58 protein-coding genes and 1 tRNA gene (2 of these 59 cut by a window edge) are annotated in these 54,668 nt (G+C 68.4%); 25 read left to right on the top strand and 34 right to left on the bottom strand.

The features are described from left to right. The 4 genes from ACFQY2_RS03395 to ACFQY2_RS03380 all read left to right on the top strand — a co-directional run. Positions 1-536: the 3' portion of a hypothetical protein gene (locus ACFQY2_RS03395; RefSeq protein WP_378744215.1), read on the top strand. Its footprint begins 256 nt before the window's first position; the window shows 536 of its 792 coding nt (coding positions 257-792); the start codon falls outside the window, past its left edge; it ends in the stop codon at positions 534-536. Beyond that, complete coding sequence (locus ACFQY2_RS03390; RefSeq protein WP_378744214.1) at positions 533-2,338, top strand: YhgE/Pip family protein; 1,806 nt, start codon at positions 533-535, stop codon at positions 2,336-2,338. The genes ACFQY2_RS03395 and ACFQY2_RS03390 overlap by 4 nt, the downstream gene beginning before the upstream one ends. A gap of 172 nt (positions 2,339-2,510) precedes the next feature. After that, on the top strand, positions 2,511-5,171 hold the full coding sequence (locus ACFQY2_RS03385; protein ID WP_378744213.1) for a penicillin acylase family protein: 2,661 nt from the start codon (positions 2,511-2,513) through the stop codon (positions 5,169-5,171). A 46-nt stretch (positions 5,172-5,217) separates the two neighbouring features. Next, on the top strand, positions 5,218-5,979 hold the full coding sequence (locus tag ACFQY2_RS03380) for an alpha/beta fold hydrolase (RefSeq protein WP_378744212.1): 762 nt from the start codon (positions 5,218-5,220) through the stop codon (positions 5,977-5,979). A 54-nt stretch (positions 5,980-6,033) separates the two neighbouring features. On the opposite strand, the gene ACFQY2_RS03375 is transcribed toward ACFQY2_RS03380, so the two are convergent. From ACFQY2_RS03375 to ACFQY2_RS03340, 8 genes are all read right to left on the bottom strand, one after another. After that, entirely contained in the window at positions 6,034-6,945 is a 912-nt protein-coding gene (locus ACFQY2_RS03375) for an endonuclease domain-containing protein (protein WP_378744211.1), read from the bottom strand. A gap of 332 nt (positions 6,946-7,277) precedes the next feature. After that, positions 7,278-7,676, bottom strand: coding sequence for a monovalent cation/H(+) antiporter subunit G (mnhG, locus tag ACFQY2_RS03370; RefSeq protein WP_378744210.1), 399 nt, complete (start codon positions 7,674-7,676; stop codon positions 7,278-7,280). Beyond that, on the bottom strand, positions 7,673-7,942 hold the full coding sequence (locus tag ACFQY2_RS03365) for a monovalent cation/H+ antiporter complex subunit F (protein WP_378744209.1): 270 nt from the start codon (positions 7,940-7,942) through the stop codon (positions 7,673-7,675). Before ACFQY2_RS03365 ends, mnhG begins: the two co-directional genes overlap by 4 nt. Beyond that, on the bottom strand, positions 7,939-8,523 hold the full coding sequence (locus ACFQY2_RS03360) for a Na+/H+ antiporter subunit E (protein WP_378744208.1): 585 nt from the start codon (positions 8,521-8,523) through the stop codon (positions 7,939-7,941). Before ACFQY2_RS03360 ends, ACFQY2_RS03365 begins: the two co-directional genes overlap by 4 nt. Then, positions 8,520-10,073, bottom strand: coding sequence for a Na+/H+ antiporter subunit D (locus ACFQY2_RS03355; RefSeq protein WP_378744207.1), 1,554 nt, complete (start codon positions 10,071-10,073; stop codon positions 8,520-8,522). Before ACFQY2_RS03355 ends, ACFQY2_RS03360 begins: the two co-directional genes overlap by 4 nt. Then, positions 10,070-10,588: a Na(+)/H(+) antiporter subunit C gene (locus ACFQY2_RS03350; protein WP_378744206.1), complete on the bottom strand. Its 519-nt coding sequence runs from the start codon at positions 10,586-10,588 to the stop codon at positions 10,070-10,072. Before ACFQY2_RS03350 ends, ACFQY2_RS03355 begins: the two co-directional genes overlap by 4 nt. Continuing rightward, positions 10,588-13,551 carry a Na+/H+ antiporter subunit A gene (locus ACFQY2_RS03345; protein ID WP_378744205.1) on the bottom strand — a complete coding sequence of 988 codons (2,964 nt, stop codon included), beginning with the start codon at positions 13,549-13,551 and terminating at the stop codon, positions 10,588-10,590. The genes ACFQY2_RS03350 and ACFQY2_RS03345 overlap by 1 nt, the downstream gene beginning before the upstream one ends. A gap of 204 nt (positions 13,552-13,755) precedes the next feature. After that, positions 13,756-14,835 carry a LacI family DNA-binding transcriptional regulator gene (locus ACFQY2_RS03340; RefSeq protein WP_378744204.1) on the bottom strand — a complete coding sequence of 360 codons (1,080 nt, stop codon included), beginning with the start codon at positions 14,833-14,835 and terminating at the stop codon, positions 13,756-13,758. A 59-nt stretch (positions 14,836-14,894) separates the two neighbouring features. On the opposite strand from ACFQY2_RS03340, the gene ACFQY2_RS03335 reads away from it, so the two are divergent. From ACFQY2_RS03335 to ACFQY2_RS03325, 3 genes are read left to right on the top strand one after another with little or no spacing between them, the layout of a single operon-like run. Next, on the top strand, positions 14,895-16,118 hold the full coding sequence (locus ACFQY2_RS03335) for an MFS transporter (protein WP_378744203.1): 1,224 nt from the start codon (positions 14,895-14,897) through the stop codon (positions 16,116-16,118). A gap of 9 nt (positions 16,119-16,127) precedes the next feature. After that, entirely contained in the window at positions 16,128-16,823 is a 696-nt protein-coding gene (nucS, locus tag ACFQY2_RS03330) for an endonuclease NucS (protein WP_378744202.1), read from the top strand. Between the two features lie 58 nt (positions 16,824-16,881). Further along, positions 16,882-17,550, top strand: coding sequence for an HAD hydrolase-like protein (locus tag ACFQY2_RS03325; protein WP_378744201.1), 669 nt, complete (start codon positions 16,882-16,884; stop codon positions 17,548-17,550). Between the two features lie 97 nt (positions 17,551-17,647). Here ACFQY2_RS03325 and ACFQY2_RS03320 read toward each other — a convergent pair whose 3' ends face one another. Continuing rightward, positions 17,648-17,854, bottom strand: a complete 207-nt coding sequence (locus ACFQY2_RS03320; RefSeq protein WP_071641060.1) for a cold-shock protein — start codon at positions 17,852-17,854, stop codon at positions 17,648-17,650. A 733-nt stretch (positions 17,855-18,587) separates the two neighbouring features. Between ACFQY2_RS03320 and ACFQY2_RS03315 the strand changes: the two genes are divergently transcribed. Next, a complete protein-coding gene (locus tag ACFQY2_RS03315; protein ID WP_378744200.1) occupies positions 18,588-18,761 on the top strand; it encodes a CsbD family protein in 174 nt (57 codons plus the stop codon). Positions 18,762-18,874: 113 nt separating this feature from the next. Continuing rightward, entirely contained in the window at positions 18,875-19,933 is a 1,059-nt protein-coding gene (locus ACFQY2_RS03310) for a YbdK family carboxylate-amine ligase (RefSeq protein ID WP_378744199.1), read from the top strand. Positions 19,934-19,976: 43 nt separating this feature from the next. Here the strand turns inward: ACFQY2_RS03310 and ACFQY2_RS03305 are convergent, their stop codons facing one another. Both ACFQY2_RS03305 and ACFQY2_RS03300 read right to left on the bottom strand, forming a co-directional pair. Beyond that, entirely contained in the window at positions 19,977-20,444 is a 468-nt protein-coding gene (locus ACFQY2_RS03305; RefSeq protein WP_378744198.1) for a hypothetical protein, read from the bottom strand. Positions 20,445-20,548: 104 nt separating this feature from the next. Further along, positions 20,549-20,632, bottom strand: a tRNA-Leu gene (locus tag ACFQY2_RS03300). A gap of 222 nt (positions 20,633-20,854) precedes the next feature. On the opposite strand from ACFQY2_RS03300, the gene ACFQY2_RS03295 reads away from it, so the two are divergent. The 7 genes from ACFQY2_RS03295 (at position 20,855) to pknB (ending at position 29,878) form a co-directional block, all read left to right on the top strand. Then, entirely contained in the window at positions 20,855-21,535 is a 681-nt protein-coding gene (locus ACFQY2_RS03295; RefSeq protein ID WP_378744197.1) for an FhaA domain-containing protein, read from the top strand. A gap of 73 nt (positions 21,536-21,608) precedes the next feature. Then, positions 21,609-22,094 carry an FHA domain-containing protein gene (locus tag ACFQY2_RS03290; RefSeq protein ID WP_378744196.1) on the top strand — a complete coding sequence of 162 codons (486 nt, stop codon included), beginning with the start codon at positions 21,609-21,611 and terminating at the stop codon, positions 22,092-22,094. A 15-nt stretch (positions 22,095-22,109) separates the two neighbouring features. Beyond that, the gene (locus ACFQY2_RS03285; protein ID WP_378744194.1) at positions 22,110-23,426 is read left to right on the top strand and encodes a PP2C family protein-serine/threonine phosphatase; all 1,317 of its coding nucleotides are present in this window, start codon (positions 22,110-22,112) and stop codon (positions 23,424-23,426) included. 26 nt (positions 23,427-23,452) lie between these two features. Beyond that, entirely contained in the window at positions 23,453-24,805 is a 1,353-nt protein-coding gene (locus ACFQY2_RS03280) for an FtsW/RodA/SpoVE family cell cycle protein (protein WP_378745018.1), read from the top strand. A 66-nt stretch (positions 24,806-24,871) separates the two neighbouring features. Further along, complete coding sequence (locus tag ACFQY2_RS03275; protein WP_378744193.1) at positions 24,872-26,326, top strand: peptidoglycan D,D-transpeptidase FtsI family protein; 1,455 nt, start codon at positions 24,872-24,874, stop codon at positions 26,324-26,326. Beyond that, a complete protein-coding gene (locus tag ACFQY2_RS03270; protein WP_378744192.1) occupies positions 26,323-28,077 on the top strand; it encodes a protein kinase in 1,755 nt (584 codons plus the stop codon). The genes ACFQY2_RS03275 and ACFQY2_RS03270 overlap by 4 nt, the downstream gene beginning before the upstream one ends. A 52-nt stretch (positions 28,078-28,129) precedes the next feature. Beyond that, on the top strand, positions 28,130-29,878 hold the full coding sequence (gene pknB / locus ACFQY2_RS03265; protein ID WP_378744191.1) for a Stk1 family PASTA domain-containing Ser/Thr kinase: 1,749 nt from the start codon (positions 28,130-28,132) through the stop codon (positions 29,876-29,878). Here the strand turns inward: pknB and ACFQY2_RS03260 are convergent. Genes ACFQY2_RS03260 through ACFQY2_RS03250 form a run of 3 tightly spaced genes read right to left on the bottom strand, consistent with a single transcriptional unit; the run spans position 29,860 to position 31,426 of the window. Beyond that, positions 29,860-30,480, bottom strand: a complete 621-nt coding sequence (locus ACFQY2_RS03260; protein WP_378744190.1) for an anthranilate synthase component II — start codon at positions 30,478-30,480, stop codon at positions 29,860-29,862. The genes pknB and ACFQY2_RS03260 overlap by 19 nt on opposite strands. Continuing rightward, positions 30,477-30,632, bottom strand: coding sequence for a hypothetical protein (locus tag ACFQY2_RS03255; RefSeq protein WP_378744189.1), 156 nt, complete (start codon positions 30,630-30,632; stop codon positions 30,477-30,479). The genes ACFQY2_RS03260 and ACFQY2_RS03255 overlap by 4 nt, the downstream gene beginning before the upstream one ends. After that, the gene (locus ACFQY2_RS03250; RefSeq protein ID WP_378744188.1) at positions 30,632-31,426 is read right to left on the bottom strand and encodes a class E sortase; all 795 of its coding nucleotides are present in this window, start codon (positions 31,424-31,426) and stop codon (positions 30,632-30,634) included. Before ACFQY2_RS03250 ends, ACFQY2_RS03255 begins: the two co-directional genes overlap by 1 nt. A gap of 36 nt (positions 31,427-31,462) precedes the next feature. Between ACFQY2_RS03250 and ACFQY2_RS03245 the strand changes: the two genes are divergently transcribed. After that, entirely contained in the window at positions 31,463-31,699 is a 237-nt protein-coding gene (locus tag ACFQY2_RS03245; protein ID WP_378744187.1) for a cell division protein CrgA, read from the top strand. 179 nt (positions 31,700-31,878) lie between these two features. Here ACFQY2_RS03245 and ACFQY2_RS03240 read toward each other — a convergent pair whose 3' ends face one another. Both ACFQY2_RS03240 and ACFQY2_RS03235 read right to left on the bottom strand, forming a co-directional pair. Continuing rightward, positions 31,879-32,775, bottom strand: a complete 897-nt coding sequence (locus ACFQY2_RS03240) for a rhomboid family intramembrane serine protease (RefSeq protein ID WP_378744186.1) — start codon at positions 32,773-32,775, stop codon at positions 31,879-31,881. 55 nt (positions 32,776-32,830) lie between these two features. Further along, entirely contained in the window at positions 32,831-33,388 is a 558-nt protein-coding gene (locus tag ACFQY2_RS03235) for a peptidylprolyl isomerase (protein ID WP_378744185.1), read from the bottom strand. A gap of 138 nt (positions 33,389-33,526) precedes the next feature. Here ACFQY2_RS03235 and ACFQY2_RS03230 point away from each other — a divergent pair, with 138 nt between their 5' ends. Both ACFQY2_RS03230 and ACFQY2_RS03225 read left to right on the top strand, forming a co-directional pair. Then, positions 33,527-34,021 carry a DNA helicase gene (locus tag ACFQY2_RS03230; protein ID WP_378744184.1) on the top strand — a complete coding sequence of 165 codons (495 nt, stop codon included), beginning with the start codon at positions 33,527-33,529 and terminating at the stop codon, positions 34,019-34,021. After that, the gene (locus ACFQY2_RS03225; protein ID WP_378744183.1) at positions 34,018-34,500 is read left to right on the top strand and encodes an aminoacyl-tRNA deacylase; all 483 of its coding nucleotides are present in this window, start codon (positions 34,018-34,020) and stop codon (positions 34,498-34,500) included. Before ACFQY2_RS03230 ends, ACFQY2_RS03225 begins: the two co-directional genes overlap by 4 nt. 4 nt (positions 34,501-34,504) lie before the next feature. Here ACFQY2_RS03225 and ACFQY2_RS03220 read toward each other — a convergent pair whose 3' ends face one another. The 4 genes from ACFQY2_RS03220 to ACFQY2_RS03205 form a co-directional block, all read right to left on the bottom strand. After that, the gene (locus ACFQY2_RS03220) at positions 34,505-34,927 is read right to left on the bottom strand and encodes an NUDIX hydrolase (protein WP_378744182.1); all 423 of its coding nucleotides are present in this window, start codon (positions 34,925-34,927) and stop codon (positions 34,505-34,507) included. 54 nt (positions 34,928-34,981) lie between these two features. Next, positions 34,982-35,323 (bottom strand): hypothetical protein, encoded by a 342-nt coding sequence (locus tag ACFQY2_RS03215; protein WP_378744181.1) that lies wholly within the window; start codon positions 35,321-35,323, stop codon positions 34,982-34,984. Between the two features lie 96 nt (positions 35,324-35,419). After that, positions 35,420-36,349 carry a helix-turn-helix transcriptional regulator gene (locus ACFQY2_RS03210; protein WP_378744180.1) on the bottom strand — a complete coding sequence of 310 codons (930 nt, stop codon included), beginning with the start codon at positions 36,347-36,349 and terminating at the stop codon, positions 35,420-35,422. 111 nt (positions 36,350-36,460) lie between these two features. Beyond that, positions 36,461-37,306: a universal stress protein gene (locus ACFQY2_RS03205; protein ID WP_378744179.1), complete on the bottom strand. Its 846-nt coding sequence runs from the start codon at positions 37,304-37,306 to the stop codon at positions 36,461-36,463. Positions 37,307-37,466: 160 nt separating this feature from the next. On the opposite strand from ACFQY2_RS03205, the gene ACFQY2_RS03200 reads away from it, so the two are divergent. Further along, positions 37,467-38,378 carry a hypothetical protein gene (locus tag ACFQY2_RS03200; RefSeq protein WP_378744178.1) on the top strand — a complete coding sequence of 304 codons (912 nt, stop codon included), beginning with the start codon at positions 37,467-37,469 and terminating at the stop codon, positions 38,376-38,378. Here the strand turns inward: ACFQY2_RS03200 and ACFQY2_RS03195 are convergent. Then, positions 38,351-39,271: an alpha/beta hydrolase fold domain-containing protein gene (locus tag ACFQY2_RS03195; protein WP_378744177.1), complete on the bottom strand. Its 921-nt coding sequence runs from the start codon at positions 39,269-39,271 to the stop codon at positions 38,351-38,353. The genes ACFQY2_RS03200 and ACFQY2_RS03195 overlap by 28 nt on opposite strands. A gap of 74 nt (positions 39,272-39,345) precedes the next feature. Between ACFQY2_RS03195 and ACFQY2_RS03190 the strand changes: the two genes are divergently transcribed. The 4 genes from ACFQY2_RS03190 (at position 39,346) to ACFQY2_RS03175 (ending at position 43,360) form a co-directional block, all read left to right on the top strand. Next, positions 39,346-39,912, top strand: coding sequence for a carboxymuconolactone decarboxylase family protein (locus tag ACFQY2_RS03190; RefSeq protein WP_378744176.1), 567 nt, complete (start codon positions 39,346-39,348; stop codon positions 39,910-39,912). 146 nt (positions 39,913-40,058) lie between these two features. Then, entirely contained in the window at positions 40,059-41,432 is a 1,374-nt protein-coding gene (locus ACFQY2_RS03185) for an MFS transporter (protein WP_378744175.1), read from the top strand. 2 nt (positions 41,433-41,434) lie between these two features. Beyond that, entirely contained in the window at positions 41,435-42,481 is a 1,047-nt protein-coding gene (locus ACFQY2_RS03180) for a cyclase family protein (RefSeq protein ID WP_378744174.1), read from the top strand. An 18-nt stretch (positions 42,482-42,499) separates the two neighbouring features. Beyond that, the gene (locus ACFQY2_RS03175) at positions 42,500-43,360 is read left to right on the top strand and encodes a DUF1932 domain-containing protein (protein WP_378744173.1); all 861 of its coding nucleotides are present in this window, start codon (positions 42,500-42,502) and stop codon (positions 43,358-43,360) included. A gap of 12 nt (positions 43,361-43,372) precedes the next feature. Here ACFQY2_RS03175 and ACFQY2_RS03170 read toward each other — a convergent pair whose 3' ends face one another. From ACFQY2_RS03170 to ACFQY2_RS03110, 13 genes are all read right to left on the bottom strand, one after another. Beyond that, positions 43,373-44,530 (bottom strand): ABC transporter ATP-binding protein, encoded by a 1,158-nt coding sequence (locus ACFQY2_RS03170; protein WP_378744172.1) that lies wholly within the window; start codon positions 44,528-44,530, stop codon positions 43,373-43,375. Next, on the bottom strand, positions 44,527-45,333 hold the full coding sequence (locus tag ACFQY2_RS03165; protein ID WP_378744171.1) for an ABC transporter permease: 807 nt from the start codon (positions 45,331-45,333) through the stop codon (positions 44,527-44,529). The genes ACFQY2_RS03170 and ACFQY2_RS03165 overlap by 4 nt, the downstream gene beginning before the upstream one ends. Then, a complete protein-coding gene (locus ACFQY2_RS03160; protein WP_378744170.1) occupies positions 45,330-46,259 on the bottom strand; it encodes an ABC transporter permease in 930 nt (309 codons plus the stop codon). The genes ACFQY2_RS03165 and ACFQY2_RS03160 overlap by 4 nt, the downstream gene beginning before the upstream one ends. Continuing rightward, positions 46,259-47,326 (bottom strand): extracellular solute-binding protein, encoded by a 1,068-nt coding sequence (locus ACFQY2_RS03155; RefSeq protein WP_378744169.1) that lies wholly within the window; start codon positions 47,324-47,326, stop codon positions 46,259-46,261. Before ACFQY2_RS03155 ends, ACFQY2_RS03160 begins: the two co-directional genes overlap by 1 nt. Before the next feature lie 144 nt (positions 47,327-47,470). After that, a complete protein-coding gene (locus tag ACFQY2_RS03150) occupies positions 47,471-48,232 on the bottom strand; it encodes a carboxymuconolactone decarboxylase family protein (RefSeq protein ID WP_378744167.1) in 762 nt (253 codons plus the stop codon). Between the two features lie 51 nt (positions 48,233-48,283). Then, positions 48,284-48,997 carry a GntR family transcriptional regulator gene (locus ACFQY2_RS03145; protein WP_378744166.1) on the bottom strand — a complete coding sequence of 238 codons (714 nt, stop codon included), beginning with the start codon at positions 48,995-48,997 and terminating at the stop codon, positions 48,284-48,286. 43 nt (positions 48,998-49,040) lie between these two features. Continuing rightward, positions 49,041-49,934, bottom strand: a complete 894-nt coding sequence (locus ACFQY2_RS03140) for an NAD(P)-dependent oxidoreductase (protein ID WP_378744165.1) — start codon at positions 49,932-49,934, stop codon at positions 49,041-49,043. After that, positions 49,927-50,322 carry a carboxymuconolactone decarboxylase family protein gene (locus ACFQY2_RS03135; protein WP_378744164.1) on the bottom strand — a complete coding sequence of 132 codons (396 nt, stop codon included), beginning with the start codon at positions 50,320-50,322 and terminating at the stop codon, positions 49,927-49,929. The genes ACFQY2_RS03140 and ACFQY2_RS03135 overlap by 8 nt, the downstream gene beginning before the upstream one ends. Continuing rightward, entirely contained in the window at positions 50,319-50,717 is a 399-nt protein-coding gene (locus tag ACFQY2_RS03130) for a cupin domain-containing protein (protein ID WP_378744163.1), read from the bottom strand. Before ACFQY2_RS03130 ends, ACFQY2_RS03135 begins: the two co-directional genes overlap by 4 nt. Continuing rightward, the gene (locus ACFQY2_RS03125) at positions 50,714-51,622 is read right to left on the bottom strand and encodes an NAD(P)-dependent oxidoreductase (RefSeq protein ID WP_378744162.1); all 909 of its coding nucleotides are present in this window, start codon (positions 51,620-51,622) and stop codon (positions 50,714-50,716) included. Before ACFQY2_RS03125 ends, ACFQY2_RS03130 begins: the two co-directional genes overlap by 4 nt. Then, on the bottom strand, positions 51,619-52,470 hold the full coding sequence (locus ACFQY2_RS03120) for an SDR family NAD(P)-dependent oxidoreductase (RefSeq protein WP_378744161.1): 852 nt from the start codon (positions 52,468-52,470) through the stop codon (positions 51,619-51,621). The genes ACFQY2_RS03125 and ACFQY2_RS03120 overlap by 4 nt, the downstream gene beginning before the upstream one ends. A 16-nt stretch (positions 52,471-52,486) precedes the next feature. After that, positions 52,487-53,305, bottom strand: a complete 819-nt coding sequence (locus ACFQY2_RS03115; protein WP_378744160.1) for an N-acyl homoserine lactonase family protein — start codon at positions 53,303-53,305, stop codon at positions 52,487-52,489. An 88-nt stretch (positions 53,306-53,393) separates the two neighbouring features. Continuing rightward, positions 53,394-54,386, bottom strand: coding sequence for an alpha/beta hydrolase (locus tag ACFQY2_RS03110; RefSeq protein ID WP_378744159.1), 993 nt, complete (start codon positions 54,384-54,386; stop codon positions 53,394-53,396). Between the two features lie 144 nt (positions 54,387-54,530). On the opposite strand from ACFQY2_RS03110, the gene ACFQY2_RS03105 reads away from it, so the two are divergent. After that, a protein-coding gene (locus ACFQY2_RS03105) for an MBL fold metallo-hydrolase (RefSeq protein ID WP_378744158.1) crosses the window boundary here: on the top strand, positions 54,531-54,668 show its start. 786 nt of this gene lie beyond the right edge of the window; the window shows 138 of its 924 coding nt (coding positions 1-138); it begins with the start codon at positions 54,531-54,533; its stop codon lies beyond the right edge, outside the window.

Below are 54,668 nucleotides of genomic sequence, written 5' to 3'. Positions count from 1 at the left end.
CCGGAGTGAGCGTCGCCGCGGTCGTGGGCGAGGAACTCATGTTCGCGGGCCTCGCGGCCACGCCCGTGCATGCGCGGCGATGGCTGCGCGGACTCGGGTTTCCCGACATCGCGGGCACTCCGATCGGCATGGTCGATCCGGCCGCACGCGTGCGCATCCTGTGCGAGCTGGCCGTGCTGCGCCAGGGCGTCGAGGGCCTGGTGCTCGTCTCGCCCGACCGTCACGGCGGGCGGCCCGACGGCTGGTGGCGCATCTCCGCCGAGTTCGCCGAGCGCGGCTTCGCCGTGCTGGTGATCGTGGGCGGCGCAGCCGCGGCCGTGATCGCCGGCATGCCCGAGACCCTCGGTGCCGATCACCTGTCGGATGCCACGGCGGACCTAACGGATGCCGCATCCGCCGTCCTGTCCTCGCCCCCGCTCAGCTACCCCGCCCCTGCTCATTCACGTAACTCAGCAGGGGCGGCGGCGACCAGCAGGGGCGAGGACCAGGAAGACCAGGAAGACCAGGAAGACCAGGACGAGGAGACGGCGCGATGAAGGTGCCCTCCATGATCGCCGCCGAGCTGCGCCGACTGACCGCGAGCCCGATGGCAGTGATCGCCCTGTTCGCGCTGATGTGCGTGCCGATCCTCTATGGCGGCCTGTACCTGTGGGCCAATCAGGACCCGTACGGACAGTTCTCAGAGGTGCCCGTCGCGCTCGTCGTGGAGGATGCCGGCCAGGGCTCGGGAGACGTGAACTACGGCGACAAGGTCGCGGACAATCTGCTCGAGGACGGCGCCTTCGACTGGGAGGTGATGTCGGCATCCGAGGCCGCGCAGGCACTCAAGACCGGCACGGTCGACTTCTCCGTGACCATCCCGTCCGACTTCTCCGAGGCTCTCACCTCGGCATCCGGCGACCAACCGCACCAGGCGCGCCTCGAACTCGAGACCAATGACGCCAACAACTACCTCGCCTCGACGATCGGCACGCAGACCGTGGAGCGCATCCGCCGATCGGTCGCCGAGATGGTGGGCTCCGAGGCCGCCGGGCAGCTGCTGACCGGGCTGAGCGATGTGCGCGACAAACTCTCCGAGGCGACCGACGGCGCGACGAAGCTGCACGATGGGGCGGGAACCGCCCACGACGGCGCGGGCACGCTGGCATCCGGTCTGGGCACCCTGGCCGACGGCACGAAGCAACTCGCCGACGGCGCACGCAGCCTCGCCGACGGCGCGTCGCAGGTGAGCGCGGGCAATGCGCAGCTCGCAAGCAAGGCCGACAACGCGGCCGCCCTCGCGCAGCGGGCGACGGATGCCCTGCCCACTGCCCGCACGGATCTCGCCCAGGCGATGGCGGATCAGGGGCTGAATCAGGCGCAGATCGATGCCGTGCTCGCCAAGCTCGACCCGCTGGCGCAGAAAGTCGGCGAGGGCAACACCGCCGTGCAGGGCGCGGTCGACAAGATCGATCAGCTCTCCGCGGGGGCGCGTCAGGTGACGGATGGGGCGAAGAAGCTCGCCGACGGGGCGGGGAACGCGGCGTCGGGTGCGGCATCCGCCCGCGACGGCGCGACCAGTCTGCGCGACGGGCTGGGCACGCTGGATGCCGGCATCGGCACTCTCCGTGACGGGCTGGCGAACGGGGTCGATGCGATTCCGGCATCCACCCCCGATCTGCGCGACAGGCAGGCCGACACCATCGCCGACCCTGTGCAGATCGCGAACGACAAGGTCGCCGCCGCGCGCGACTACGGGCAGGGTCTCGCGCCCTTCTTCGCCGCGCTGGCCGGCTGGATCGGCATCTACGCGCTGTTCCTGATCGTCAAGCCGATCTCGCGCCGCGCTGTGACGGCGCTGCACTCCCCCATCCGCATCACCCTGGCCGGCTGGCTCACTCCCGCGGCGCTCGGCGCCCTGCAGATGACCGGCCTGATGGCGGTGCTCAGCGCGATGCTCGGATTCCACTTCGCCCACCCCTGGGGTGCGCTCGGCGTGATGGTGATGGCCGTCGCCACCTATACGGCGATCATCCTGGCACTGAACGTTTGGCTGGGATCCGTCGGGCAGTTCATGGGCCTGGTGCTGATGGTGCTGCAGCTCGTCACCGCCGGAGGAACGTTCCCCTGGCAGACGCTGCCCGCTCCCCTGGCCGCCCTGCACCATGTACTGCCGATGGGCTATGTCGTCGATGCGATGCGCCAGCTGATGTACGGCGGCGACCTGAGTCGCGCGTTCACCGACCTCGGTGTGCTCGCGCTGTGGCTGGTCGGCGGGCTGCTGCTGGCGGGCATCGGCGTGATGCGGATGACGCACAAGCGCACGCTGCGTGACCTGCAACCCAGCCTGATCGGATGATCGTCCGTGCACCTCCCCCGCTTTTTTCGTACCGGGTGCAGTTAGTCGAAGGTCTATAGACGACCCGACGATCAGCCAATCCACTGGGTAGGATGCGAGGGCGCGGCACCCGAGACGCGCCCCCGGACTGCGTGACACGGAGTCCCACGTTCTATCCGAGAGACTTTTGCTGATGTCGTCAGAGGCCACCGCCGCACCCACTCGTTCGCTTGCCGGGCGGATCGGCCGGATCGCGTTCATCGTGCTCGCCGCACTGGTGGTGCTCGCCACCGCCGCCGCGTTCTTCCTCACGTGGACGATCCAGCGCTCCTTCCCCGAGACATCGGGCGAAGTGACCCTGAAGGGACTGCAGAAGAACGTCACCGTGCAGCGCGACGACCTCGGCATCCCGACCATCACCGCCTCGTCCACCGACGACCTGTTCTTCGCCCAGGGCTTCACGCACGCGCAGGACCGGTTCTTCGAGATGGACTTCCGCCGGCACGTGACCTCGGGCCGGGTGGCCGAGATGTTCGGCTCGTCGCAGGTGCCCACCGACAAGTTCCTGCGCACGCTCGGCTGGCACAAGGTCGCCGAGCAGGAGGTCGAGGCGCTCGACGACACCACCCGCGGCTACTACGAGGCGTATGCCGCCGGTGTGAACGCCTACCTGTCATCCCACTCCGGCGCCGAACTCTCGCTCGAGTACGCCGTGCTCGGCCTGCAGAACGCCGACTACAAGCCCGAGCCGTGGAAACCCGCGGACTCGGTCGCCTGGTTGAAGGCGATGGCCTGGGATCTGCGCACCAACATCGGCGACGAGACCGACCGCGCGCTGCTCGCGGCTCACCTCGACGAGTCGGGTCAGACGGATGCCCATGCCAAGGCCCTCATCGACAAGGTGTATCCGCCGTACCCCTTCGACAAGAACCCGGTGATCGTGCCGAAGATCTCCACGGTCGACCCACTGCCGGCTGACGAGACCGGCACTGCGCCGGCCGCCTACACCGGAGGCAGCGAGTCAGGGGTCACCGACGCCGTGACCACCGTCGAGTGGCAGCAGGCCGACAGTGTGATCGAGGCGGCCAGCATGCTGCTCGGTCCGATCGGTGAGGGCATCGGCTCGAACTCCTGGGTCGTCTCGGGAGAGATGACCGAGAGCGGCAAGCCGCTGCTCGCGAACGACCCGCATCTGGGCGCCGCCATGCCGTCGGTCTGGTACCAGGTGCAGCTGAAGTGCTCACAGGTCACCGAGGCCTGCCCGTTCGACGTGGCGGGCTTCTCGTTCTCGGGTCTTCCCGGCGTGGTGATCGGCCACAACGCCCAGATCGCCTGGGGCTTCACGAACCTCACGACCGACGTCGCCGACCTGTACATCGAGAAGGTCGACGGCGACCAGTACTGGCGCGACGGCGTTCTGCAGCCGTTGGAGATCGAGCAGGACGTCATCAAGGTGGCCGGCGGCAAGGACGTCCCGCTCACCATCCGCCGCACCGTGCACGGACCGATCATCTCGGGGCTGACGGACGACTTCACGGCGATCGCGAAGCAGCCGATCGCGGGAATCGGCAAGGGGCAGGCAGAGGCCGTCTTGCCGCTGACCGACGCCCCGGAGATCCCGCCGGGCGACTTCGCCGTCAGCCTGCGCTGGACCGCGCTGGACCCGGGAACCACGGCGAGCGCGATCTTCGCCCTCGACACCGCGCAGGACTTCACGGACTTCCGCCGTGCGGCATCCGTCTTCGACGTCCCCGCGCAGAACCTGATCTACGCCGACAAGCACGGCAACATCGGCTACCAGGCGCCCGGCCGTCTGCCGATCCGCGGGTCCGGCGACGGCTGGTTGCCGCAGCCCGGGTGGGACAGTTCCTACGACTGGACCGGGTTCATCCCCTTCGAGAAGCTGCCGGTGTCGTACAACCCGCCGGAGGGTTTCATCGTCACAGCGAACAACGCGATCGTCACCGACGACTACGACTACTTCCTCTCCCGCGACTGGGACTACGGCTACCGGGCAGCGCGGATCGCCCACCTCATCGAGCGCAAGGCGGCGACAGGGCCACTGAACGCCCAGGACCTGCGCGACATCCAGATGGATGACGAGATGTGGATCGGCAAGCGGTTGGCCGTCGCAATGGACGGCGTGAGCGTCGACCGCAATGGCCCGAAGGCCGCCGTCGACCTGCTGCGCACCTGGGATGCCCAGAACCGCGCCGACTCCCCCGCTGCGGCCTACGCGAACGTGCTGTGGTCGAACCTCGTGCGCAACGTGTTCCTGGATCGTGAGGTGCCGCTGCCGGTGGGTGACCAGGGGCGGCTGTTCACGGTCGTCGGAACCCTGCTCGACGCGCCCGCCGACCCGCTGTGGACCAACGAGCGCCTGAACGTGTCGAGCATGGACGAGATGCTGGCGCTGTCGGCGTCGCAGGCCTACGACGAACTCGCCGAGGTGCAGGGCGAGGACGTGACGGGATGGAACTGGGGCAGGCTGCATGCGCTGACGCTGACCAGCTCCACGTTCGGCACCTCGGGCATCGCGCCGATCGAGATGCTGTTCAACCGCGGCCCGTACGAGGTCAGTGGCGGCTCATCGGTCGTGAACGCGACCGGCTGGCGTCTGGGCGAGTCGTACGCGACGACCACGGTGCCGTCGATGCGCATGGTGGTCGACCTGGCCGATCTGGACGCGTCGAGCTGGAACCATCTCACCGGCGCCAGTGGCCACGCGTTCAACCAGCACTACACCGACCAGACCGCCGACTGGGCGAAGGGCGTGCAGAGGCCGTGGCCGTTCACCGGCAAGGCCGTGGCCAGGGCCGCCGTCGACACACTGGTGCTGACACCGGCGAGCTGAGGACGCACGGATCTGAGAAGCCGTCGCCCGTTGATAGCGTTGAGAGATGCCGGAACGCCTGCTCGCCCCTGAGGGCGCCCCCGCGGATCTCGGCGAGTTCGAGCACGGCGGGGCGACGCTCGTCTACGAGGACTTCGGCACGGGAGCACGGCCGATCGTGCTGCTGCACGGCATCGGCATGGGTCGCAGCGTCTTCCTCGACTTCGTCCAGCGGCTCCGCCACCGCGTGATCGGGCTCGACCTGCCGGGCTTCGGCGAAGCGCCCGAGCCGGCCCGCACGCTCACCATGGAGCGGCACGCCGACCTCGTGGCCGCGTATCTGCGCACGCGCGGGATCACGGATGCCGTGGTGCTCGGCCATTCGATGGGCAGTCAGATCGCCGTCGAGGTCGCCGCGCGGCATCCGGATGTCGTCTCCGCGCTCGTGCTGGCCGGTCCCACCGTGAACAGCGCGGCGCGCAGCATCCGGGTGCAGGCGGTCTACCTCCTGCGCGACCTGATCGGCGAGCGTCCTGAGGTGCTGTGGCGGGGCGCCAGGGAGTACCTTCGCGGCGGGCCGCACCTGCTGCGCAAGATGCGCGCGACGATCGTGCACAGGCCCGAGAACGTCTACCCGCGCGTGCGGGTTCCCGTGCTGGTCGTGCGGGGTCAGCACGATCCCCTCGCGCCGATGACGTGGTGCCGCGAGATCGTGGACGCGATGCCGGACGCCCGGTTCGAGGAGATCCCCGACCACGGCCACGGCACGCTGATCAGCGACTCCCAGGCGGCCGCGATGAAGGTCCAGGCGTTCATCGACGGGCTGTGACCCGGTTCCGTTCGGAACTCCGGAGAACATGAGTGGATTCGCCGCGGGATCGTCCTAACCGGCCGCTGCGCGCCCGATTCTCCGGAGTTCTGAACCCAGCCGGTGTCCGAGCCGCGATCCGAACACCTCGACGACCGCTTGAACGGCCATGCGCACGTCGTCCGGCCGGTGGAAGATGTCCGACGCGAGCGGTCGGATGGTGATGTACCCCCGACGCGTGGCCTCGAGGTCGCGACGGCGGTCTTCGACCTGCTTGCCCCAGCCCTCATGGAACTCCCGGCTGTCGCACTCGATGATCAACCAGCCTTCGACGCGGAAGTCGACCCGTCCCACGCCGGGCACCTTCACCTGCGTCTCGAACGACAGACCGAGCGCCCGAAGCAGCAGTCGCATGAACGACTCCGGCCCGGACTCCGCCGACGGATCGACCAGACGCAGCAGGGCCTGGAACCTCGCCGGAAGCGTCCGAAAGATCTCCTCGACCTGCGCACGAGTGAGCAACCCGTGGTGCATCACGCTGTCGAGCGTGGCGATCGCCTCCCTCGGCCGCTGGCAGCGGATCGACTGACGCACGGCATCCCACACCGACACCGCGTGCGGCCGCCCGTCGCCCCGGCATCCGCCCCAGTGCAGGGTCGCACCCGCGGGCCGGCGATGACGACTGCGCGAGAGGTGCGGCGGCATGTGCACGTGCAGCGGGGGACGCTCGAAGACGAACACCCCGATCATGCGCAGAAGACTGAGGCACGTGAGCCTGCCGCCGGCTCGAACCGCGGCGGCGATCTCGTCCGGGACCTCACCCACGACGTAGACCCCGCGTCGGAGTCTGCGCAGCCGCCCCGCGCGTACGCCTGCGGTGATGTCCCGAGCCCTGAGCCCGGCGATACGCAGTTCGTCGCGGGTGAGGATCTGGATCTGAAGCACCTGCGCGAGCCGATCGGCGACGGTCTGTCTGGATTCGGACATGACCGTGATCCTGGCCGAGTACCGACCCCGCACAGGCCGGAATCCCAGTGTCCGGGGACAACTGACCGCAACACGACGACTGTGCAGGAGAATCCGCCGTTCACAACTCCGGAGGAACCGCGGGTGTCCGACACCCGACACCCCTGTTCACCGGTCGTCGGCCCAGAACTCCGGAGTTGTGAACGCAGGGGCGGATGTCACAGGGGCGGTTGTCACACCGACGACGACGGATATGACAGGGGCAATTGTGACGACGACGGATGTGACAGGGGCAATTGTGACGACGACGGATGTGACAGGGACGGCTGGGACACCGACGGCGGGCTGCGACGTCAGCCGACGGCGGGCGGGGTGCGCTTGGACTCGTCGTACTCGTCGGCCACGAGCGAGCGCTGATTGATGGTGCCGTTGCGGTAGGCCTGGCGCCCCACCATGTGCGCGGAGAGGGGCGCGGTAGCGAACTGCAGCAGGATCACCGGGAGCACGATCAGCATGCCCATCAGCATTCCGCCGATCGTGCGCTGGGAGACCGCGATGGCCAGGCAGATGAGCACCACGCCGAGCACCTGCGGCTTGGTGGCCGCGTGCAGACGGCTGGGCACGTCGCGGAAGTGCAGCAGGCCGACGGCCGCCGACAGGCAGAGGATCGCCCCGAGCAGGATGAGGACCAGGGTGATGATCTCGGCGACCGGTGCCGGAAGGGCGATGTCGAAGAAGGTCTGCACGGTCATGGCGTGGGGTTGTCCCTTCGCGCGACGTAGCGGGCGACGGCGATCGATCCGAACACGCTCACCGCCGCGATGATGAGCATCACCGGGATGTTGCGGGTGTGGCCGTTGATCGCCATGTCGGCGCCCAGCACGCACATCACCTCGGTCAACAGCACGTCGGAGGCCACCGTGCGGTCGAGGATGGAGGGCCCGCGCACGATGCGCACGACGCACAGCAGTGCGGCGATGCCGAACACGGCCATGATGGCGATGACGAGGATGTTCATCGGGAACCTCCCCCCGCCTGCCGAAGGGCGTCGGCCTTCAGCGCCCGGTACTGCGCGGGCGTGCCCACCGCGCGCACGATGCGACGCTCCCAGCGCAGCACCTCGTCGCGGAACGCGTCCACGTCGGCGCGCGTGCGCAGCCCGATCACGTGCAGATACAGGATGCGGCGGTCGCGGTCGCTCTCCACCACCAGCGAGCCGGGGATCAGCGAGGCGGTCACGGCGACATGGGTGGTGACGATGTCATCCGCATACCGCAGCGGGATCTCGACGATCGCCGCGCCCGGCTGGCGGCGGAAGTCGAAGACCTGGATCGCCACGCTCACCGCACCGGCGACGACCGCACCGAGGAAGAGCACCACGAACACCAGCGCGTACCAGACGTTCACCCTGCCGACCAGCTCCACCGTCGGCAGCCGGAACACGCGGGTCACGAAGATCGCCGCCACGATGCCGGTGAGCAGGGCGAGCGGGGTGAACTGGTGCCACAACAGCATCCACAGCAGGACGAGCCACAGCATGAACGGCAGCTGCAGCAGGATGTCGCGCAGGATGCCGCGCTTGGATTCGGGGCCCATCATCCGGCCTCCTCATCGATCTGCTGGAGCGTCACCGGCTGCAGCAGTCCGGCGCCGATCCGATCGCACAGCGCGTACAGCGGGCCGGCGAACACGGTCAGCGCGACGGTGACGGCGACCATCCCGCCGGTGGCGAACGTCATGATCGCGGGGATGCGGCGGGTCTCCTGCTGCTCGTCGGCGGCCGGCGCGCTGCCCAGGTAACCGACCCGTCCCTCGATCTCGGCGAGGTCGTCGCCCTCCCGCCAGAACGCCAGGTTCCAGGCGCGCATCAGTGCGTACAGGGTCAGCAGCGAGGTGAGGATGCCGCCGAGGATCAGCACGATCATGATCGGAGTTCCGACGTCTGCCGCGGCCTCGAACAGCGCGATCTTGCCGATGAAACCGGAGAAGGGGGGAAGGCCGCCGAGGTTGATCGCCGGCACGAAGTACAGCACCGCCAGCAGCGGCGCCGCCTTCATCAGCCCGCTCACCCGCAGGATCGACGTGCTGCCCGCCTTGCGCTCGATGAGTCCGACCGAGAGGAACAGCGTGGTCTGCACGACGATGTGGTGCACGATGTAGTAGACCGTCGCGCCGATCGCCTCTTCGGTCGCGATCGCCAGGCCGAAGATCATGTAGCCGACGTGGCTGACCAGGGTGAACGAGAGTATCCGCTTGAGCTCCGCCTGAGCGACCGCGCCGAGCACACCGATCACCATGGTCGCCAGCGCGACGATCAGCAGCAACAGGTTGATGTCGTTGGACGCGAACAGCTGCGTCTCGGTGCGGATCAGGGCGTACACACCGACCTTCGTCAGCAATCCGGCGAACACCGCGGTGACCGGCGCCGGCGCCGTGGGATACGAGTCCGGCAGCCAGAACGACACCGGGAAGATCGCGGCCTTGATGCCGAACGCGATCACCAGCAGGAGGTGCAGTACGAGCTGCGTCTCCTGCGGCAGCTGCGCCACGCGTTCAGCCACCTGCGCCATGTTCACCGTGCCCACGGCGCCGTAGATCATCGCGATCGCCGCGAGGAAGAGGATCGAGGAGACCAGCGAGACGACGATGTAGACCGCGCCGGTGCGGATGCGGGACTCGGTGCTGCCCAGCGTGATCAGCACGTACGAGGCGACCAGCAGGATCTCGAAGCCGACGTACAGATTGAACAGGTCGCCGGCGATGAAGGCGTCGAAGATGCCGGCGGCCAGGATCAGATAGGTCGGGTTGAAGATCGAGATCGGCGTCTCGTCGGCGCCGTCCGCGGCGCCCTGGCCGATGGAGAACAGCAGCACCGCGAGCAGGACGATGCTCGAGATGAGCACGAGCAGCGCGGCCAGGCGGTCCACGTAGAGCACGATGCCGAACGGCACGGGCCATCCGCCCACCGAGATGGCGAAGGGCACGCCGGCGGCGTCCACCGACACGAGCAGCACCGCGGCGATGACGGACACCGCTGCCAGCGTGCCCGCGGTCACCACGATCTGCAGGCGCGGTCTGCGTCCGTAGACGAGTGTGATGGCGGCGCCGAGCAGGGGCAGCATGACGACGAGAGGCACGAGTGCACTCATGCGCGGCCCTCCCCGTCCGGAACATCCATCGGCGCATCATCCTGGATCGACGGGTGGTCGCGCCGGTGCAGCACGGTGATCGGTGCGGTGACCGTCCCGACGAAGTCGGTGGTCGCCTCCTCCTCCTCGCGGGTGGACTCGTCGTCGAACAGCTCGTCCTCGGCATCCGTCCGCTCGCGCAGGGCGATGTCGACCTCGTCGTCCTCCACCGTGTCGGCCTGACCGAGCTGCCAGGAGCGGTAGATCAGTGCGAGCAGGAAGGCCGAGACCGCGAAGGTGATCACGATGGCGGTGAGCGTGAGCGCCTGCGGGAGCGGGTCGCTCACCGCGCCCTCCTCGCCGTGGAAAGGCGCCTGGCCCGGAACGCCCATCACGATCAGCAGCAGCAGGTTGGTGGCGTTGCCCAGCAGCAGGAATCCGATGAGCACCCGGGTCAGGCTGCGCTCCAGCATGGCGTAGACGCCGCAGGCGAACAGCACGGCCATGATGATGATCAGGGTCAGCGAGACGTCCATCAGGCGCGCACCCCCCGGTTCCGCATCTCGGCGGCCTGCCGGTCCACCTCTGCGCCGAGGCTGCGGAGCACGTCGAGCACGAGTCCGATCACCGTCAGGTAGACGCCGACGTCGAAGACGGTGGAGGAGACGAATTCCAGATGCCCGAGGATCGGAACCTCGGCCTCCCAGAAGGTGCTCTCCAGCGGATGCATGCCGAAGAACATCGGCAGCAGTGCCGCGCCGACGGCCAGGATGAGGCCGAAGCCCAGCAGACGACCGGCGTCGGTCGGCGCCGCGGCGCCGAGCTCCCAGCGCCCGCCGGCGATGTACCGCATGACCATCGCCATGCCGGCGACGAGACCGCCGGCGAACCCGCCGCCCGGTCCGTTGTGCCCGGCGAACAGCAGATAGATCGACACCACGATGATCGTGTGGAAGAGCACCCGGACGATGACCTCGAGCAGGATCGAGCGGTTCTCGGCCTTCATCTGCTGTCCGCTGACGAGCCAGGCCCGTGGCGCGCCGCGGTTCTCCGGCGTCAGGAAGCGCAGCCCGTCCTTGGTCTCGACCAGCGGACGACGAGCCGTTGCCCGCCGCTCGGTCTCGGGGAGGTCGCGAGTGGCCGAGAGCAGGTCGGCCCGGTGGGTGACGAACACGAGGGAGGCCACTCCGGTCGCGGCGAGCACGAGCACGCTCAGCTCGCCCATCGTGTCCCAGCCACGCAGATCCACCAGCGCGACGTTCACCACGTTGCGGCCGTGACCCAGCTCGTAGGCGAGCTGCGGGAAGTCGAGCGAGATCGGGTCGAAGATGCGCGCCTGTGTCGCGATGATGGCGACCAGCGCCATGGTCAGGCCGACGCCGATCGCGAGGATCGCGCGCGGGATCCGCCCCACGGAGGCATTGTGCTCTCCCAGCCGCGACGGCAGCCGGCGCAGCACGAGGGCGAACGCGACCATCGTCACGGTCTCCACGAGGATCTGAGTGAGCGCCAGATCGGGGGCGCCGCTGGTGGCGAACAGCACGACCATGCCGAGCCCGGTGACCGAGACGAGCACCACGCCGGTGTAGCGCTTGCGAGCCCGCACGGCGATGACGCCGGCGATCGCCATCACCGGCGCGACCACGATCTGCGCCGGGGTGTGCCACGGCGACAGCGTCATCTGCTCCGGTGCGGCGGCGACGAGCGCCGTCGCCTCGGCCGCGAGCAGCACGACGAAGATCGTGCCGACGTAGAGGGGCAGCGAACCGCGCTGGGTGATGCTGGTGGTCAGCACCGACAGCCGGTCGACGCCGCGCATCGTGAGGTAGTAGACGTCGGCGGCGGTGAAGCGCAGCATGCGGGAGCGACCGTGCCAGCCGGTGCGGATGCTGAGGATGAACACGGCGATGCCGACGGCGACGGCTCCGAGCGACAGGAACAGCGCGGGTTCGAACCCGTGCCAGAGCGCCAGGTGGCCCGGTTCCGCCGACACTCCGGCCCCTGAGTCTGTCGAAGCGCCTGGGCCTGACGACGGGTTCACCGACCTCGCGTACCCCTGCAGCATGACGTCCAGGGCGGGGGCGCCGATCCCCGCGGCGATGCTCAGCCCCGCCAGGATGATGGGGGAGGCGAGGAATCCGACCGGGGGATCCGGCCATTCCGTCCGAGGCATCTCCGCGCCGGACGCATCCTTCTTGCGCCAGAACGCGCCCCAGAGGAAGCGGCAGCCGTAGGCCACCGTCAGCACGGCTCCGACGATGACGCCGATCAGTGCGACCCATCCCCATGCCTCGCCGTGAAGCGCGTCCTCCAGCAGCGCGGCGAGCGTCGACTCCTTCGCGACGAAGCCGAGGGTCGGCGCGATCCCCATCATCGAGGCGATCGAGATGAAGGCGGCCGTCGCCATCACGGGCGCCTGCCGGCCCACCCCCGAGAGCTCACCGATGTCTCGGGTGGAGAGCTGACGGTCGATCACGCCGACGATGAGGAACAGCGCCGACTTGAACAGCGCGTGACCGATCACCAGGGCGAGCCCCGCGAGGGCCGCACCGGGGGTGCCGTAGCCGATCACGACGGCGAAGAAGCCCAGCTGGCTGACGGTGCCGAACGCGAGGATGCGCTTGAGGTCGGTCTCGCGCATCGCCTGGATGCCGCCGAGCAGCATCGTGACGACGCCGAGGCCGATGACGATGGGCCGCCACGGTGCGGACAGGGCGAAGACCGGTGCGAAGCGGGCAATGAGATAGATACCGGCCTTGACCATCGCCGCGGCGTGCAGATAGGCGCTGACCGGCGTGGGTGCGGCCATCGCTCCCGGCAGCCAGAAGTGGAAGGGGAAGAGCGCCGACTTCGAGATCGCACCGACGAGCAGCATCACGACGGCGGCGTCGACGAGCGGACCGGTGGGCGCGATCTCCAGGATCTCGCGGATGCTGCCGGTGCCGGTGGTGACGACCAGCAGCACCGCGCCGACGAACAGCACCAATCCGCCCAGCGTGGTCACGAGCAGGGCCTGCAGCGCCGCACGGCGGCTCGCCGCGCGACGGTGGTAGTGGCCGATGAGCAGATAGGACAGGATGCTGGTGAGTTCCCAGAACATGACCAGCATGATGAGGTCGTCGGTGAGGACGAGACCGTACATCGCCCCGGCGAAGGCGAGCAGCACGCCCGCGAACTGGCCGACCCCGGCGGCATCCTCGTAGAAGTACCAGCGGCAGTACAGCAGCACGAGCGCGCCCACGCCGGTGACGATGAGCGTCAGCACCCAGCCGAGGACGTCCATCCGCATCGACAGGTGCAGCCCCAGCTGCGGGATCCACTCGTAGTCCTCGAAGGGGACCGCCGTCGCGTCGAGCACATCGGGTGTGCGCATCAGCGCATGCACGAAGGCCGCCGCGGGTACCAGCGCACCGAGGACGAAGGCCTGTGCTCCGAGCCATCGAACCAGAGCGGGGAGGAGGAGTGACCCGATCAGGAACACGGCGAGGAGCACGATCATAAGCGGCTCCCTCAAGCTCGTCGAGGCCTTCCGGCACGGGCGGGCGATTTCGTCCAGTCTACCGGTGCCGTTGCCGCCGGACGCCCGTCCGCGTCATTTGCCGCCGCGAAGCATCGCACACGAATTCCCTCATCCGGGGGGCGGCCCGGATGGAAGGAAGAGGCGCGAGGCGCCCGAGGGCGCGGGCTGGAGCGCGCGATCGGACTAGAGCGCGCGAGGCGGCGCCGACGTCTCGCCCTCGCGGAAGGTGCAGGTGAAGTGCACCGACTCACCGGGTTCACCGGAGAGCATCCGGGTCACCTGCTCGCCCGCGGCGCGCCCCTTCGCCACCGCGGGCTGCGCGATGGTCGTGAGCCTCAGCGAGCCGAGACCGTCGGCGGCGATGCCGTCGAAACCGACGACGGTGAGATCCTCCGGCACCTTCAGCCCGAGTTCCTCCGCAGCGCGGATCACGCCGACGGCGAGCAGGTCGCTCTGCGCCACGATCGCGGTGGGGCGCTCCGCCAGCAGCATCCCGTCCGCATCCGCCAGCAGGGAACGGGCGGCGATCATCCCGTCATCCACCAGGCTCGCCCCCGCCGTGACCCCGGGAGCATCCGGGTACACCTCGCGGAAACCGGCGAGCCGATCGAGGGTGACATCCACCTTTGCCATGGACACGCGCTCGGCGGTGATCGGGCCGCGCACGCGGTCGGCGTCCAGCGGCAGGGTCACCGTCGCCACATCCGCATGCCCGAGGCCGCGGACGTGCCGGGCGATCTCGGCGCTCGCCTCCCGGTTGTCCAGCGTGACCCGGGGGACGTCGTCTCCGGCATCCCCCTCGATCACGACCACGGGCAGTCCGCGCTGCCGCACGATCTCGAGAGCCGCGCGCGTGCGGCCCGAGCAGCCGATCAGCACGACGGCGTCCACCGGCGCCTCGGCCACGGGGGGCGCCTCGTCTTCGTGCGGGTCGTCGCGCAGCAGCAGGATGCCGGTGCTCACCTCGGCCAGCGCGTCGGTGAGGCCGTCCATCATCGCCGTCGTCACCGGGTCGAGGAAGGCGTGCCGCAGCTCCCCGCCGAGCACCACCCCCACGATGCCGCTGCGTCCGAGACGCAGCGAGGCGGCGCGGGGATCGGGCCCCGCATACCCGAGCGCAGCGGCGGCGGCCCGCACCTTCTCGCGGGTGGCGTCGGCGACATTGACCTTGCCGCTGAACACCACCGAGGCCGTCGACGTCGAGACGCCGGCCTCGCGGGCGACGTCGGCGATGGTCGCGCGACGGGCCGGAACACTGCTCATGCTCCGAGGATAACCCGACCCGGCACTCGGAGATCGAATCGATTCGATACAATCGTCCGATGGACACCGCGCTCACTCATTCGCAGTTCGTGCGCTGGCGCGCAGCGATCTTCGCGATCTTCCTCGCCAGCGGCCTCTCGATCGCGACGTGGGCGTCGCGGGTGCCCAGCATCAGCACCGCCCTCGGCATCGACAAGGCGCAGATCGGGCTGCTGCTGCTGGTGATGGGCATCTCCTCGATCGTCGGCATCTCGACCGGCCCGGTCGTCATGGCGCGCACCGGCGCCCGGCTCGGGATGCTGATCACGATGCTCATGTTCGGCGCGGGCGTCTGCCTGATCGGGCTGGGCACCGACGTGTTCGGCTCGATCGCCGTGGTGACCGCGGGGATGGTGCTCTTCGGCTTCGGCAACGGCTCGGTCGACGTGATGATGAATGTGGAGGCCACCGCGATCGAGCAGCGGATGGGCAAGACGATCCTCCCGGTCTTCCACGCGTTCTTCAGCTTCGGCACCGTGATCGGGGCGGGCGCCGGCGCCCTGGCCGCGCACCTCGGCCTGAACGTCGCCGCGCATGCGGGCATCATCAGCATCGTGATCGTGCTGGCCGCGATCGTCTGCTTCTTCCAGGTGCCGGTGCGCGAGGCCGCGCTCGACCCGACCCCCGGCGTCGCGCCGCGCTGGCGCGAGCGCCTGCACACCGCATTCGAGGCGTGGCGCGAGCCGCGCACCTACGCGCTGGGCGTGGTCATGCTCGGCATGGCGTTCGCCGAGGGCGGAGCCAACGACTGGATCGCCCTGGGCGTCGTGGAGGGCCACCACCAGGAGGCCGGCATGGGCGCGCTCGCCCTGGCCGTCTTCTCCATCGGCATGACCGTGGTCCGCCTGTTCGGCGGTCCGCTCGTCGACCGGTTCGGCCGCGTGGCCGTGCTGCGCGTGCTGGCCCTGGCGGCAGCGGCCGGCATCCTGCTCTTCATCCTCGCCGACCCGTTCCCGCTGGTCCTGCTGGGCGCCGCCCTGTGGGGGATCGGCGCGTCGCTCGGGTTCCCGCTGGGCATGTCGGCCGCGGCGGATGATCCCGCCAAGGCGGCGGCGCGCGTGAGCGCGGCCGCGACGATCGGCTACATCGCATTCCTCGGCGGACCGCCCGTGCTCGGGTTCATCGCCAACCACATCGGCCTGCTGAACACCCTGTTCATCCTGGTGGCGCTGGTCGTCATGTCGGGCCTGTTCTCGAGCGCGGCCAAGCCGCTGCGCGTCGGTTCGCCCGTCGCGACGAAGTAGGCTCGTCGGGTGCGCCTCGTCATCGCCCGCTGCTCCGTCGATTACACCGGGCGGCTCAACGCTCATCTGCCCCTCGCCACGCGTCTGCTGGTGCACAAGGGCGACGGCAGTCTGCTCGTGCACTCCGACGGCGGCAGCTACAAGCCGCTGAACTGGATGAGCCCGCCGTGCACCCTCACGCCCGAGATCCCGGGTGAGGAAGAGGCCATCGCCGGCGTCGTGGAGGTGTGGCGCGTCACCCACAAGAAGACCGGCGACGCGCTGCGCGTGCAGATCTACGAGATCATCCACGACTCCAGTCACGACCTCGGCGTCGACCCCGGCCTGCAGAAGGACGGAGTGGAGGCGGATCTGCAGCGGCTGCTGGCCGAGCAGGTCGACCTGATCAGCGAGGGCGGCACCCTGGTGCGCCGCGAGTACCCGACGGCCATCGGCCCGGTCGACCTGATGATCCGGGATGCCGGTGGCGCGGCCATCGCCGTGGAGGTCAAGCGCCGAGGCGACATCGACGGCGTGGAGCAGCTGACCCGCTACCTGGAGCTGCTGGGTCGCGATCCGCACCTCTCCCCCATCACCGGCGTTTTCGCCGCACAGGAGATCAAGCCGCAGGCGCGTGTGCTGGCCGAGGATCGCGGCATCCGCTGCGTCGTGCTGGACTACGAGGACATGAAGGGCATCGAGTCCGGCGTCCCCCGGCTGTTCTGAGCCCGCCCCCTCCCCGTCGACAGCAGGGGACGCGAGGCGGGCCCCGTAGGCTGGGAGCATGCCCGAATCGCCCTACTCCTGCATCCTCTGGGACGTGGACGGCACCATCGCCGACGCGTCAGCCGGCATCCTCCCCCGACTGCGTCAGGTGTTCGCGTCGTACGGCCTGCCGGAGCCGGATGCCGACGAGCTGTCCCTGTGGATCGGACCGCCCATGCACGAGTCGTTCCGGCTGCGCGCCGGGATGGACGACGCCCAGTCGCACGAGGCGGTCGGGCGCTACCGGGAACTCGCGGCGGCCGACGGGTACGCGTCGTCCGTCGACCTCTACCCGGGCGTCGAAGACGTGCTGCGCGCGATGCAGGTCGCCGGGATCCCGCAGTCCACGGCCAGCACCAAGCCCGAGAACCAGGTGCGGGCGATCCTGGAGCATTACTCGCTGATGGACGCGTTCACGGCGATCTCCGGCGCACGGCCCGGGCCCGAGGGGCGCACCGACGGAAAGTCCTTCGTGATCGGTCAGGCCCTGGAGCGGCTGCGTGCGGTGGGCGTCGACACCTCACGACCCGTGCTCGTGGGCGATCGCCATCACGATGTCGAGGGCGGAGCGGAGCACGACATCCCCGTCGTCTTCGTCAGTTGGGGGTTCGGCGAGCCCGACGAGGCGCGCGGCGCGCTGGCGCAGGTGACCACTCCCACGCAGCTGCAGAGCCTTCTGCTCGCCTGAGCCGCACCGGCTCCGGACACGCAGAACTCCTCCGGACACGCAGAACTCCCCATCGGATGCCGCCGGAGCAGCATCCGATGGGGAGTCCCGTCCCGCCTCAGAGAGGGCGGATGTTCTCAGCCTGCAGGCCCTTGGGGCCCTGCGCCACGTCGAACTCGACGCGCTGATTCTCATCGAGCGAGCGGTAGCCGCTCGATGCGATGGCGGAGTAGTGCGCGAAAACGTCGGCGCCACCGTCGTCAGGGGAGATGAAGCCGAAGCCCTTCTCCGAGTTGAACCACTTGACCGTGCCCTGGGTGCTCATTTACTGCCGTTCTGCTTGTTGCTATGCCGACGCAGGATGCACCGACTGCGCTAACGGTATCCCAGCACGCCCGCCAGGCAACAGTGGTCGGCAGAAGGTGATCGAAATGTTGCATCCGAGTCTGCGCGGTGCGGTATCGGCGCATGCCGCGCGAGGCGCCACGGGAAGTGGATGGCCCCCACCGCGGGGGGAGCGATGGGGGCCGAAGACGACCGGAGGGTGCGTCAGTCTTCAGGATACAACAAAAATCGACTTTTTGTCCCCCATATGGGGGACAAAGTCTCAAATCAGTGTCATGATGTCAGTGGGTCCCTCGTATAGCACATCGGGGACTGTTCTGACGGGAGGACCAAGCGCATGTGCGGGTCGTCGAGTATCTGGGGAGCTCATCGCTGATCGGGGTCAGCGTACGACGATCGGTTTCCCCGCACATGCACTTCACGCCCGAGAAGGCGATCCGAGGTCGACGGACCTCGGCGCCGAGGGCCGTGAAGGTATCTGAGGGAGATCAGCAGCACGGAGCAGGAACGGCAGCACAGCGAGGCGTCGTTCCTCTCCGGGCCGCATCCTCCGCACCCGCGCCTTCTCCACCCCGGCCCGGGGCACTCGCGCCCAGCCGTTAGGCACTGGCGCCGGTGGTGTCAACCCCTTTGGGTCCCGCGACGACCGGGTGTCATGCTGGCGACTCCACAGTCGGGGCGGACAACCGCCCACCTCACGAAGGGAGCGACCCATGGGAGCCATGGACGATGCGAAGCACAACATGGAGAAGGCCGCAGGAAAGGCCAAGGAGCACATCGGCGACGCCACCGACAACGAGAACCTCGAGGCCGAAGGCAAGATGGACCAGGTGAAGGCCGACGCGAAGAAGGTCGGAGACGACATCAAGGACGCCTTCGACAAGTGATTGGCCGCCTCACCGATGCGTGACGGTCCGCATGTGAGTGCGCGACACCGACGGGTGCGCCGCAGGTCCGGATGGAGCTGCGGCGCACCCGTCCTCACTGCGAGGAGGGAATGATGTCGCGCCGGAGGATCGGCATCGAGGAGGAGTTCGTCCTGCTCGACAGCCGGACGCTCGCGCCGCTCTCCGCACAGGAGCTGCACGACCGCGTCCTCGGGGAGGTCGCAGGCGGGGGAACGCTGGCGCGGGAGTTCGCCACCAGCCAGACCGAGGCGGCGACCACCCCCGTGCTCACCCTGCTGCAGGCGGGGGACCAGCTCCGGCGGAGTCGGAGGATGCTGGCTGCCCATGCTCGCGACGACACGCTGGTGGCGGCGATCGGCGCGCCCTTCGTGCTCGCCGACGCCGCCGAGATCTCTCGGAGCCCCCACTACGACGACGTCTCCGGCCTGCTGGGCCGGCTGACCACCGAGCACGTCGTCAACGGCCTGCACGTGCACGTGGAGGTCGACGATGACGAGGCGCGCGTCAGGGCGCTGCTGAGGGTGCGCGAGCGCCTCCCCGTGCTGCTCGCCCTGAGCGCCAACTCGCCGTTCGCCGGCGGTGCACCCGCCGGGCACGCCAGCTGGCGCAGCACCTTGATCCGGCGCCTGCCGGTGTCGTGGGGACCGCCGCCGTTCCACGACGCCGACGAGTATCACCGCACCGTCGACCGGTTGATGCAGATGGGTGCTCTGCCGGCGCGTTCATCGGTCTCGTGGGCCGTGCGGCTGTCGGATCGGTACCGAACGGTCGAGACCCGCGTGTGCGACGCCCAGCTGAGCGCGGAGGACTCCCTGGTGCTCGCGGCGCTCACCCGCGCCATCGTCGTCACGGACGACGCCGTCGAGCGTCCGGTCGCGCCCGAGATCTTGGATGCGTCGCTCTGGCTGGCGGCACGGCACGGCATGGACGCACGACTGCCGAGCGCCCACGGCGATTCCGAGAGCGCGTGGACGGCGGTGCAGCGGATGCTGGATGAACTCGCGCCGGCGCTGGAAGAACTCGAGGATTCTGCGTTCGTGCGCGCTCACCTCGATCGTCTGCGGGTCGAGGGCACCGGGTCCCAGCGGCAGTTGCGCGCGTACGAGACCGGGGGAGTGCCCGAGCTCGCCCGGCTGCTGCGTCGGTGCTGACTCGGCTCACCGGGCGCGCGCCGCGCCGGGAACCGAACCGCTCTCAGAGATCCTCGTCCGCCGGCCGCGGGCCGCGGGAGTCCTGCGTCGCCAGTACCAGCGCGATGATGGTGAGCGCGGTCATGATGATCCCGGCCGGGTTCGCCACGCCGATGGCGACGCCGAGGCCCGGTTCGGTGTCACCGGAGATGATCGTCTGCAGGCCGCGCCGCGTGAGGTCGGGGATCGTGAGGCCGAGCAGGACTCCGCATCCCCACGCTGCGATGAGCGTGCCCCGCGTCGCGCCGCGCGTCGGGAAACCTCGAGCGGCCGTACGCGCCAGCGCCCGGCCGATGAACACATGCAGCACCACCACCAGGGCGCCGATGAGACCGTACGCGAGGGTGAGCTCGCCGCCGATTCCGAACAGGAACCTGCCGAAGACGATCCATGCGGCCAGGGCGACGCCGATGAGGAGAACAGCCGCGCCCCGGACGGTCGCCGTCGGCGCCTTCTGCACACGTGCATCCATGATTACGAGCCTAGGCGCTGGGCCGCGCGACCCCCGCGGGACAGCGGACCCGGCGACCGGAAAGGCGTGAAGGCCGGGTCCACCGGACCCGGCCTTCACATCTGTGCGCGAGGGGGGACTTGAACCCCCACGCCCTTGCAGGCACTGGCACCTGAAGCCAGCGCGTCTACCTATTCCGCCACTCGCGCATCGTCTTGCTCCGAAGAACTCAACCTGAAAAGGCTATCACGCACGTGCGCGCGGTTCGTACACGGTCGTGACGGCATCCGGTGCTCCGCTCTGGCGCCCGTCCGAGCATCCGGAACAGGGCGACCCCGCCCCGGCCGTGCGCGGAATCGCGCCACCAACAAGCGCATATCCAGCGGGTCTGGCTACGATGGCCCTACCCGTCGGCATGCCAGAGGAACCAAGTGGGACTACTTGACAGCTTTGAGAGAGGTCTCGAGCGCGCCGTGAACGGCGCCTTCGCGAAGACCTTCCGCAGCGGCATCCAACCTGTCGAGATCGCCTCGGCCCTGCGCCGCGAGGCCGACACGAAGGCGGCCGTGGTCAGCCGCGACCGCATCATCACCCCCAGCGACTACCTGGTGCGCTTGAGCCCCGACGACCACGAGCGGATGCTGACGCTCGGACACGCCTTGAACGATGAGCTGTTCGCCCTGCTCAGCCAGCACGCCCGCACACAGGGATACAGCTTCGCCGGCGTTCTGCGCATCTCCCTGGAAGCCGACGAGCGCGTCTCCACGGGCACCGTGCAGATCAGCTCGTCATCCGTGGAGAGCAGCGTCTCCTGGCAGGGCGTCATCGAGATCGACGGTCGCCATCACACGCTCTCCCGTGCGCGAACGGTGATCGGCCGCGGCAGCGACGCCGACCTGGCCATCTCCGATGCCGGCTCCAGCCGCCGCCACGCCGAGGTGCTCTGGGACGGCGAGCGCGCCATGCTGCGCGATCTCGGATCGACCAACGGCACCAAGATCAACGGCGAGAAGGTGCGCGAAGCCGCGCTCAGTCCCGGCACCGTCTTCACGATCGGACGCACCGAGTTGACCTTCCGCGTCGTGCCGGTCTCCCGGGAGGTGCGGCCGTGAGGACCGTTCGCCGCCGCACGTGCGCTCGGGAGCCGTTCCCGGGCCTGACGCCCTCTCTGATCGGAGGGTCGCGATGAGTGAACTCCTCCTGCTGCTGCTCCGCGTCGGCTTCCTGGTGCTGCTCTGGTTCTTCGTCTTCGGGGTGGTCTACTCGCTGCGCGCCGATCTCTTCGGGGTGCGCGTCCGCAAGATGCCCGCCGCGGAGGCTCCCGTTCCGGCACCCATCCATCAGGCACCCCGCCCCACCGGCGCACCCGCGCAGGCCGCCACACGCCTGGTCATCACGTCGGGCCCGAAGGCCGGCCTCGAGGTGCCTCTCAGCGCCGCCGAGTCGATGTCCATCGGCCGCTCCAGCGAGTCCGGCCTCGTGATCCGCGATGACTACACCTCCAGCCACCATGCCCGTCTCTCTCAGCGCGGCGGCATCTGGATGCTGCAGGACCTCGGGTCCACCAACGGCACGTTCCTGGACGGTCAGCGTCTGAGTGACAAGCCCGTGCAGGTGCGGAACGGCACCCCGATCAAGGTGGGCGCCACGACCTTCGAGCTGCGAGCATAAGGGCGCCGCACCCAGATGGTCTTCGAGGGCTCGAGCGCCGCGATCTCCCACACCGGGAAGGTCCGCTCCAACAACCAGGATTCCGGATACTCCGGAGCCAACCTGTTCGTCGTCGCCGACGGCATGGGGGGCCACGCCGGGGGCGATGTCGCCTCGACCCTGGCGATCCGCCGGATGGAGGCCCTCGACCGCCCGTACGCGAGCACCGACGACGCCCAGGCCGAGCTGCAGGCCGCGGCCACGTCAGCCGCCGCCGACCTGATCCGCGCCTCGAAGGAGCGCCCCGAGCTCGCGGGCCTCGGCACCACGCTCAGCGCGATCGTCATGTTCGACGAGTACGCGGTCATCGGCCACATCGGCGACTCGCGCATCTACCTCTACCGCGACGATGCGCTGACCCAGATCACCACCGACCACACCTTCGTGCAGCGCCTGGTCGACTCGGGCCGCATCACCCTGGAAGAGGCCCGCTACCACCCGCGTCGTTCCGTGCTGATGCGCGTGCTCAGCGACATGGACATCGATCCGGACCTGGACATGTTCGTCATGCCCACGCGTCCGGGCGACCGCTGGCTGCTGTGCTCGGACGGGCTCACAGGTGTGGTCGACGACGTCCACATCGCGAAGGCGATGAGTCTGGGCCTGGCCCCTGGCCGCACGGCCGACAACCTCCTCAAGCGGGCGCTCGACGGCGGAGCTCCCGACAACGTGACCATCGTGCTCGTCGACGTCGGCGGCGCGCATCCGCTGTCCTCCGGCACCCCGACCGTCGTCGGTGCCGCGTCCAACCCCTCGGATCTGCCCGTCCCGGCTCCCCGCAGCTCGCTCACCGGCTGGCTGCACCCGGTGCTGCAGGCCGCGAACGAACCCAGCCACTTCGAACCCGACTCCGACTACTTCGAGGAGATCATCGAAGAGGACAGGCGCCGCCGCACCCGACGCAGGATCGCGTGGCTCGCCGCTCTCGTCGTCGCCGTCCTCGCGCTCGTCGGCGCCGGCGTCCTCGCCTACAACTGGACCCAGACCCGCTACTTCGTCGGCGCGGACGACGACAGCGTCGTGATCTACCGCGGCGTGCAGCAGAACCTCGGCCCGATCTCCCTGTCGACGGAGATGAAGGACACCTTCATCCTGCTGGCCGACCTGCCCTCGTACCAGCGTGCGGCCGTCGAGCGCACCATCAACGCCCGGTCGCTGGCGGATGCGATGGCCATCACCGACCGCCTGCGCGCCAGCGTTCTCCCTCCCGTCCCCGAACCCGAGCCCGAACCCAGCCCGACGACCACTCCGGTGCCGACCCCGGCACCCACGACGGAAGCCCCGGCACCGTGACCGACGTCAGCGCCGACACCAGCGTCATGAAGGCGCTGAAGAAGATCCGGATGCCGCAGAAGCAGCGCAACCGGGAGTTCTGGCTGCTCCTGTTCGCCCTCGCCGTCGCCGGCGCATCGCTCACTCTCGTGCAGCTCGGCGCGCTCGGCACCATCGACCCGATGATCCTCGCCATCGGCGGGGGACTGGCCGTGCTGGTGTTCGCCCTGCACGTGGTGCTGCGGGTGGTGGCATCCGACGCCGATCCGTTCGTCCTGCCCATCGCCACAGTCCTCACGGGCGTCGGCATCGCGATGATCTATCGCATCGACATCGCCAAGCAGCTCTCCGGCTGGGGAATGTTCTCGACCAAGCAGCTGGCGTGGGCGGCGATCTCGATGGCCGGCGCCATCGCGCTGGTCATCGCGCTGCGCAACTACCGCGTGCTCTACCGCTTCACCTACCTGTCGGGGCTCGCCGGCATCGTGCTGCTGATCCTGCCGTTCATCCCGTTCCTCAAGGCGCGAGGCGCGACCGCCGACGTATGGGTGTCGATCGCGGGCGTCTTCTCCTTCCAGCCCGGGGAGCTGGCCAAGATCTGCCTGGCGATCTTCTTCGCCGGCTACCTGGTGCGCACCCGCGAGAGCCTCAGCTCGGTCGGCACACGCTTCCTCGGGATGACCTGGCCCCGCATGCGCGAACTCGGTCCCGTACTGGTGGTGTGGCTCCTGTCCTTGCTGATCATCGTCACCCAGCGCGACCTCGGCACCGGCGTTCTCATCTTCGGCATGTTCATCGCCATGCTCTACGTGGCCACCGGCAAGACCAGCTGGGTGCTCATCGGCCTGGTGGGCGTCGCGGCCGGAGCGTTCTTCGCCACCAGGATCCTCGCCTACGTGCAGCGCCGCTTCACGAACTGGCTGGACGCGTTCAACCCCGACATCATCAGCGCGCAGGGAGGCAGCTACCAGCTCGTGGAGGGCATCTTCGGTCTGGCGCACGGCGGGCTCATCGGCACCGGGTGGGGGCAGGGGCGCCCGCACATCACGCCGCTGGCCAACAGCGACTACATCATCCCCAGCCTCGGCGAGGAACTCGGGATCGTGGGGCTGTTCGCCATCCTCTGCCTCTACATGGTCTTCGTCAGTCGCGGACTGCGGATCGGCTTGGCCGGACAGGACGACTTCGGCAAGCTGCTCGCGACCGGGCTGTCGTTCACGATCGCCCTGCAGGTGTTCATCATGGTCGGCGGCGTCACCCGCGTCATCCCGCTGACCGGTCTGACCACACCGTTCCTCGCAGCCGGCGGGTCCTCGCTGGTCGCGAACTGGCTCATCGTGGCACTGCTGCTGCGCATCAGCGACGGCGTGCGCCGCCAACCCAGAGTCGTGATCGGATGAGGGGGCCGACCTGTATGACCGAGGCCCTTCGACAGGCTCAGGGAGCCACCCGACAGGGGGTGTCCGATGACTAAGGAATTGCGCAGGCTGAGCTTCGTGATCCTCGCCATGTTCCTGGCGCTGTTCGTCTCCGCCAGCTGGATCCAGGTGGTCGACGCCGACAACCTCGCCCAGAACCCCGCCAATACCCGCACGCGGCTGGACAGCTACCAGATCCAGCGCGGCTCGATCATCGTCGACAACTCCGCGATCGTCACGTCGGTCGCGGCGAACGACCGCTACCAGTACCAGCGGGTGTACACGGATGCCGCGATGTGGGCTCCCGTCACCGGCTACTTCAACCCGGCACTGCAGTCGTCCACCGGCATCGAGCGGGCGCTGAACGCCGACCTGTCCGGTACCGGCTCCAACGCGTTCTTCGCCGAGATCGAGCGGATCCTCTCCGGGCAGCCGCAGCAGGGTCTCAGCGTGAAGCTGACCCTGAACGCGAAGGCGCAGCGCGCCGCCTGGGACGCGCTGCAGGGCCTGCAGGGCGCCGTGGTCGCCATCGAGCCGGCCACCGGCCGCATTCTGGCCATGGTCTCCACGCCGAGCTTCGACACCAACGCGCTCGCCGCGCACGACAGCACCGCCGTCAACGCCGAGCACGATCGGCTCGCCGCCGATCCCGCCAAGCCGCTGTACAACCGTGCGATCGCCGGGAATCTCAATCCTCCCGGATCGACCTTCAAGGTGGTCGTGGCGGCGGCGGCCCTGGCATCCGGCGACTGGACTCTCGAGTCCACGCTGCCGAATCCGGCGCGCTACACGCTGCCGGGCACCGACAACCAGGTCTCGAACGCGTGGGGCGGCACCTGTGGCGAGGGCGCGACGACCACCCTCGCCGAGGCGCTCAAGCGCAGTTGCAACATCCCGATGGCCGAGCTCGCCGTCGAGCTCGGCGACAAGGCCATCCGCGAGACGGCCGAGAAGTTCGGCTTCAACACCGCGTTCGAGCTGCCGCTCGAGGCGACGGCGTCGAGCTACCCCGGCGATCTCAACGACCCGCAGACCGCGCTCACCGGCTTCGGGCAGGGGCAGGTGACCGCGACGCCGCTGCAGATGGCGATGGTGGCAGCGGGCGTCGCCAACGACGGGGCGGTGATGAAGCCCCGGATGGTGGATGCCGTGATCGGCGACGACTTCGCCGTGCACACCCAGTACACCGATGAGGCCTTCGATCAGGTGCTCAGTGCCGCAGACGCCGAGGCGCTGAGCGCCGTGCTCGTCGAAGGGGTCGATTCCGGGGCGGCGACGGGTGCAAGAATAGACGGCGTCGATGTCGCCGGAAAGACAGGAACAGCGGAGAACGGCTCCCGGCCCTACACGCTGTGGTTCACAGGTTTCGCACCGGCGGAGAATCCGAAGGTTGCGGTGGCAGTCGTCGTCGAAGACGGCGGTGGAAGAGGACAGTCGGGTTCCGGCAATGCGATTGCCGCCCCGATTGCGAAGAAAGTCATAGAGGCGGTGCTGGGCAGATGAGACCGACGCAGGGTGTGTCCTTCGGTGGACGCTACGAGCTGCTGTCGCGGATCGCGATCGGCGGCATGGGCGAGGTGTGGGAGGCGACGGATCACGTCATCGGACGCACCGTCGCCATCAAGATCCTCAAAGACGAGTACATGGGTGATCCCGGGTTCCTGGAGCGCTTCCGCGCCGAGGCCCGCCACGCCGCACTCGTCAACCACGAGGGCATCGCGAGCGTCTTCGACTACGGCGAGGAGAACGGCTCCGCGTTCCTGGTCATGGAGCTCGTGCCCGGCGAGGCGCTGTCCACGATCCTCGAGCGCGACGGCGCGCTGAGCGCGGACAAGACGCTCGACATCGTCGCGCAGACGGCATCCGCGCTGCAGGCCGCGCACGCCGCCGGCCTGGTGCACCGCGACATCAAGCCGGGGAACCTGTTGATCACGCCCGACGGTCGGGTGAAGATCACCGACTTCGGGATCGCGCGCATCGCCGACCAGGTGCCGCTGACCGCCACCGGTCAGGTGATGGGCACCGTCCAGTACCTCTCGCCCGAGCAGGCGTCGGGGCACGCGGCATCGCCGGCGACCGACATCTACTCGCTGGGAATCGTCGCCTACGAGTCGCTGGCGGGCAAGCGTCCGTTCACCGGCGAGTCGCAGGTCGCGATCGCGATGGCGCAGATCAACGAGAAGCCCCCCGCACTGCCGGCCACCGTGCCGGTGCCGGTGCAGAACCTCGTCATGGCGATGATCGCGAAGAAGCCGGCCGAGCGTCCGTCGTCGGCGGCCACCGTGTCGCGCGCGGCACAGGCGCTGCGGCGGGGCGACCTGAACTCGGCCGCGATCGCGGTGCCGGCGATCGCCGGCATCGGAGTCGGGGACGCCGACGACGCCACTCGCATCCTGACCGGGATGGGTGACGGCGATTCGACGCGCATCCTCCCGACGACGGCGCAGTTGCCCACCGAGCAGGCCGTCGCCACCGAGGAGACCACGAAGAAGAAGAAGCGGAGCCCCTGGACCTGGCCGCTCATCGCCCTGATCGCCCTGCTGGTCATCGCTCTCGGCGGCACCCTGCTGGGGCTGCTCCTCAACAACCAGGACGACAAGGCGCCGGCGAAGACGAGCTCCACCGCCTCGGCGCCGTCGAGCCCGCCGCAGACCCCCGAGGAGACCACCCCGCCCCCGGTCAACGTCGACAACCTGAATCTCGAGGGACAGACGTGCGAGGCCGCCACCGCCGTGCTCGCGGAGAACGACCTCGAGCCGAACTGCGTGCCGGGCGATCCCGCCCCCTCGGAGGGTCAGGTGGGCCTGGTCTACGAGGTGCGCACCGGCGGCAACCAGCCGGTCGGATCCACCATCGACATGCTCGTCTACGGCGACCAGGTCTCGATTCCCGCTCCCCAGACGGCGCCCAGCATCTCCGGGCCCGTGACGGAGGGCCAAGAGGCCACCGTCAGCTGGAACGGATACACCTGCCCCTCGGGCACCGATCCGCTGAGCGGTTACGAGGTGACGGTCGTGAACGCGAAGTTCAGTGACGGATCCGCGAAGAGCAACTTCGGCCGAGACGTCGGATCCCAGGTGATCACGGTCGACGAGGGCGCCGCGGGCAAGACCGTGACGGCCACGTATCGGGCCTTCTGCGGGGAGCGCCCGTCCGGAATGTCCAACTCGGGGACGTCGACCTCCATCCTGCCGGCAGCCGTCGAAGAACCCGTCGACCCGGGCGACGGGGTCGATCCTCCTCCCGCCGACTAGTCAGGTTGGGCCGGGTACTCTGGCAACAGGATTCAAGAAGCAGCTGGGGGAGATGGACGTGTCGACAGAGCCGCGCATCCTCGCCGGACGCTACCGCGTGGACGAGGTCATCGGTCACGGCGGCATGGCTCGGGTGCACCGCGGATACGACCTGACACTGGGGCGCGAGGTCGCGATCAAGATCCTCGACCCCGAACTGGCACGCGACTCGGCCTTCCGCACCCGATTCCGCATGGAGGCGCAGGCGGCGTCGCGCATGTCGCACCCGTCGATCGTCCGGGTCTACGACGCCGGCGACCCTTCGACGGGCTCAGGGACCCACGGCTCGACGGGCACAGGAACCCCGGGCGCCGGCGTGTCGGATGCCGCGGGGTCCGAGCCGTACATCGTCATGGAGCTCGTGCACGGCACGCTGCTGAAGGACATCATCGCCGCCGGTCCGCTGTCGGTCGAGGATGCGATCCGCTACGCCGACGGCATCCTCGAGGCGCTGGAGTACTCGCATCGCGCGGGCGTCGTGCATCGCGACATCAAGCCCGGCAATGTGATGATCACCGAGAAGGGCACCGTCAAGGTGATGGACTTCGGCATCGCCCGCGCGGTGTCCGACTCCTCATCGACTGTGGCCGAGACCACGCAGATCCTCGGCACCGCGGCATACTTCTCGCCCGAGCAGGCGAAGGGCGAGTCCGTCGACGCGCGCGCCGACCTCTACTCGACCGGGGTCGTGCTGTACGAGATGCTGACGGCTCGACAGCCGTTCCGCGGCGATTCCCCGGTGGCCGTCGCCTACCAGCACGTCAGCGAGACGCCGGAGCCACCCTCCGAGGTGAACGAGGACCTGCCGCGGTCGCTCGATGCCATCGTGCTGCGTGCGCTGGCGAAGGACCCCTATCAGCGGTTCCCGGACTCCAGCTCCTTCCGTTCCGCGCTGCATGCCGTCACCGCCGGCGACGCCCCGACCAAGAAGCAGATCGGTGCGCTCACGAGCGAGCTGTACGGCGCCAATCCGCGGCAGGCCCAGGAGACCGCCCGCTCGCTGCGCCAGCTGAGCACGGACACCACGATGACGCGCACGCAGTCCGGACCGCCGGTGGCATGGATCTGGGCCGGTGTCGCCCTGCTCGCCGTGCTGCTGATCTCCGTGCTCTTCTGGGTCGTCAGCCTTTCGGCGCGCGATGTCGACGTGTCCCGCGCCTCGGTCACGGTGCCGAACCTCGTCGGCCTGCCGCTGAGTCAGGCCAAGGGGGAGCTGAAGGATGCCGGGCTCGTGCCCGACGTCCGCGACGAGGCCAGCGCCGACTTCGACGAGGACCATGTCATCCGCTCCCAGCCGGGCACCGGCGCGAAGGTGTCACAGGGCGAGTCGATCATCGTGTACGTGTCCACCGGAGCCGACACCATCGAGATGCCGATGCTGGAGGGCCTGTCCCAGGACGCGGCGAAGAAGGTCCTGGAAGAGGCCGGTCTCGAACTCGGCACCGTGCGAAGGCAGAACGATCCGCACGCGACGGCGGGCACGGTGCTGTGGGCGAGCCAGGAAGCGGGCGATCAGGTCGCTCCCGGCGCCACAGTGAACCTGGACGTCGCGAACGGCAAGGTCACCGTCGAGGACATGACCGGCTGGACGGTCGATTCGGCGAAGAAGGCGCTCGAGAAGCTGGCTCTCACGGCCGCCCCGTCCGAGCAGGGTGCGTGCGGCGACGACCAGGCTCCCAACACCGTGATCTCGATGTCGGTGGCGCCGGGCGAGGTCGACATCCTCTCGACCGTCGAGCTGCGCTACTGCACAGCCGACTGACCCGGTCCGGTTGCGGCGGGGCGCACACCGGCGAGCCAGTTCGCCAGCAGGCGGTGACCGTCTTCGGTGAGGACGCTCTCGGGATGGAACTGCACACCGACGATCGGCAGGCTCTCATGCGCGATCGCCATGATCGTCCCGCGCTCGGCGCGTGCGGTCACGCGCAGCACGGCGGGCAGGTCCTCCTCGGCGAGCGCCAGTGAGTGATATCGACCGGCGGCGAACGGCGAGCGGATGTCGCGGAAGAGCGCCGATGCGTCGTGGGTCACCTGGGAGACCATGCCGTGCATGAGTTCCGGCGCGGGCGTCACGGCGCCGCCGAAGGCCTCGCCGATCGCCTGATGTCCGAGACACACGCCCAGCAGCGGCATCCGTCGCCGCGCGGCCAGACGCACCACGTCGAGTGAGGCGCCGGCGTCGGCGGGCGTTCCGGGGCCCGGGGAGATCATGACGGCATCGTGGTCATGCAGCATCCGCTGCCAGTGCGCGTCCGGAGCGTCGGCCTCCACCATCGTGACCGCGGCGCCCAGCTCCTGCAGGTAGCCCATCAGCGTGTGGACGAAGCTGTCGTGGTTGTCGACGACCAGCACACGAGCGCTCATTCCAGGTCGACCTCGGCCGGGACGATGTACGGGCTCACCCAGGGGAACACATAGAAGAACAGCCCGTAGAGCACCGCCGCCAGCATCACCAGCAGGATCATCAGGCGCACCCACCAGGGTCCTGGCAGCAGACGCCACAGCGCGGCATACATCAGCGGACTCCTTCGGCAGAGGGCGGGGCGACGTCGACCTTCGCGAGGGAAGCGGGCGAGCCTTCGGATCGTGGTTGGAAGCCCTCGAACACGCCGTACGCGACGATGCGCTCGGCGAGCGAGTACAGCGGCGAGCAGGCGGTGAGGGTGATGTAGCGCTCATCGGTCTGCTGGGTGGGCATCCTCGGCACGTCGGCGAGCACGTCGGTCTGCGTCGGCTTCACGTACTCGAGTGTGCGGAAGCGATAGGTGTACCAGCCGCCCGGCGTCTCGACGATGATCGCATCGCCGACCCGCAGCTTGTCGAGCTTGTTGAACGGCTTGCCCCAGGTGGTGCGGTGACCGGCGAGAGAGAAGTTGCCCACCTCGCCGGGCATCTTCGAATCGGTGTACAACCCGATGCCGATGTGGTCGAGCGTGCGCGAGCGGGACGTCCCCCCGGCGATGTCCTTGACGTAGTCGTCGCCGAAACGGGGGATGCGCATCACGGCGAAGCGCTCGGCGTCGGCGGGATGCGGCAGGATGGGCGGCTCATAGTACGTCGTGCCGTCGGCGTCTTCGCGCAGCGGAGGGGGATCGGGAATCGGCGCCTGGGCCCACTCCTGGACCGTCGCCGCGCCCTCGACGTTCTTCTGCGCATCGATGATGATGTCGCCGATCCACATCTGCCAGGCGACGAACAGCAGTACCACCGCGCCCGCGGTCAGGAGCAGTTCGCCGAGCACACCGGTGAAGGTCGCTCGAGCGCGAGGTCGGGTGCGACGCGAACCCGGGGTCGGCGCCACGGTCTGCATGAGAGCAAGTCTATTCACCCCGCTAGACTGATCCGCATGGCACGATCTCGCGTTCCCGAAGAGCCCGTCGAGCGCCCCGAGGGCGAAACCGCACCCAACGCGGTCTGGTTCAAGCCCGTCATGGTCGGCTTCATGCTGCTGGGGCTCGCCTGGATCCTGGTGTATTACATCTCCGGCTCACTCCTCCCGATCCCCGGACTCGGCGGTTGGAACCTGGGCATCGGTCTCGGCATCGCGCTGATCGGCTTCCTCATGACCACGCGCTGGCGCTGACCGCGCCGCGATTTCGAAGGACCTCTCGTCTTGGCGAGGGGTCCTTCTCTCTTGTTTGCGGCCGCTCTCGAAACGGGGACGCACTTCGTCTCCGGAGTTATCCACAGGTCTGTGCACAGGTGGGGAGAATTACACGGGTGTTATTCACAGGGGTGGAGAACCCTGTCAACAACGTCTGATCAGGACAGGAGGAGGATCGGCGGGACGATCGCGACGACGACGAGCAGCACAGCGGTGACGGCGGTGAGCAGGGCGATCTGCCAGATCCGCTGCTCACGGCGACGAGTGCGCGTGTAGACGAAGGCGATCAGGGCGCCGACCACGGCGCCGCCGAGGTGAGCCTGCCAGGCGATTCCTCCGACCACGAAGCCGAAGACGAAGTTGATCGCGAGGATCACCAGGATGCCGGTGACGTTGGCGCCGACGTGACGGCCGATGATGAGCAGCGCGGCCATCAGGCCGAAGATCGCGCCGGAGGCTCCGACGGTCGGGGCGCCGGGGGCGATGAGCGCGACGGCGACCGATCCCCCCAGTCCGCTGATCAGGTAGAGCGCGAGATAGCGCGCACGACCCAGCATGGGCTCGAGGATCTGCCCCAGCATCCAGAGCGCGAGCATGTTCAGCCCGAGGTGGACGAAACCGCCGTGCACGAACAGCACGGTGAGCAGCCGCCAGGGCTCGAACGGGAAGGCGGACAGGTCCGGGTACAGGTAGGCGGCGGCGAACAGCAGCTGCTGTGTGATCTCGTTGCCGATGCCGGGCAGCAGCTGCAGCAGACCGATGACCGAGGTGATCGCCAGCAGGACGTAGGTGACGACCGGTCGGCCGCTGCGGCCGGCCAGCGCGATCGCGCCTCCGGGGCGGCCGCCCCAACGACGCTGGGCCCGGCGCTGCGCCGGAGACTGGTTCTTGCGCTGCTCCTTCATGCACTCGGGGCAGATGACCCCGACCGGTCCCTGCGTCTGGCACTCGGGGCAGATCGTGCGCATGCAGCGCTGACAGAGCACGAAGCTCTGCCGATCCGGATGCCGATAGCAGAAGTTGTCTCGATTGCTCGCGAACTCTGGGGTCGTCATCCGGATCGGCTCGGCTCTCTCTTCGGCTCGGGCGAGCCGGTGCGGGTCGGGTGGGTCAGGCCGCGGCGATGTCGATCGAGTGCAGGACCACGTCCTCGACCGGGCGGTCGCCGGCACCGGTGCGCACGGCGGCGATCTCGTCGACGACCTTCTTGGACGCGTCGTCCGCGACCTTCCCGAAGATGGTGTGCTTGCCCTGTAGCCATGGCGTCGGATCGGTCGTGATGAAGAACTGCGAGCCGTTGGTGCCCTCGGTCTGACCGGTGATGGCGTTGCGGCGGAGGCCGGCGTTGGCCATGGCGAGGACGTAGGGCTCGTTGAAATCGAGCTCCATGTTGATCTCGTCGTTGAAGTTGTAGCCGGGGCCGCCGACTCCCTTGCCGAGGGGGTCGCCGCCCTGGATCATGAAGTTCGGGATGATGCGGTGGAAGATGACGTCCTTGTACAGCGGTCCCTCCCCGGGCTTGCCGGTGGCCGGGTGGGTCCAGTCCTTCGTGCCGTCGGAGAGACCGACGAAGTTGGCCACGGTGTTCGGGGCGTGATCGCCGAACAGGTCGATGACGATGTCACCGTGGTTGGTGTGCAGTGTTGCGACATGAGAAGCGTGAGGCATGCTCACCATTCTCGCAGAGGCGCGCTGTGCGAGACCGAATCGTCGCACATCTTCACCTCCGACGCCAGATCCCTGCCCGCATACAGCCTCGTCTGGCAAGATGAGTCACCTACGAACTCCGACCGACGGGAGAGCAACGTGAACCTCAACCGCAAGCGCAGGAAAGAACTGCGCAAGCTTCAGAACGATGCGGGACAGCTGTGGGAGGCGCAGCAGGTGCTCGTCGGCCATGCGGCGGATGTCGCTCGCGAGGCGGGCCGCCAGCTGGGCAACTTCAACCGCGAGCAGGTGCTGCCGGTCGTGCAGGACACGTACAACCGTCGGCTCGCGCCGGCCGTGGATCGCGGCATGAAGGTGGGCAAGCACGTCGTCGACGAGCGCGTCGTCCCCATCGTCGGGGGCGTCGTGGGCACGGCGCTCTCCGCGTGGGATGTCGCGAACAACAAGCGGCACGAACTCGTGCACCGGGCGGCGCCCGCCCCGAAGAAGAAGAGCATGGGTCTCGGTTCGATCGTCGCGCTGGTGCTCGGCGCCGCTGCCGCGATCGGCGTCGTCGCCGCCGCCTGGCAGGCGCTGCGCGCCGATGACGAGCTCTGGGTCGCCGACGACCCGCTGTCCACCCCCAACGCGTGAGCGAACAGAACGATCGGGTGCGGGCGGCGGCCGCCGCGCGGGGTCTCGAGATCGAGATCGTGGAGCGGCCTGCCGCGCGCAACCTGGCCGAGGCCGCCGCGCTGGTGGGCCTGCAGCCATCCGACATCGTGAAGACACTGGTCGTGAAGCGCTCGGACGACACGTTCCTGTTCGCCCTGGTACCCGGCGGCCGCTCCATCTCCTGGCCGAAACTGCGCGCCGTCGTCGGCGTCAACAGATTGCGTCTGCCGGAACCCGAGCTGGCACTGGCCGCCACCGGGTACGAACGCGGCACGATCGTGCCGATCGGCAGCACCACCGACTGGCCGGTGTACGCCGATGAGACGATCGTCGGCCGACGCATCGCGATGGGCTCCGGAGCTCACGGATTCAGCCTGTTCATCGACGCCGACGACCTGATTCGCTCCTACGGAGCGACGGTCGCGGACATCTCGGTTCCCGAGAAGCCGCGCGACTGAAGACCTAGAGGATGCCGGCCATCCTCAGCGCGATGTCGACCAGTTTGACGCGCTGCAGCTCGGCCACCTCCGGCAGCGTGAACCAGCCCGCCATATCCGTGGAGCCGTCGGTCTCGAACCGCAGTCGGCCGCCGGTGACCTCGGCGCGGTAGATGATGCGCAGGGTGTGCAGCGGGGATCCGGCCTTGTGCACGCGCTGCGAGCCGGGGATGACGCGGGAGTGGATCCCGAGCAGCTCGGTGGTCTCGATCCGGAAGCCGGTCTCCTCGCGCAACTCGCGGCGCACGGCGATCTCCGGATCCTCGCCCTCTTCGAGCCCGCCTCCCGGCATCGTCCACGCGACCCGCCGACCCTCCGTCCAGCGCGCGAGCAGGACACGATCCTGCTCGTCGGTGACGACAGCGTATGCGGCGACGCGCAGATCCATGTCTTCACAGTAACGCCCGTCCGGCGTCGCACGCGTGCGGGAGTCGCAGGTCACTCAGGAGGGCTGCAGTTCGTCCTCACGGGCGCCGTCGCCGGCATCGATGTGCTCCTCGGTGAGACGGATCCCGCCGCTGCTGTTGGCCGAGGTGGCCAGCTCGTTCAGCCATCGCTGGCTGAGCTCGGGCGTCTCCGGGTCGCTGAAGACGAAACGCAGCGATATAGACGGATGCAGCCAGAGGGTGGATCGTCCGGCCGGCTCGCCTTCCGGATGCTGCCAGGACAGCGTGAAGCTCTCGTTGCGGCGCAATTTGGTCGCGAGGACGACCTTGAGGTGAGCGAGTGTGCGATCCTCGATCGTGATCGGTTCGGTCGCATCGCCGTAATACAGAGTACCCATTGGCTTCAACCTACGTGGTTACCCGACACTGGACAGCCAGAACGTCTTTCTGATACAGGAGGCGCACACACTGTTCGTCTTGCGCACGAAACGGCGTCAGTCCTCGAGTGTCTGCTGAGGACTGACGCCGTAGACCTCGCGATATGCAGACCCGAAGCGGGACGTGTTGGCGAAGCCCCAGCGCCGCGCGATCTCGGTGACCGACCCGTCGGGCGCCGAGTTACGCAGATCGCGGTGTGCGCCATCCAGACGCACACTGCGCAGGTAGGCGGCGGGGGTGATGTCGAGCGCTCGACGGAATGCGTACTGCAGTCCGCGTGCGGAGATGTGTGCGGCCACGGCGACGTCGCCGACCGTGATCGGCTCGTGTGCATGAGCGTCCATGTAGGCGATGGCCCGGCGAACGACGGATGCGCCGACGAACCGCGGCTCCCGCATCGCCGCATCGAAATAGGTCGAGTAGAACGTGCTGAGAGTGGTGATCAGGGCGTGGCGCACGAGACTCACCTCGATGAGCCGGTCCTCGCCGCTCGCGGCGAGCGCGTGGAACACGTGGTCGAACGTGCGGTTCCAGTGGCGTCCGACCGTCTCGTTCCTCGGCGCGGTGTCGATCAGCCGCAGCTTCAGCGCGTCATCACCGGTGATCCGCCGAGCCAGGTTCTCGGCCATGGCGCGGTCGAAGACGAAAGCGGTGACATCGGCCGTCCGCTCCCAGAACGCCTCTACCTGCACGCCGTCGGTCACCCAGGGCAGATCGGTCTCCAAGGAGGTGCGTGCGCTGCGGACCCAACCGCTGTCGGTGGCGATCCGGCAGGCCAGGATCTGATCCTCGGGCCGCACGACCGCGCTCACCGTGGCGGTGAGTGCGTAGCGCACCACCGTGAGTCCGTTGGTCTGCGCGGATCGCCAGCGGAACTCGAACCGCTCCGGATCGATGTGCTGCGCTCGTGCCGACGGCACGTACTGCGCCCAGAGACGCTCGACGTCAGCGACGTCGACCGAATCCACCCGAACGAACTCTGCCATCACCGCTCCTGCATGAAACCGAAGCGGGCAGGGTGCCTCCCGCACCTTCGATTTTATGTGGTGACGCGCGTATCCCTACGCAGCACACGGGTCACCGCGCCGTCCGTCCGGTCATCGCACCACGGCGACGACGGATGCCAGCCGCTGCAGCACCTCGTGACTGATCGAGCCGAGCAGGAAGCGGCGCACGGCGCCGTGCCCGCGGCTGCCGACCACCGTGAGGCGCGCTCCCTCGGCGAGCTCGTTGATGATGACGGACGGGAAGCCCTCTGCCACCGCCTCTTCGATCTGCAGGCCGGGGTATCTGCTGCGCAGCCCCGCCAGAGACAGGGCGAGCGCCTCTCGAGCGGTCTGCTCCATCCCGTCCCGGTACGCCTGCGGGCTGACCATGATGGCGTTGCGCGGCGCGGATATCGGCGTCCAGACGATCACGGCGGTCAGAGGCTCGTCCAGGCGGTCGGCCTCAGCGGCGGCGAAGGCGATCGCGGCCTCCGAGACGGAGGAGCCGTCGACGCCGACCACCACGCCGCTGCGGTCGTCGTCCAGGTCGAAGTCCGGCACGACGACCACAGGGCAGTGCGATGCCGCGGTGATGCGGATGCCGTGCGCCCCGCGTGCCGGTCCGTCGCCGGGACCGCGGTAATCGCTGCCGATCACCAGCAGAACCGCATCCTCCGAAGCGACGGAGAGCGTCGCCACGGGATCGCCCACCGCGACGCGGCTGGTGACGGAGAGGCCCGGATGCGCTATCCGCTCCGCCTCAGCCGCGAGCATCTGTTCGGTCGCGGTCATCGCGGCCTCGATCACGGCGGCCTCGCCGATCATTCCGACCGCGCCGCCGACGACGCTGAGCAGTTCGATGCTCTGCCTGCGCGCCATCGCGCGCGCGACGGCCCAGTCGACGGCCCGGCGGCTGCTCGATGCGGCGGAGACTGCGACGACGATCTTCTCGGACATACCCGACTCCATCCCTGGTGATCCTCACTCTAGGCGCTGCCCGCGAGCCCCGCATGGCCGGCGACCGGAAGTAATCGGATGCCGCGTCAGATCCCTCTGCCGGTGGGTGGGCCCAGGATTGTATGATCATGCTATCGTCGGGCTAAAGAAGGGAAGCACTATGCCGTTCGACTCCACCGACATCCGCTCCGCGCTCACCGCGACAGGGTCCGCGACCCCGTCGGCTCAAGCCGCGGCGGCGGACTATCTGCGATTCCATGACACGGCCCCCACGGTGCTGGACGGCGCGCGACGATGGCGGGGTCGAAGCCAGAACCTCGTCATCGACGTCGTCGACATCGATGACGCGGGCACGGTGCTGTCGTATCCGGGCGGACCGGACGAAACCGGGGTGATCCTCACCGAAGCCGGCACCGCCGTGCGCGTGCATGCCGTCGGCGGAGTGCACGCCGCCGGTGGCGAGACCCTGACCTTCGTCCCGCCGGGACGCGTGGAGCTGGAGTTCACCGCGCCGGGACGCGTCGTCGTGATCTCCACGACACGCGCGCCGGGCCTGGCGGAGGATGCGATGAACGCCGATGCCTACCTCGTCGACCACGCGAACGTGGCGCCGATCGTGCCGTGGCCCGAGCCGGTCGGCGGCTACCGCGTGCGCACCTACGACCTCACGGTGCCGACGCTCGGGAGTCCGCCGTTCCGGATCTTCCGCTGCGCGAGCTTCATGGTCAATTACATCGCCGCCCAGAAGGGTCCGCGCGATCCGGCGAAGATGTCCCCTCACGACCACGAGGACTTCGAGCAGCTCTCTCTCGTGCTGCAGGGCGAGTACATCCATCATCTGCGCTGGCCGTGGACGACCGACCTTCGCGAGTGGCGCGAGGATGAGCACGTCCATGTGGCGGCACCGTCGCTGACCGTCATCCCACCCCCGACGGTGCACACCAGCCAGTCGCTGGGCGCGGACCTCAATCAGCTCATCGACATCTTCGGCCCCCCTCGTCGCGACTTCTCGCTGCAGGAGGGCTGGGTGCTCAATGCAGCCGATTACCCGATGCCGGACGCCGGCGCCTGATCCGCACCCACCTGCAGGCTGAGGAGGGCCGCGGCGTCCGCGATCGCGGCCCGCGCCTCCTTCGTCGTCAGGGCAGCCATGAACACATGGAAGCCGGACGCCCACTCCCGCAGCCGCGACGTGCCCCCGACGGCACGGATCCGGCGGTCGAGTTCCTGAGCGTCGGGAAGCAGGATGTCCCGGCCTCCGATGTACGTCGTCACCGGCGGGAGTCCGGTGAGGTCCCCGTGCAGCGGACTCACGAGGGGATCCCTCGTGTCGCGACCACCCGCCCACCACCTCCCCGCCTGCACGAGCATCGGTCGCGACAGCATCGGATCCCGCCGTTCCAGCCTCGCGATCCCGGGGTTGGTCAGCGTCACGTCGAGCCAGGGCGAGAACAGCAGGATGCCGTCCACGGGCCGACGGCCGTTCTCGCGCATCCACAGGGCGTGACTGAGGGCGAGTCCTCCGCCGGCGGAATCGCCGCTGAGGAGTACCGCGCCTCCGCCGGCAGCCATGCGCACACGACTGAGCACGGCGTCGACGAGCGGGTGCGCGTCGTCGACGGTCGCATCCGGTGCCAGCGGATAGAGCGGCACATGCATGGTCGCGCCGGAGGCGGAGACCAGGTGTGCCAGCGCTCGCCAGTGCGCCTGCTGAGCGGTGTAGACATAGGCACCGCCGTGCAGATGGACGACCTGCACACCGGTGCCGCCCTGCCGCGGCGCGAGGGTGTGCACCGTCCGACCCGCGATCTCGTCGACACCGACCTCGCACATCAGTGCGACCTCAGGCGGCATCTCCGTCGGCCGCTGCCTGATCGGCAGCTCGCGCTGCATTCTGCCCAGGTCGTGGCGGTGGCGATAGCGCCAGCGCAGATATCCTCGGAACATCGCCATCCGCGTCGACATCGCCGCTCCTCCACTGTTGCGCCCTTATTGCACTATTGTCATACAATAGTGCACGTTCGCCGAGAGGAACACCGATGACGACACGCCTCCCCCGGATAGACCCCACGACGCTGGCGGGCCCGGCCGCCGAACTGTATGCGCGGTACACCACGGGTGGGCGGGCGGCCCCCGGCGCCGCCTTCTCCCTGGTCACCGCGGACGGCCAGCTCACCGGTCCGCCCGCGGCCTGGATGCACAACCCCGAGCTCGGTCTGCGGCTCGAACAGCTGGGTTACGGAGTGAGATTCGAGCTGACGCTGCCGCCGCGAGCACGGGAGGTGGTGATCCTCATGGTGGCCCAGCGGGAGGACAGCGCCTTCGAACGCTTCGCCCACCACCCCGCGGCACGTCAGGCGGGGCTGGATGACGAGGAGATCGCGCGCATCGACGAGGGCCGCTTCGTCGGCGCGGATCCACAGGAGCAGGTTCTCGTGCGCACCGCCGACGCCCTCCTCAGCCGGGGAACGCTGACGGACGCCGAATGGTCCACCGCCGAGGCATCCCTGGGCGGCGGCATCGTCCTCGAGGTGGTCACCCTGGTCGGGTGGTACCGGCTGATGGCTCTGCAGCTGCGCGTGTTCGGAATCGAACCGACGCGCTGACCCAGAAGTTCTTGACGTTTTCGTATGACGATCGTACAGTCATAGATGCTCATCGGAGAGCGTGTGGCTGAGCCGGTCGACGGAGACCTCCGCCCGCCGATGAGAGTCCGCAGGCCGCACAGCGGCATCCTCTCCGAAAGGGCGAAATGAGCATCAGCGCCGGTGTCGACACCTCCACCACACCACCCGTCATCCGCAGACGACGCGCGATCCGCGGAGCCTTCTGGGGCTTCCTCATCGACTCCTTCGACATCTACCTCCCATCCGTGGCGCTGCTGCCGGCCATGGTCTACTTCACGATCGGCCTGGATCCCGCGCAGACCGCTGTGGTCACGGGCTTCACCCTCGCGACCACGCTGTTCGGGCGCCCTGTCGGCGCCTTCCTGTTCGGACACCTCGCGGATCGCCTGGGCCGCAAGCGCGTCGGAGCCATCTCGATCTACGGCTTCGGCGTCACCACCCTGCTGATCGCGTGCCTGCCAGGGGCGGAGCAGATCGGCGGCGTGGCGGCGATCACCCTCCTGCTCCTGCTCCGCTTCATCGACGGCATCTTCCTCGGAGGCGAGTACACCGCTGCCACGCCCATGGCGATCGAGTACGCACAGACCCATCGACGAGGGCTCGTCGGCGGATTCGTGCAGAGCGCATCGACCATCGGCTACCTGCTGATCGGTGTCTTCACGTTCATCGCCCTGCAGATCGCGCCGGCCTCGGACATCGATTCCGCCTACGTGCAATGGGGTTGGCGCATCCCGTTCGTGATCGGGGCGGTGGCCGCCTACGTCGTAGCCCGCTACCTGCGACGCGACGTCGAGGAGTCGGTGATCTGGGTCGAGGCCGAGAAGGCGAAGAATCCGGTGAAGGAGATGTTCAGCCGCACGAACATCCGCCCGTTCCTGCAGGTCTTCGTGCTGATGACCGGCGTGTTCTTCATGGTCAACATGGTGGGATCCGTCATCCCTCAGCTGATCATCGGACGCGGGTTCACGGCGAATGAGTTCAGCCTCAGCGTGATCTTCGCGAACATCATCGTCCCCTTCGCCTACATGCTCTCCGGGCACCTCAGTGACCGCTTCGGCCGTCGGCCGGTGCTGCTGTTCGCCGGGGGTCTCATCCTCTTCGTCATGACGACGATGTTCTGGATCCTCGGCAGCGACATCCCGCTGCCGTTCGCGGTGCTCATCGGAGTGGTCTTCCTCGCGCAGTGCGTCAACGGCTTCACCATCGGCACGCTGCCTTCCTACATCAACGAGAGATTCCCGACCCGGGTCCGGTCGTCGGGCTGGGGGATCGGCTATTCGCTGGCCGTGGTGATCCCGGGCTTCTTCGCCGCCTACCAGGCAGGACTGTCCAACTTCATGCCGCTCTCGCTCACCCCCGTCGTGCTGCTGGCGATCGCCGGCGTGCTGATCATCGGCAGCGTGATGGTCTCGCCGGAGACGCGCGGCGTGGACCTCTCGGGAACGGACATGCTCGACGCCGATCGGCGACCCGTCATCCAGCAGGCGGCGGTGCGTTGACCATGGCGATCCCTGACGCCTCGTCGAGCATCGAACGCGCGACGAGTGCGCACCGAGGGCGATACCCCGCCTACCGGGAGCTGCTCGCCCGCACCGATGGGCCCGCCGGCTCCTCCTGGGGGATCTTCGGCCGCGACGACCAGCTCGGTACTCTCAACTTCATCGGGCCCGCGGAGTCCGCCGCGGCGGCGGCCCTGGCTCGGGACGGGAGGGTGTTCGACCTCGACTACCCGCTGAACACCTTCGTCCCCAGCCTGGCCGGCACCCGTCCTGCCACCGAGCATCACCTCTTCTCCAACAACCCGAATCACCGCGACGACTGGCTCGACCGCTTCTACCTCCAGTCCACCTCGCAGATCGACGGACTGCGCCACATGCGCCATCCGGCACACGGGTTCTACAACGGCGTCCCCGACGAGCGGATCGTGGCCGGTGGTCCCGATCTGGGCATCCAACTCGTGGCACGCCACGGGATCGTCGCGCGGGGCGTGCTGCTGGATCTGCCCCGCTACTACTCGCACGCCGGCCGCACGTTCGACGTGACGACCAATCATGCGGTCACGGCCAGCGACCTCCGCGCCGCCGCCGAGCTGCACGGGGTCGAGCTGCGACGCGGGGACGTCATCCTCATGCGAACGGGCTGGGCCGGCCACTACCTGGCGCTCTCGGCGGACGAGCAGGCGCACCTGCGCGCGAACTGGGGCTCGCCGGGGATCGAGCAGAGCCACGAGATGCTGGAATTCCTGTGGGACACCGGCGTCGCCCTGTTCGCGTCGGACAATGCAGGAGTCGAGGCCTTCCCCGTCGACCCGCATTCGCCGTTCGTCGATCCCGATGAGGCGCTGCCCGAACGCGGGCCCAGCCACAACGGGATGATCCACCGGGAGCTCATCGCCCTGCTCGGTCTGTCTCTCGGCGAGCTGTGGCGCCTCGATGAGCTCGCCGAGGCGTGCGCGGCCGATGGCCGTCACGAGTTCCTGCTCACGGCGAAGCCACTCGCTGTCACCGGTGGGGTCGGCTCGCCGCCGAACGCCATGGCCATCCTCTGACGCGAAGGCGGCCACATCGTGATCATCGGGCTCGTCGGGGCGGGAGCGATGGGCAGCGCACTCGGTGCGGCCTGGGCTGCCGCGGGCCATCAGGTGAAGACCGACCTCTCCTGCCGCAGCGCGCGCACCATCGCCCTCGCACGCAGCCGGGGGATCGTCTCCGCCGGCAGCCTCCACGCAGTGGTCGAGGCCGACCTGGTGGTGTCGATCGTCCCGCCGGCCGCGGCGATCCCCGTGGCGCGGGACATCGTGCGTGCCGCCGTCGACGCCGGCACGGCACCCCTCGTGGCGGACCTGAACGCCGTGTCCCCCCGCACTGTCCTCCGTGTCGCCGACCTGCTCCACGACGGCGGTCTCGAGCTCGTGGACGGCACCATATCGGGTGCGCCGCCTCACCCGGGCGCCCGCACGACCCTGTATCTCAGCGGCGAGCGCGCCGGAGAGCTGCGGGAGCTGTCCGAGTCCTGGTATCGCACGGTGATCCTGGAGAGCGGGGTGGGCACGGCCTCGGCGCTGAAGATGACGATGTCCTCGATGTACAAGGGAACGAATGCCCTCGTGCTGCAGGCCGCGCTGACGGCGTCGCACTTCGGTGTCCTCGACGCCTTCCTGCAGGACGTGTCGGGTGCCTGGCCCGACAACGTCCCGCGGTGGGCAGCGGAGGTGGCGCTGGCGGCATCCAAGTCGGAGCGGTTCGTCGACGAGATGCGCGAGATCGCCGACACCCAGGCGCAGGCCGGGCTCGTGGAGGACCTGTTCCTCGGGATCGCGGCCGTGTTCGAGCGTGTGGCGCGCACCGATCTCGCGCGGACCACACCCGAGGCGGTTCCGCGCGAGATCGGCTTCGACGAGATCGCGGAGCGGTTCAGCCGGTCCTGAAGACCACCGCTGTCACATCGCGCCGACCGCCGCAGGTTCGGCGGTCGGGGCCGAGACCGGCGCGGTCTCCGCCGCGCTGCGCGCATCTGCATCCGGGGATACGAACGCCTGGCCGTCCACATCCCACACGGCTCTGACCTCATCACCTGGGCGCACATCGACGATATCGGTGGCCGGGCTCGTGGCCGCACCGACCGCACCGTCCGCGAAACGCAGGTCGATGCGCGTGGTGCCGCCGCCCAGCCTCGCCACGTCCGTGACCGTCGCGGGGACGGCATTCGCATCGCCGACGTCGGCGCCCTTGTGCGCGAGCTTCATTCGCTCGGGCCGGACGATCAGCACGGACCCGGGTGCGACTCCGCCCCGGTGTCGCAGACGTTCACCCCGCCACAGGTAGGTCGACGCGTCGACGACCTCCCCGGCGAACAGGTTCGCCTCGCCGAGGAAGCTCGCCACGAACAGCGTCCCCGGGTCGTCGTAGAGTTCTGCCGGCGCGCCGACGCGCTCGATGCGCCCCTTGTTGAACACGGCGATCCGGTCGGAGAGGAACATCGCCTCATCCTGGTCGTGCGTGACGAAGACGAAGGTCAGCCCGAGCTCGCGATGCAGTCGCCGCATCTCGGCCTGCAGCGTGGCGCGAAGCTTGCGGTCGAGCGCACCCAGCGGCTCATCCAGCAGCAGCACCTCCGGGGAGAACACCAGGGCACGCGACAGTGCGACACGCTGCTGCTGACCGCCGGAGAGCTGGTCCGGTTTCCGAAGCAGCAGCGGTCCGAGCGCGAAGCGCTCCGCGATGTCCTCGACGAGGCGCTTGGCCTCCGCCTTCGCAACCCCCCGCTGGCGAAGCGGGTAGGCGATGTTGTTGAACACCGTCATATGGGGGAACAGGGCGTAGTCCTGGAAGACCATGCCGAAGTTCCGCCGGTGCGGGGGGACCGAGATGAGGTCTCTGCCGTCGATCGTGATCGATCCGCTGGAGGGCTCGAGGAATCCCGCCAGCATGTTCAGCGTCGTCGTCTTGCCCGATCCGCTCGGTCCCAGCAGCGTCATGAACTGACCCGGCTCGATTCGCAGATCGACGTCGTCCACCGCCGGGGTGTCGTCCACGCCGTAGCGCTTCATCAGGTGGCGCAGCTCCAGGGCGCCCGGCCTGTGCGTCTCGATGCTCATGCTTCTCCTCTGCTCTCCATCTGTCTCTCCTTGCCTCGGATCCACCCCAGCTGCACACCCAGCACCACGACGCTCACGATGACCACGAGCACGGTGGAGGCGGCCGAGATCGTGGGATCGGTGACCTCGATCACGGCGTTGAACATCGTGACCGAGAGCGTCTTCGTGTCGCGCCCCTGAAGCAGCAGTGCGATGACGAGTTCGTCGAACGCGACGACGAACGCGAAAAGCGCTCCCGCCATCACCCCGGGGAGGATCAGTGGCAGCGTGACGGTGCGGAACACCGCGAAAGGCGTGGCGCCGAGGCTCAGTGCCGCGGAGGTCAGCGACCTCTGGTAGCCATGCAGACGGGCGGAGACCGCGATGATCACGTAGGGAACCGTCAGACAGGTGTTCGCGAGGATCAGCCCGAGCAGCGAGCCCGCGAGATCCAGCTTGAGGAACGTGGTGTACATCGCCAGGGCGATGAGGATGTTGGGGATCACGAGCGGGGAGATCAGCACTGTGCTGCCCAGTGCCCGCATCCGCGGGCTGAATCGGAAGAGTGCGAACGTCGCACTGGTGCCGATCACGACCGCCAACGCCATCGCGCCGAGCGCCACCTTCAACGAGACGACGATGGCGTCCAGCCACACCGGGTCGGTGACCAGGTTCTCGTACCAGCGCAGGGACCAGCCCGGCGGGGGGAACTGGAACGTCGTGCCGTCCGACAGACTCAGCGGGACGAGGAAGGCGGCGGGAGCGACCAGGAACAGGGCGATCAGGACGCCGGCGACCTTCAGTGGTCCGAATCGCGTTCTCATCCGACTCTTCCTCCGATGGTCCTCACCGAATCGGCCGTCGACGAGCGGTCGCGGCCCGTGGCCAGCCGTCCGGAGACGAACTGGCTGAACCCGAGCAGCAGGACGGTCACGACGAGCAGCAGCACGCCGATGGCGCCCGCTCCGCCGAAGTCCAGGACCACCTGCAGGCGAGCCATGATCAGCTGCGCGATCAGGGACTCCTGAGGCGTGCCGAGCATCGCGGGTGTGACGTAGAACCCGAGCGCGAGGATGAAGACGAGCGTGAAGCTGGCGGCGACGCCCGGCATCGACAGCGGCACGTAGATTCCCCAGAAGGATTTCGCCCTGGACGCTCCCAAACCCTGCGCGGCATCCAGCAGTCGCCGGTTCACCTGTCCGAGCCGCGCGTACAGCGGCAGCACGGCGAAGGGCAGCAGCACCTGCACCATGGCGATCATCACGCCCGGCGTGGTGCCGATGAGGGGGTAGTGGATGTCGAAGAACGACAGGAACCGGTCGAGGAGCCCGTCGCGCTGGAACAGGACGAGCAGTCCGAAGTTCTTCGCCGTCGCGTTGCTCCAGAAGGGGATCAGCGCGACGGTCATCAGCACGGCCGCCCAGCGAGGCCCCGAGATCGTCATCAGGTAGGCGTAGGGGAAGGCGAGCAGGATGGCGAACACCGCCACCACGAGCGCGACCCAGAACGTCCGGATCAGGATCTTCAGCGTGTATCCGTCGGTGAACAGGTTCACGTAGTTTCCGATGCCCGGTTCGGGCAGTGTCACGCTCTCGGCGGCCACCCCGATCATCGGGTACACGAACAGGAAGCCGAACGCCGCGACGGCCGGGAGCAGCAGCAGCACGGTTCCCAGAGGCGCCGCGAGGGGGCGCCGTCTGCGCGCCGGTCTCTCACCGACGCGCAGACGAGATTCGACGAGCGAGGTCATCAGCCCGCCTGCCACGCGACCCATGACTCGGAGGCCGACTCCAGGTGTTCCGCCCACCACTCCGAGTCGAAGAGGATGAGTTCGCCGCGGTCGTCTCCGAGGAACGGGTTGAACTCCGTCCCTCCCTCGAAGTCGATCGTCGCGGGATCGATGTCGGTGCGAACGGGGGTGTTGCCGCCCAGCTCGGCGTTCTCGATCTGCCGCTCCGGCTGCAGCGCGAACTTGATGGCCGCCACGGCCTCCTCCTTGTACGGAGTGCCCTTCGGGATCATGAACACGTCGAAGTCCCAGAAGGTGATGTCCCAGACCGGCGAGATCGTGGCGCCGGAGTCGAACGCGGCGCCGAGGTTGGTGCTGATCGTCATGGTCATGGTCGCCTGCTTGCTGACCAGTGCCTGCTGCACGGCTGCGACGGCGGGGACGAAGATCAGATCGGACTTGATCGTGTCCCATTTCGCCAGCGAGCGCTCGATGTCGAGCGGGTACAGGTCCTCGGGCGCCACACCGTCGGCGAGCAGCGCCATCTCGAGGTAGCCGCGGGGGTTGTTGGCGCGGATGACGCGCTTGCCGGGGAAGGTCTCGGTGTCGAAGAAGTCCGCGAGCTCGGTGGGCACCTCGTCGGTGTAGACCTCGTTGTCATAGGCATACACGAATCCGAACTTGCCGGCGGGGACGGTGCACTCCGTCGTGGTGTTCTCCGGGAACACGTCGGGGAAGTCGGAGTAGTCGACCTTCTCCAGCAGCTCTCCGCAGTACTTCAGGGCGATGTAGGGCACGTTGTGCACCACGTCCCAGACCGGCTTTCCGCTCTCGACCATCTTCTGCAACTGGGCGATGAGGTTGGAGAAGGCGACGCTCTCGATCTTGATGCCGGTCTCGTCGGTGAACGGATCATGGAAGGCGAACTTCTCCCGCTCCGCCTCCTGCCCGCCCACGTTCGCCCAGGTCAGCGTGACTTTCTCGCCGCCGTCGCCGCCGTTTCCTGCTGATGCGCCGGAACCGCACGCTGCGAGGCTCAGCACGGCCGCCAGGGCCACTGCGAGCTTCGCGCTCTTCTTCCATGCCATGTCACATCTCCTTTGATGCCGAGGGTGTCGGTCACCGGCCGGCGACTTCGGGAAAGTCGCCATCGCCGGATCGAGTGATGATCGTATTGTATGACGATCACTCAAAACAATACAAGCCCGTCATGCGGGACGTCCGGGTGACGGTCAGTCCTGCTGCCGCGATGCGGACTCCTCCACGAGGATCGGTGCGGCGGTCGTCACCGCATGGATGCCGAGGACGCTCGCGATCTCCATGACTTCGAGGATCTCCTCAGCGGTCGCTCCATATCCGATGGCGTTCTCGATGTGCAGCTTCAGCCCTTTGACGTACAGATGGGTGGCGGCGGTGTCGAAGGCGATGTAGATGAACTCCTTGACCTTCGGCTCCAGGGTTCCGCTGCGCCAGGGCACCGAGGAGAACTCCGTGTACGCCTCGAACATCTCGGGGTCGAGCTCGAGCATCTCGTCCCAGAAGGAATGCCAGTAGCCCCGCGTGCGCGTGAACTCGGCCTTCAGCTCCTCCTGGGCGGGGGACAACGGTGCGGGACCGATGCGCAATCCCTTCTCCTCGAGCACCTCGACGAGCACCGGCACGCCGATGTTCATCGCGTGGATCCCCAGCGTCGCGGTGCACTCCAGCACCTCCATGATCTGCTCCCTCGTCGCACCGAGACGCAGCGCGGCCCGGATGTGGCTGCGGATGCCGGGAACGTACAGATGGGTGGCTGCCGCGTCGATCGCGATGTAGAGGAACTCTTTGGTGAGAGCGTCGAGGTGATTCTTCGCCCAGGGCACGCCCGAGAAGTGCGCGTACGCCCTCAGGAACTCCGGGTCGAGCTCGAGCACCGCGTCCCACGCGGTGTCCCATCCGCCGCGGAGGCGGATGAATTCTTCTTTGATCTCCTGCTGCTGGGCACTGAGTGCCATGATGACTCCTTCATTCTGTGGGGAAACAGGTGAAGGATCCGATGATGCGCGTCAGGCGGATTCTGCCTCGGCCTGACGGAGACTGCTGAGGGCGGTCGCTGCCGCGGCACGGACGTGCTCGGCGCACAGCCGCGAGGCCCGCTCCGCGTCGCGCGCGGATATCGCCTCGACGACGGCGCGCAACTCGCGCACCACCTCCGGTGCGCGCCCGGCCTCGGACAGCGATGTCGCCCTCAGCACCTGCACTCGGGCCTGGATGCCCTCGAGCAGCTGCTGCAGCGCACTGCTTCCCGCGCCGGCGATGAGCACCGCGTAGAAGCGGTCCTTCGCGGCGAGGATGGCGCGGATGTCGTCGGTCTCTGAGGCGAGTGCCGCGAGGTCCTCGACGGTGTCGTGCAGTCGGGTCACCTCATCGTCCGTCGCGCGCTCCACGAACCGCTGGACCACCAGCGACTCCAGGGAGGCGCGCACCTCATAGAGATCGACGGCATCGTCCAGGCTGGGCGCGGTGACCATCGCCCCGCGCTGCGGAACGACGGTGACGAGTCCCTCGGAGGTGAGCTCGCGCAGCGCTTCACGAATCGTGGTGCGCGAGACACCGAGCTGCTCGATGAGCTCGCGCTCGACCAGGCGCTGTCCGGGCTTCAGCTGGAAGTCCAGGATCGCCTGCCGCAGCGCGGCGATGACCTGCTCGCGCAGCGGAGCTGCGACGCGCCCCATGGGCGCGGCCTTCCAGGTCTCGGCCAGAGAGTTCGTCGTCGCCATATGCAGCCTTGCGCCTTCAATCAGTCTACGATCATACGATCCTTCAAAGACTACCGGACTCGTCCTCCTTCGCGATCCAACGGGCGATCTCGGTGTGATCCGCGGCGCCGGGCAGTCCGTCCGCAGCGCGCGCCCACACCTCGACGGCGCCGCCTCCGAGACCGTGGAACGCGCCGACCTGCTCGGCGAGCTGCACAGCGATGCGCATGTCCTTGAGCATCAGGCGCAGTCCGAACCCGGAGTCGAACGACTCGGTCATCACGAAGTCCGGCCACTTCTTCTGTGTCGACCCGCTCCGACCGCTCGAGCTGTTGAAGACGTCCAGCATGACCGCCGGGTCCAGCCCGAACCGAACGCCCGCCGCCATGGCCTCGCCGGTGATCCAGAGGTGAGTGGCCGAGAGCAGATTGTTCAGCGCCTTCAGCGCATGCCCGGCACCGACCGGCCCCACCTCGACGGTGCGTCCCAATGCCTGGAGGAGGTCCCGCGCGCGAGCAGTGTCGGGCGCGTCGCCTCCCACCATGATCGTCAGGCTCGCGTTCTCCGCGCCCGACACCCCGCCGGACACCGGGGCGTCGACGAGGCCGACTCCTCTCGTCGCCAGCCGGCTTGCGAGCTGCTGAGTCCGCGCGGGCTGGGATGAGCTCATGTCCACCAGGAGAAGCCCGGGGGTCAGCACCCCCGCGGATTCCGCGGCGGTGACGACGCTGTCGACGACATCCGAGTCCGGCAGCATCAGGACCAGTGCATCGACCGTTCCTGCCAGAGCGGCGATCTCGTCGTGTGTCGAGGCGCCTGCGGCCTGTGCGCGGGAGCGCGCATCGGGAGAGACGTCCACGGCCTCGACCGAGAACCCGGCGCGCACGAGATTCGCGGCCATCGGAAGCCCCATCCGCCCGAGGCCGACGAAGCCGACGCGCTCGACCCGGTCAGACATCGGCGGAGTATTCGTTCAGCACCTGCTCGGCGATGCGGAACGACTCGAGCGCCGCGGGCACACCGACGTAGATCGCCGTCTGCATGAGAACCGCCTGGATCTCGGCCGGCTCGACGCCGTTGTTCAGTGCGCCACGGACGTGGGTGGCGAACTCGTGATGTCTGTTGAGCGTCGTGAGCATGGCGAGGTTGATCAGGCTGCGAGTCTGCTTGGGCAGCCGTTCGTCGGCCCAGACCGTACCCCAGCAGTACTCGGTGACCAGCTCCTGAATGGGCCGGCCGAACTCCGTCGCACGCTCGAGGGAGGCGTCGACATGCGCGTCTCCCAGAACCTCACGGCGCAGGCGCATCCCGGCCTGCAGCGTCTCCTGGTGCGTCTTCCCGCTCATCGGGTGCCCTCCTCTGTCGGTGATTCGTACTCGTCGTCATCCACCGGCTCGTCCCAGTCGGTGACCCCGAGAGAGATGGCGACGTGGGTCATGAAGGAATCAGGGGCGGCACCGTGCCAATGCCTCTCACCCGGTGGCACCCACACGGTGCTCCCGGCCCGCAGCACCTCGACCGGTCCGCCCGCGCTCTGGACCAGCCCTCGACCGGCGAGCACCTGCAGGATCTGGCCTTCCTCATGGGAGTGCCAGTACGTGCGCGCCCCCGGGGTGAAGTTGACGGTGTTGACGGTGGTGCCGTCGGCGCTGCAGGTGAGATACGAGAAGACATCTCCGGTGAACCGGGAGCCCTTCTTGCCCGCTGTTCCGACCTGGGCCTCGGGAGGCACGATGATCATCGCTGACCCTCTTTCCTGCTGTCTGCGAGTCTGATGCCGCCGGAGATGTCTCCCAGGGCGTCGACGACGGTGTTGCTGATGGAATCGGCGTAGCCGAGGGCGCGGGCCAGACCGAAGCTCGCCATCGGTCCCGCGGAGTTCAGGCTCGCCACCCCGAGCTGTCCGAGCAGCTCCACATAGAGGGTGACGTCCTTGAGCATGAGGGAGTTCGACAGCCCGCCCTCGAGGTAGTCGCCGGTGATGATCCGGGGGAAGCGATTGAGCGTGGCGAAGTTCACCCCCGAGCTGACGTTGAACACGTCGAGCACCGTGGCGAGGTCGAGATCAGCGGCCTTCGCCGCGACCATGACCTCGGCGGTCGCGGCGAGCGCGACCGCGTTGAGGAAGTTGTTCAGCAGCTTCGTCGTGTGTCCGGCGCCGCTCGGTCCGATCAGGAAGATCTGCGTCGCGAACAGCTCGAGTTCCGGCCGCACGATCGCCAGCGCGTCGGCGTCGCCGCCGATCATGAGCGTGAGGGCCCCCTTCTCGGCTGCCGCGGCGCCCCCGGACACACCGGCATCGAGGTAGGCGGCGCCCGACTCCGCGAGACGTGCGGCTATACCGCGAGTCGACTCGGGTGCGGCGGTGCTCAGATCGACCACGACCTGCCCGTCTCGCACCGATTCGGCGAGGCCGCCCTCACCCAGCACGACGCGTTCCACGACCCGGCTGTCCGGCAGCGACATGAAGACGACGTCGCTGGAGGCCACGACCTCCGTGATCGTTCCCGCGGCGACCGCTCCCGCCTGCGCGGCGGCGGAGGGCGAGAGGTCGTACCCGCTGACCTCGCGACCACCGTCGACCAGGCGGCGGGCGATGCGACCACCCATGTTGCCGAGCCCGACGAACCCGATGCGCGCGGTCATGAGAACACCCGGAATCCGGCGTAGAGGTCCTCGTCGACCGCTGCGGTGTCCCACGCGCCTGCGCCCCCGGAGGGGCGGACGGTGTTGACCACCGATGCGCCGCCGTCAGCCGAGTACACCTGGCCCGTGACGTACCCGGCATCCTCGCTGAGCAGGAACGCCGCGACCGCGGCGATCTCCTCCGGGCGCCCGGCCCGTCGCAGCGGGGTCGTCGACGCACGGGCCACCATGTCGTCCTTCCCTCCGGTGGCCTGCCCGGCCGCGCCGAACAACTCCGTGGGGACGATGCCGGGCGCCACCGCGTTGACGCGGATGCCGAGGGGGCCGCCATAGACGGCGGCGGCATGCACGATGCCGACGACGGCGTGTTTGGACACGTGGTAGGCGAAGAGGTCGGAGCTGCCGGTGAGGCTCGCGATCGACGCGGTCAGCACGATGGCGCCCTGCGTGCCCATTTCGAAGAAGTCCCGGAACGCGGCGCGCACGCCGAGGAACTGGCCGTGCACGTTCACCTGCATCACCCGGGCGAACTCCGCGGCCGGCAGATCGGGTAGCGGGGTGAAGTCTCCGAAGATGCCGGCGTTGAGGTGGTGCAGGCTGACCGTGCCGAAGCGCGCTCGGGCTGCTGCCATGTACGCCTCGACGTCGTCCTCCGAGGAGACATCCGCCTGCACGGCGATCGCCGGGCCTCGCAGCTCCGTCGCCGTGCGCTCGGCAGCCTCACCGTCGATGTCGACGGCGACGACGGCGGCGCCCTCCTGCGCGAGTCGGATCGCCGAGGCGCGGCCCAGCCCGCTGCCCGCCCCGGTCACCACGGCGGTCCTGCCGTGGAAGCGTCCTGTGGTCATCTGTGCATCCTCTTTCTCACCCGATCGTCGCAACGAGGTCCTCGAGCCCCGGTATGGGGCTGAATCGCTCCAGCGTTCGGGGGTCGTGGCCGGCGACGAGGTGCTTCGCGCGCCCCGTCGCCAGCAGTTCGTGAATCCGGTCGAAGCCCTCGTACATCTCCACGAGATTCGCCACCGACATGAAGGGCATGTCGCGCTCGATCTCCTCGTAGTAGTGCACGGCGTCGCTCGCCAGCAGTACCGGCCCCTGCGATGTCTGCACGAGCACCGCGGTCTGTCCGGGAGTGTGCCCGCCGATCTCGATCAGCTCGATGCTCGGCGTGAGGATCCGGGTGCCGCTGAAGGTGCTCACGCGGCCTTCGGCGTGCAGCCGACGGAGTTCGGCGAGCTCGACATCCTCCACGGAGTGGTGGAACTGCCGTCGCACAGCGTGCCGTCCGTTCCAGAAGTCGTACTCCCGCTCGGCGATGATGAACTCCGCCCGCGGGAAGAGTCCGAGATTGCCGATGTGGTCGTAGTGCGCATGCGTGATCACCACCTGGGCCACCTCGTCCGGCTCGATTCCCACCCGCGCGAGAATCTCTGCCGGTGTCATCAGGGTGATCCGAGCGCGGTTCGCACCGCCTTGCGGGGAGAAGCCCGTGTCGACCACGACGACGCCGCCCTCGTCTCGGACGATCCAGAAGAAGTAGTCCATGCCGATGTCGGCGTCGTCCTGTCCGTACAGCGGGTAGTTGAGATAGACCTCGCTGCGCCGCCCCACGCGTGTGCCGTATCTGGCGATGATCACCTGCGCACCGGAAGCGTCGGCAGGTGGTGTGGCTTCGGTGCCCATCGCTCTCCCTCGTGCGCTGCGGAACGGACTGCGGATCAGTCCTCTCCTTGATTATATGATCGTCATACAAACTGTCAAACGCTGAATCTCAATCGAGGAATCCGTCCAGGCGGGCGAGCATTTCGTCGCGACCGTGCTGAGGCCGGTCCAGGATGAGGTACTGGGTGCATCCCGCCGCCTCCCACAGCTCGACGGCCTCGGCATGGCAGAGGTCATCCATCAGCACGTCGATGTCCTCCGGCTGGGACAGCTCGTCGTATTCAGGGTTGACGATCAGCACCTTGGCGTAGATCTGGCTGGCATGGAACAGCCGCTGTCCGTGGCCGCCCATGAGGTGCAGGTCGGCGAGCATGCCGTTGGGGCTGCGGTAGGACGGCGGTGTGCGGTCACGCGAGGTCGGGTCCCCATCGAGCAGCGCCTCCTGGAAGGCGGTGAGCATGGCGGGGTCCCGCCACGCGTCCTTGTCCTCGACGGGTATGAGGCGGTTCCAGTGGTTCTCGAGCGCGGAGAGCTCGTTGAACTTGTAGTTGCCGAACACGGCGGGGTTGAGTCGGTAGCGGTGGTCCGGGTCATCCCACCTCTCGAGGTCCTGGAACAGCGGGTTGCCCGCGGCACCGCCGTAGACGATGGCGTAGAAGACCAGGTGACTGACCTTCTCGGGCCGCAGCGCGGCGAACATCCCGGCGCAGGTCGCGCCGATGCCCCAGCCGAGGATGCCGACCCGGTCCTGACCGGTCGTGTCGCGCAGGTGATCGACGGCGGCCTCGAGATCGCGGGTGATCTCGATCGTCCGCACGAGCGGAGCCGTGGCGGTCGGCGGTTCCGACATCGCCGCCGGGCGCTCCGAACGGCCGAATCCGCGCGCATCGAGGATGTAGCAGACGTGCCCGCGTGTCGCGAGATCCTCGGCGAGCGAACCTCCGGGGACGGGCAGGTCGAACTCGCTCAGGCCAGGGATGCTGGTCCCGTGCAGCAGCACCATCGGCGTGCGCGGCGCGGTGCCGGGACGGCGCACCTCGCGGATCGCCACCCTCACCCCGTCGGCGGTCTCCACCGTGAAATCCCTGCGCTCGATCTTCATCTCGGACACCCTTCAACTCGGAGGGACGGCGGTCGCGATGATGCTTGACCGGCACCCCATCGTGCGACACACTAGAAATATGTATGACAGTCGGACAATAACAGGTCGCCTTGAGGAAGGCCAGGACACCCCAGGGCCGCGGCCGTGACGATCGCCCCCTATGCCTTCCCCCGCAGCTCCGGCGAACCGCTGCGCAGCATCCGGATCGGCGACGTCACGGTGCACCCGCTCGTCCAGCTCCACTACCGCGTCGATCCGGAGCGCTTCTTCCCCGGGATCGGG

This window comes from Microbacterium sp. GCM10027623 (genome assembly GCF_042666935.1).
In the GTDB taxonomy this organism is placed as follows: Bacteria; Actinomycetota; Actinomycetes; order Actinomycetales; family Microbacteriaceae; genus Microbacterium.
This window is presented reverse-complemented; position numbering and strand designations above follow the sequence as displayed.

Bases quoted from the DNA above. Each gene is read 5' to 3' on its own strand.
- ACFQY2_RS03390 (WP_378744214.1), top strand. From the start codon at position 533: ATGAAGGTGCCCTCCATGATCGCCGCCGAGCTGCGCCGACTGACCGCG.
- ACFQY2_RS03385 (WP_378744213.1), top strand. From the start codon at position 2,511: ATGTCGTCAGAGGCCACCGCCGCACCCACTCGTTCGCTTGCCGGGCGG.
- ACFQY2_RS03380 (WP_378744212.1), top strand. From the start codon at position 5,218: ATGCCGGAACGCCTGCTCGCCCCTGAGGGCGCCCCCGCGGATCTCGGC.
- ACFQY2_RS03375 (WP_378744211.1), bottom strand. From the start codon at position 6,945: ATGTCCGAATCCAGACAGACCGTCGCCGATCGGCTCGCGCAGGTGCTT.
- mnhG (WP_378744210.1), bottom strand. From the start codon at position 7,676: ATGACCGTGCAGACCTTCTTCGACATCGCCCTTCCGGCACCGGTCGCC.
- ACFQY2_RS03365 (WP_378744209.1), bottom strand. From the start codon at position 7,942: ATGAACATCCTCGTCATCGCCATCATGGCCGTGTTCGGCATCGCCGCA.
- ACFQY2_RS03360 (WP_378744208.1), bottom strand. From the start codon at position 8,523: ATGATGGGCCCCGAATCCAAGCGCGGCATCCTGCGCGACATCCTGCTG.
- ACFQY2_RS03355 (WP_378744207.1), bottom strand. From the start codon at position 10,073: ATGAGTGCACTCGTGCCTCTCGTCGTCATGCTGCCCCTGCTCGGCGCC.
- ACFQY2_RS03350 (WP_378744206.1), bottom strand. From the start codon at position 10,588: ATGGACGTCTCGCTGACCCTGATCATCATCATGGCCGTGCTGTTCGCC.
- ACFQY2_RS03345 (WP_378744205.1), bottom strand. From the start codon at position 13,551: ATGATCGTGCTCCTCGCCGTGTTCCTGATCGGGTCACTCCTCCTCCCC.
- ACFQY2_RS03340 (WP_378744204.1), bottom strand. From the start codon at position 14,835: ATGAGCAGTGTTCCGGCCCGTCGCGCGACCATCGCCGACGTCGCCCGC.
- ACFQY2_RS03335 (WP_378744203.1), top strand. From the start codon at position 14,895: ATGGACACCGCGCTCACTCATTCGCAGTTCGTGCGCTGGCGCGCAGCG.
- ACFQY2_RS03325 (WP_378744201.1), top strand. From the start codon at position 16,882: ATGCCCGAATCGCCCTACTCCTGCATCCTCTGGGACGTGGACGGCACC.
- ACFQY2_RS03320 (WP_071641060.1), bottom strand. From the start codon at position 17,854: ATGAGCACCCAGGGCACGGTCAAGTGGTTCAACTCGGAGAAGGGCTTC.
- ACFQY2_RS03315 (WP_378744200.1), top strand. From the start codon at position 18,588: ATGGGAGCCATGGACGATGCGAAGCACAACATGGAGAAGGCCGCAGGA.
- ACFQY2_RS03310 (WP_378744199.1), top strand. From the start codon at position 18,875: ATGTCGCGCCGGAGGATCGGCATCGAGGAGGAGTTCGTCCTGCTCGAC.
- ACFQY2_RS03305 (WP_378744198.1), bottom strand. From the start codon at position 20,444: ATGGATGCACGTGTGCAGAAGGCGCCGACGGCGACCGTCCGGGGCGCG.
- ACFQY2_RS03290 (WP_378744196.1), top strand. From the start codon at position 21,609: ATGAGTGAACTCCTCCTGCTGCTGCTCCGCGTCGGCTTCCTGGTGCTG.
- ACFQY2_RS03285 (WP_378744194.1), top strand. From the start codon at position 22,110: ATGGTCTTCGAGGGCTCGAGCGCCGCGATCTCCCACACCGGGAAGGTC.
- ACFQY2_RS03280 (WP_378745018.1), top strand. From the start codon at position 23,453: ATGAAGGCGCTGAAGAAGATCCGGATGCCGCAGAAGCAGCGCAACCGG.
- ACFQY2_RS03275 (WP_378744193.1), top strand. From the start codon at position 24,872: ATGACTAAGGAATTGCGCAGGCTGAGCTTCGTGATCCTCGCCATGTTC.
- ACFQY2_RS03270 (WP_378744192.1), top strand. From the start codon at position 26,323: ATGAGACCGACGCAGGGTGTGTCCTTCGGTGGACGCTACGAGCTGCTG.
- pknB (WP_378744191.1), top strand. From the start codon at position 28,130: ATGGACGTGTCGACAGAGCCGCGCATCCTCGCCGGACGCTACCGCGTG.
- ACFQY2_RS03260 (WP_378744190.1), bottom strand. From the start codon at position 30,480: ATGAGCGCTCGTGTGCTGGTCGTCGACAACCACGACAGCTTCGTCCAC.
- ACFQY2_RS03255 (WP_378744189.1), bottom strand. From the start codon at position 30,632: ATGTATGCCGCGCTGTGGCGTCTGCTGCCAGGACCCTGGTGGGTGCGC.
- ACFQY2_RS03250 (WP_378744188.1), bottom strand. From the start codon at position 31,426: ATGCAGACCGTGGCGCCGACCCCGGGTTCGCGTCGCACCCGACCTCGC.
- ACFQY2_RS03245 (WP_378744187.1), top strand. From the start codon at position 31,463: ATGGCACGATCTCGCGTTCCCGAAGAGCCCGTCGAGCGCCCCGAGGGC.
- ACFQY2_RS03240 (WP_378744186.1), bottom strand. From the start codon at position 32,775: ATGACGACCCCAGAGTTCGCGAGCAATCGAGACAACTTCTGCTATCGG.
- ACFQY2_RS03235 (WP_378744185.1), bottom strand. From the start codon at position 33,388: ATGCCTCACGCTTCTCATGTCGCAACACTGCACACCAACCACGGTGAC.
- ACFQY2_RS03220 (WP_378744182.1), bottom strand. From the start codon at position 34,927: ATGGATCTGCGCGTCGCCGCATACGCTGTCGTCACCGACGAGCAGGAT.
- ACFQY2_RS03215 (WP_378744181.1), bottom strand. From the start codon at position 35,323: ATGGGTACTCTGTATTACGGCGATGCGACCGAACCGATCACGATCGAG.
- ACFQY2_RS03210 (WP_378744180.1), bottom strand. From the start codon at position 36,349: ATGGCAGAGTTCGTTCGGGTGGATTCGGTCGACGTCGCTGACGTCGAG.
- ACFQY2_RS03205 (WP_378744179.1), bottom strand. From the start codon at position 37,306: ATGTCCGAGAAGATCGTCGTCGCAGTCTCCGCCGCATCGAGCAGCCGC.
- ACFQY2_RS03200 (WP_378744178.1), top strand. From the start codon at position 37,467: ATGCCGTTCGACTCCACCGACATCCGCTCCGCGCTCACCGCGACAGGG.
- ACFQY2_RS03195 (WP_378744177.1), bottom strand. From the start codon at position 39,271: ATGTCGACGCGGATGGCGATGTTCCGAGGATATCTGCGCTGGCGCTAT.
- ACFQY2_RS03190 (WP_378744176.1), top strand. From the start codon at position 39,346: ATGACGACACGCCTCCCCCGGATAGACCCCACGACGCTGGCGGGCCCG.
- ACFQY2_RS03185 (WP_378744175.1), top strand. From the start codon at position 40,059: ATGAGCATCAGCGCCGGTGTCGACACCTCCACCACACCACCCGTCATC.
- ACFQY2_RS03180 (WP_378744174.1), top strand. From the start codon at position 41,435: ATGGCGATCCCTGACGCCTCGTCGAGCATCGAACGCGCGACGAGTGCG.
- ACFQY2_RS03170 (WP_378744172.1), bottom strand. From the start codon at position 44,530: ATGAGCATCGAGACGCACAGGCCGGGCGCCCTGGAGCTGCGCCACCTG.
- ACFQY2_RS03165 (WP_378744171.1), bottom strand. From the start codon at position 45,333: ATGAGAACGCGATTCGGACCACTGAAGGTCGCCGGCGTCCTGATCGCC.
- ACFQY2_RS03160 (WP_378744170.1), bottom strand. From the start codon at position 46,259: ATGACCTCGCTCGTCGAATCTCGTCTGCGCGTCGGTGAGAGACCGGCG.
- ACFQY2_RS03155 (WP_378744169.1), bottom strand. From the start codon at position 47,326: ATGGCATGGAAGAAGAGCGCGAAGCTCGCAGTGGCCCTGGCGGCCGTG.
- ACFQY2_RS03150 (WP_378744167.1), bottom strand. From the start codon at position 48,232: ATGGCACTCAGTGCCCAGCAGCAGGAGATCAAAGAAGAATTCATCCGC.
- ACFQY2_RS03145 (WP_378744166.1), bottom strand. From the start codon at position 48,997: ATGGCGACGACGAACTCTCTGGCCGAGACCTGGAAGGCCGCGCCCATG.
- ACFQY2_RS03140 (WP_378744165.1), bottom strand. From the start codon at position 49,934: ATGTCTGACCGGGTCGAGCGCGTCGGCTTCGTCGGCCTCGGGCGGATG.
- ACFQY2_RS03135 (WP_378744164.1), bottom strand. From the start codon at position 50,322: ATGAGCGGGAAGACGCACCAGGAGACGCTGCAGGCCGGGATGCGCCTG.
- ACFQY2_RS03130 (WP_378744163.1), bottom strand. From the start codon at position 50,717: ATGATCATCGTGCCTCCCGAGGCCCAGGTCGGAACAGCGGGCAAGAAG.
- ACFQY2_RS03125 (WP_378744162.1), bottom strand. From the start codon at position 51,622: ATGACCGCGCGCATCGGGTTCGTCGGGCTCGGCAACATGGGTGGTCGC.
- ACFQY2_RS03120 (WP_378744161.1), bottom strand. From the start codon at position 52,470: ATGACCACAGGACGCTTCCACGGCAGGACCGCCGTGGTGACCGGGGCG.
- ACFQY2_RS03115 (WP_378744160.1), bottom strand. From the start codon at position 53,305: ATGGGCACCGAAGCCACACCACCTGCCGACGCTTCCGGTGCGCAGGTG.
- ACFQY2_RS03110 (WP_378744159.1), bottom strand. From the start codon at position 54,386: ATGAAGATCGAGCGCAGGGATTTCACGGTGGAGACCGCCGACGGGGTG.